We start from the raw sequence: 55,109 nt of genomic DNA, 5'->3' as shown, positions 1-55,109 counted from the left end.
CATCGCTAACTGACCCTAAAAAGGTGTTTTCTCTCATTAGAGATCATTGGGCGGTAGAGAATAACTTACACTATTGTCTTGATGTTATTCTCGGTGAAGACCAATCGTTAAAGAGAAAGGACAACGAAGCGAAGAACTGGAATATAATCAACAAGATAGCTCTCTTCTTCCTCGAAAAGCAAAAAGAGAAAACAAAAATTCCAATGAAAAACCTAAGAAAGAGGAACGCAACTATGAAACCTTCTCAGATACTCGAATACAACTATCTATGATAATTCAAATGCGATTGCCCTGCCCAAAGATACCCATTTCCTCAAAACCACTACACCTCACCAGACAATATAAAGGGGGATTGCCTCTGTTGGAAGCAATCCCCCTTCGTTCGTTGTACTTCTATAGATTACTGTGCTAGAAGAATCTTCATGATCTCGATAGCAGCCTTGGACACAGATGTCCCAGGACCAAAGATAGCTGCGACACCAGCTTTGTAGAGGAAGTCATAATCCTGAGCTGGGATGACACCTCCAGCAATAACGATAATATCCTCGCGACCGAGCTTCTTGAGCTCAGCAATAACCTGAGGCACTAGGGTCTTGTGTCCAGCAGCGAGAGAAGAAACGCCTAGGACGTTCACATCGTTCTCTACAGCATCACGCGCTGCCTCAGCTGGGGTTTGGAATAGAGGTCCCATATCCACATCAAAACCTACGTCGGCATAGCCAGTGGCAACTACCTTCGCACCACGATCGTGACCATCCTGTCCCATCTTGGCAATCATTACACGTGGCTGACGACCCTCTTTCTTCGCAAACTCCTCTACGAGGCGAACAGCCTCAGCGAAGTTAGGATCAGTGCTTGTCTCTGATGAATACACTCCTGAAATAGTACGAATAATAGCTTTGTAACGCCCTACGACTTCTTCGCAAGCATCTGAAATCTCTCCTAGTGAAGCCCTTACCTTAGCTGCTTCTACTGCGAGCTCAAGGAGGTTGCCAGTCTTGGTACGTACTGCTTCGGTGATGGCAGCTAGAGCCTTCTGCACTGCAGCCTCATCGCGATTACTGCGAAGCTGCTTTAGGCGATCTATCTGCTGGGTACGTACTGCAGTATTATCGACCTCAAGGATATCAATTGGATCCTCCTTTTCGAGGCGATACTTATTTACACCCACGATAATCTGGTTCTTAGAGTCAATACGAGCCTGAGTTCGTGCAGCTGCTTCCTCGATACGGAGCTTTGGAAGTCCGCTCTCAATAGCCTTTGCCATACCGCCCATATTCTCTATCTCTTGGATATGCTCCCAAGCTTTGTGTACAAGCTCGTTGGTAAGGCTCTCAACGTAATAAGAGCCTGCCCATGGATCTACTTCACGGGTAACATTGGTCTCCTCTTGGATGTATATCTGAGTATTACGAGCGATACGAGCAGAGAAATCGGTAGGCAGTGCAATAGCCTCATCAAGCGCATTGGTATGAAGCGACTGAGTATGACCAAGGGCTGCACCCATTGCTTCTATACAAGTACGACCTACATTATTAAATGGGTCTTGCTCTGTAAGTGACCAACCAGAGGTCTGGCTATGTGTACGTAGTGCCATAGACTTGGGGTTCTTTGCACCTAGACTCTTGGTTATCTTTGCCCAAATCATACGTGCGGCTCTCATCTTGGCAATCTCCATGAAGTGGTTCATACCAATAGCCCAGAAGAACGACAAACGTGGAGCGAACTTATCGATATCCATACCTGCCTTTATACCAGCACGGAGGTACTCCATACCATCGGCAAGAGTGTATGCCATCTCGATATCTGCCGTAGCACCTGCCTCTTGCATGTGATAACCTGAGATAGAGATAGAGTTGAACTTCGGCATATTCTGCGAAGTGTACTCAAAGATATCTGCGATAATACGCATTGAAAACTCTGGTGGGTAGATATACGTATTACGCACCATGAACTCCTTTAGGATATCATTCTGAATGGTTCCTGCCATTTCCTCTTGCTTTGCGCCCTGCTCTAGACCAGCTACGATATAGAAAGCAAGAATAGGAAGCACAGCACCGTTCATCGTCATGGATACCGACATCTTATTCAATGGAATACCATCAAATAGTATCTTCATATCCTCGAGAGAACAAATAGATACTCCTGCCTTACCCACATCACCCTCTACGCGCTCGTTATCTGCATTATAGCCACGGTGCGTTGGGAGGTCAAACGCTACTGAGAGACCCTTCTGACCACTTGCTAGATTACGACGATAGAATGCATTGGACTCCTCGGCGGTTGAGAATCCTGCATACTGTCGGATAGTCCAAGGCCTCATCGTGTACATCGTACTATATGGACCACGTAGATATGGTGGCACACCAGCTGCGTACTGGAGGTGCTCCATGCCTTCAAGATCTTCCTTTGTATATACACTCTTTACATCGATAAGCTCTGGGGTCTTCCAGTCATATCCGATGCCGTTCTGCTTATTAAACTCAGCCACACTAGGCTGTGCCCATCCACCTTCTAGGATGTTAATGTCTTTGTATGTTGGTTTCATATCGTCCTTCCTCTTACTTTGCGCTTCTTGGCTTGATACCCATAAGCTCGTTGAACTTCTGCATTGTCTCCAATACATTCACCTTCACGTGGACAAAGTGCTCAATACCCTTAGCCTGTAGTTCCTCCATGCATGCTGGAGCACCTGCGATAACCAGTGGTATTTCTCCCTTAAGAAGCTCATAAGCCTGCGGACCATACTCCGCATACTCATCATCGCTTGAACAGAGGACTACGATATCTGCGTTGGCTTTCTTTGCTGCCTCAACACCCTCAGCTACGGTCTCAAATCCTAGGTTATCAATCAATTGATAGCCTGCAGTAGCGAAGAAGTTGGAGCTAAACTGTGAGCGCGCTAGCCTCATAGCGAGGTTGCCAATAGTAAGCATAAATACCTTAGGGGTCTTACCACTAGCCTCGGTAGAGAGACGAAGCTCCTCAAAGTCAGAAGCACCACGGCGCTTGTCGAGCGCAGTTACCTCTACGCCCTCCTTCTTGCTATTATCTACCCTTTTTGTTTCCTCAGTAGCTTTCTCCGTAAAGTTAGGGAAGATGTTGGTACCTAGTATATTCTCTCGACGGGTAGCAATCGCCTTATGGCGAGCATTGTTAGACGCATTTACTGCCTCTTGAATCTGACCTTCATCGGCGAGCTTAGCAAATCCACCTTGCTCCTCTACCTCTAAGAAGAGCTTCCATGCTTGCTCAGCGATAGCCTCGGTAAGGTGCTCGATATAGTAAGAACCTCCAGCAGGATCCACCACCTTATCGAAGTGGCACTCCTCCTTCAGGAGAAGCTGCTGATTACGAGCAATACGGTGACTAAAGTCACTACCTGCAGGATTGTAATGCTTATCGAACGGATGTACCAAGACTGAGTGTACACCAGCTATAGTAGCACTCATGCTCTCGGTCATAGTACGGAGGAGGTTCACGTATGCATCGTAGATAGACTTATTCCACCAAGTAGTTTCAGCATTGACAACTACCTTCATAGCTCGCTGACTCGCATTAGCATCATTTGCCTTTACGATGAGCGCCCAGAGCCAACGCATAGCCCTAAACTTAGCTATCTCCATGAAGTAATTAGACCCGATACCCATATCAAAGCGCATCCGCTCAGCTACTTCAGAGGAACTCTTACCGCTCTTCTCTGCTATCTTAGCCAACATATCTGCACCAGCTGCAAGGGCATAACCTAGCTCCTGATAAATATAAGCACCAGCATTAACTAGGTCTGAGCTCTGGAAAGTGAAGCATGCAAACTGCTTTAGTGGCTCCGCTGCCTTCAGAACCGCTACAGAAGTTTCTAGCCACTCAGCCCAACGAGCGCCCTTTCCAAGTACATGCCTAAATGGATTGAATCCGAATGATCCACGAACCTCATTAAGGTCAGCTCCTATCGCTTGTAGTCCTTCCTTCACAGCCTCTATTAGCTGCACGGAGAGCAGATGGCGAGCATAGAAATTTACCTCGAGTAGAGACAATTCCACTCCCGTCAATAATGTCTTGATAGTCTCAGCACTGACCAATTCGTCCTCAAAGTGAAAGCCAATGCTATTCACTCCACGATCCATCAGCCTCTTAATCTCCTGATTGATGCTCTGAGGGTCTGCAATAACTGCGATTTCCTGACGTACCAACCACTTGTTGTCAGCCTTTGTTCCCCTCACGTATGGGAACTCACCTGGCAATACATCCTTGGTTGGGAGTTGCTCAATATCCTCAGCCCTATAGAAAGGCTGCACATCGATACCCTCCTTGGTACGCCATACCAACTTCTTCTCGAATGGAGCGCCCTTGAGATCACGAGTAACTACTTCCATCCACTCTTCAGTGGAAATAGGAGGAAACTCGCTAAATAGTTTCTCTTTCATTTGCTTCATAAATTTTTATGATATCTTCTTTGACCTTATTCTCACACAAATCTACCATTAGCTCAGTAGTAATCTATCCATTGGGTTGTTCCTCCGTAGTGTCCCTTACTGCACGTCTAAGGAGAAATGAATAATTATATCCCTAATAAGCTACCACAAAGAAACACAAAATATAGCTAACTTACAAGGAAATAATCACTAAATACCAGTGAAAGCAACCGAACGGCTACAAAATGGCAACACCTAGCTCTGTGGCAGTATCTTCTTTACCAATCGACAGGTCTCCTTAGAGTCCATAGCCTTACGTTCATACTTCACTACGCCTACCCCAGGGGCTATCCAGAAAGTATAGTTGATGTCTATGCCCTTCCTCAGAATACCTATACCGAAATCTACATGCACCCTACCCTTCATCACAAAGGTTTCGTACTTACCAATAGGAAGGTCTAGCGTTTCTCGCCCTACTATTGCCTTCTCCTTCCATCCCATATTGATACTCACGGTTATTATACGAGATACCTTGATGTAGATTTTAGACTTTTCCAAAGGTAACTTATCATTTGTATTCTGCAGAGGGATCGAAAGTAACTCCCCCTTAGCACTTGCCTGGAGTTTCTCTGCCGCTTCTTTGTCCATCTCAATAGCATCAGTAATCAACCGCCCAATATCCATGGCAAGAGCGTTTGGTTTGTGAAGGATCTTCAATACTACCCTCTCCCCCTTCTTATCCTTCAGGCTTCCCTCTATTTCTACCTCCATCCAAAGCCCCTGTGGAGACTTCTTAAGCCCTTTCAAGACATAATAAGAGTTTGTCACGGTATCTCTCTTAGTCACTTCATACTGAAGGGTAGTACCGATAGGGTCTGTTGGCAAAAAAGCTTGAGCACTAGACGCCAAAGAGATAAAAAGACCCATAATAGCATAGATAAATTTTCTCATAAAAGTATATTACGTCAATAGGGACGCATCCACAAAGCTACCCTTTTCTACCTAAAAAAGCTACCAAGATGCTCAATACACCTTGGTAGCTTCCAAACTCAAACTAACCAACTTTAATCAACAAACCTAATCATCTACTGTTACCCAATAGTAATTACGCGCTCTATAGGTGTCTTAACCTCTTCCTTGATCTTAGGGATGACTACCTCTAGCATTCCATTTTCCATCTTGGCAGAGATATTCTCCTTATCTGCATCCTCAGGGAGTAGTAAGCGCTGAGCGAAGCTCTGGTGTGTAAACTCCCTACGTAGATAACGTGTAGGCTTCTCCTCCACCTTTGTCACTTCCTTGCTCTCGGACTGAGTCTCTGATGCTTCGTCATTAACCGCCTTCTCGCTCTTCTTCTGAATAGAGATAACGAGAGCCTCCTCCTCGTCTAGCTTTACGGCTACCTCTTCTCTAGTAAATCCTGGAGCTGCTACCTGGAGGGTATACGCATCCTCATTCTCCATAACGTTGAGCATAGGTGCAGCACTGCGCTTTACTGTGGCAACTGGTCTTACGAAGTTATCATCAAAAAGCTGATCCATCACATCAAATATTGTACGTCCCATATCGTTTCTGTCTATTATTTTGTTATTAGTAATATCGTTCACACTTACATCCCTATAAGTGCAATCGTCTTGCCATATAACGATTTAGACAAAAAGACCTGACACCCACACTACTTGTCACGACAAAGATTTATCCTTGGCAGTGATTGGTGACAAAAAGACCTACAACATTCGGTTATCTCTAGCAATCCTTGTAGCTATCGTACCATTCTTAAATACCAGTACCTTGTCCTTCGGCTCCTCCGTATTGAAAGTATAGGTGCCACTACAGTTCTTTAGAACCATATCAAATGAAGTAAAGGTTACCGTACCACTTGCCGATACTCTAAGCCTATTGGCGTAGTCATAGACTACAGCAATACCCTCTGCCCCCTCTGTAAGTAGCTTGGAGCGCTGACTGATGAATAACCGCATAATCTCGTCCGAATTTCTCGCCTTATCCAATAAACTATTACGGACAATAGTATATGGCTTATTAAGTACAGGTATACCTTCCTTGGCATCAATACAAAGTAGTATCGTATACGCAACATCGGTCTTTTGATCACCACCAGCTGGACTGAGGAGTATTGGGAATAACACCATGTTATCCATTCTATTACTCCTTAGGAATGGGTTATCCAGACTACCATACTGGCTAAAGTAGACCACATGCTCATAAGGTTTGTCGTTGACCATAGCACTGCCCATGTGATACCTTTGCACCTCCATAGGCTGGTAACCATTCATATTAAGGCAACTCGAAAAGAGGAGGGTCAACAATGCCCCCACCGTGCCCCACTGTATAATACTCATCTTATTCATAGACATAATCAATTTTGGTGTGAATTACTTCTTTGGTTCATACTTCACCGTCAGACTCCTTGAAAGCGTGCCATCGATAGAAGTGAACTTTACCATTGTAGATGATGACTCAGTAGGCAGCTTCTCTTGGATTACAGAGACCACCATATTGGTCACCCCTGCCTTACCCATTGCTGGAGTAATGCGCAACCACTCTTTTTCGCCAATAGATACAGGTAGCAAAGCTCCCTCCGCTCTCGGGAGAGAGGCTTTGAGATCACTCTTCCAGTCTTGGGTAGACTTTATGGTCACCAAACTAGCAACCCTTGTTGCAGACAGAGTTATATCCTCTGTGGATAGAGCCAGATAGCTCTTCTTTACTGGTGCTGGTTGCTCTCCCCCCTTGCACATGGTCAGACCCAAAACAAGGCATAGCACTAGCAACAGCATGCCGACACTTCTTTTTTCCTCCATTTTTTCGTGTTATTTGATTAGTAATATACCTAGTTACCCTTTTCCCCCTACGAACTACTGTATCCTAAACTTCAAACCCACGTTCATTTTGAGCCTTAATCTAGAGGACGAGTCCTCAAACAACTGATTATTCATAGGGATAATATCATATGCGCCACCCACTGATACCCCAAGCGATATAGCCCTTGTGATATTATAATCTACGCCAAGAGTCGCATAGCTATCAAGGGAAAAACGAGCCTTTTGCGCCTCCTGATAATTGCCACGCAACGCTACAGCCACAGGAAGATTGCCAGATACCCCAGCGGAGAGATTCAGTCCAACATTACCTTTGCGAACCAGTTCGTATTGCAATCCAATAGGAACACCTATCTGGCGCACATCCATTTCGTACTGCTCCGGCATAAATAGACCAGAACTAGTCACCTCAAATCGTCTGAGTGCATACCGCAACCCACTCTCCACACTTAGCCTTGATGTAATAGGGACAATGGCAGTGACACCGACCTCGATAGGGAGTTTCTCACGCACCGAATAGCTCTGCTTGCCCGATGACAGTTGATCTATCTCGTGTGACAGAGAGGTAAGAAGAGGCTCGGGTTCGTTTCTAGAGCTGCGCATCGCCTGCCCTGACACACAGAAAGCTATAACTACTCCCCTATTACTTGCATTTCCGATCTGCCTTGTAGTATAAATAGGAGCACTACTCCCCTTCGTGCATACATTCCCATTATCCCTCACCTCTGGCTTCCTACTTACCCGAACTTCGCTTTTCTCTGTTGTCTTCTCTGACCTCTCTGTCGCTACATCATCCGTAACAACTACAGCTTTATTGACATCAGTCATATCCTCTACAGTTGTTTCACGAACAGTTGTTTCACGAACAGTTGTTTCATGGACATCTATATTGCTCGCCACCAAAGAAGCATCCTCTATCTGACCCTCCTCATTAGGAGACTGCGCAGAAATAGCGACCTCAGTTGCCGTACAAGGCGACATCACTACCTCGGGCTTTTGCGGGAAGAATAAAGCAAAGCATATCGATGCTGCTGCCGAGATTGCTACAATCCACCAAGGAGCAAACCGACCTTTACGATTCACACCTGTAGGCAACACTAGAGGGGGCAACTCCCCTATTGGGTAATCAAAACTATCGAGCTTATCCCGCAAAGCCCCCTCCCAGCTCTGCTGCTTGGGCTCTATTGGTTTTCTCTCATCCATTGCTCTATCTTTTTCTTTAGCAATTGCTTTGCTCTAAAATACTGAGAAGACGAACTCTTCTCCCCTATCCCTAGTTGTTGGGCTATCTCTTTATGACTAAACCCTTCAACTGCATACATATTGAACACCACTCTATAACCATCTGGGAGCTCAGCAATCATATCGTATAGGACTTTAGTATCAATACCAGAGAGCATATCCACACTCTCATCGTCATCCTGTGCTACATCATCATAGCTGCCCTCCTCATATCTGTTCATGTTCTTCACACCAAAACTCTTTTGGTGGTTCAGCGATAGATTGACCACTATCCTCTTAAGCCAACCCCATAGTCCGCCAGCTTGCAGATACCTAAAGGTCTGCCTCTTATCATAGGCTTTACACACCGCATCTTGCAGAATATCCTTGGCCGCATCCCTATCGCCTATATACCTATAAGCTATACTCACTAACCTAGGGGCATATAAGTCATAGATCAGACGAAACGCCTCCTCGGGTCGCTGCTCTAATAGTCCTACAATATACTGTTCGCTGTGCTGACTATTCATACATTACACTTCCTCCTTACACTAGGATAACAACCTATCCTACAAAATACTGCATCAATCTTCTCCAATACTAACATAATATAAGCAAGAAAAGGGTGTGTCATTCATTATGACACACCCTCATATTAAATACTTAATCTCGGAGATTAGTAGCCAATAGGTGCGATAGGCGCATCGCTATGCCTCTGGAAGTGTGCACGTGGGTGAGCACAAGCAGGACAAACTACTGGTGGCTCAAGACCCTTCATAAGATAACCACACTTGCGGCACTGCCATACAATCTCCTCATCGCTGACAAACATCTTATCCTCCTTGATACGCTTTGCAAACTCAGCGTAAACCCTAGAGTGCTCGCCCTCTGCGATAGCTATATTGCGATACGCTGCGGCAATCTCTGGAAAACCCTCCTGCTCAGCAACATCTGCAAACCCTGGATAAAGGCTTTCCATCTCCTCCCACTCTAATTTTGCTGAAATCTCTAGGTTGTCAAGAGTCTTGCCAATCACACCTGCTGGGAACTCTGCATTGACATTGACCATACCACCCTGCAAGAACTTGAAGAACCTCTTAGCGTGAGCCTTCTCCTGATCTGCAGTCTGCTGAAAAAATGCCTCCACCTCAATGAAGTTCTCTTTCTTAGCTTGGCTAGCGAAGAAGCTATAGCGTGCGTGTGCCTGGCTCTCGTTAGCGAAAGACATAATCAGATTCTTCTCTGTCTGTGTACCTTTCAAACTTTTCTTTTCCATTTTGCTACTATTTAATATGTTATTAGCTTGGGCTCTGAAAAAGTCAGCCCCCTTTCATCTCAAGCAAAAATACCAATAAAAGGCTAATAAAACAAAGGAAATACACACTAATAATACCTAAATATAGGTATCCTAGTACTAAGGCAATACAACCTAACAATACACAAAGAAAAAGAGCTCCAGTGAATATCACTAGAGCTCTATAATGGAGCGGAAAACGGGACTCGAACCCGCGACCCTAACCTTGGCAAGGTTATGCTCTACCAACTGAGCTATTTCCGCATTTTCTAACTTTGCTAGAAGCGTTTCCCTCTTTTGCTCTGCAAAGGTACGATGAATATTTGAATCCACCAAATATTTCCAGCCTTTTCTAGCGAAAAACTTTAGCACTTTTCTCTTCTACTCTAGGAATCAGCTATTTATATCTTGCATAATTTTTGAGGGTGGAAGCTGATTCTGAAGCAATTCCTTCATCCTATCCATATAAGGTGCTACATACTCGAAGAACTGGTAGCATCCTTCACACATATACATTGAGTCCTCTCTCGCCATAACGATCTCTGGCGAACCGATTCTTAGGGCACTCACCCCAGCAAGCAAATAGATACAGCCACTCCCGACACTGACGGGGTAGGAAGTCATACTTATCCCTTCCAAACCGGATCTGTCGAGGGCTATTCATAAGCTCCGAAATACTTTGTCTTCGGATATTCCCTAGCATATAGGCATCGAAGACAAAGTGATCACAGGAATAGAGTGTCCCATCATGTTCCAAAGCTCCAGCATGTCCGCAGTATTGAGCCATAGTATAGAGCCCTGGCGCTACACCCATCCAATTGGTAAGCGTAGCATCGAAGAGCTGCACAAATACCCGCCCTACATCGTGCCGCACCCACTCATTAAACGTAGCACACAGGAAATCGCCCCATCGAGCGGGGGATACAGAGTGCTCATGCACCGTGCTGTATTCCCTGCTCTCAATATGAGCAAGGTGCCCATCAGGCAATATTCGCTCTACTATCGGGGTAAATTGGATAAAGTCACTACCCAAGCTTTTCAGGTATCGATAGAAACCAATAGGGTCGGACACATTATAGTCATTGATCACCGCCATAATATTGTACTCCACCTGATGCCGCTTCAGGAGTTCTATACCACGCAGCACCTCTGCGTGCGAACCGCTCACGCCATCCTTGTGCTTGCGGTACCTATCGTGCATCGCAGAGGTACCATCCATGGAGATACCGACTAGAAAATTATTTCGTCTGAGGAATTAGCACCACTCATCGGTGAATAGCGTGCCATTGGTCTGGATGCTATTACTAACCACTCTTCCTCCAGCATAACGGAGCTGTAGTGATAGAGCTTTTTCATAAAACGAGATCGGACGCAAGAGTGGCTCACCCCCATGCCAGGGGAAGCTCACCTCGGGCATGGTTTGCGCCTCTATATATTGACGTATAAAAAGCTCCAGCAATTCGTCACTCATCATCTGGCTCGGCTCTTGATATGCCAAGACACTCGGTTTCTCCAGATAATAGCAGTACTTACAGCCTAGATTACACGCTGCACCTGCCGACTTTGCCATCGTATATAGCGGTCTCCCAAAAGGGAAACCAACAGTACCGCCACTCATCGGTCTTTAATCCTTAGCATCGAGATCATGAAAGTGCACTCCTTCCAACCCTTTCTTAAACACCGAAGAGGGGGTAAAGCGCACACCCACCTTACGGATATTACGGTAGGTAAACTCCCCCTTGGTCTCTGTAGTATCACTCTGAACCGTTGGGGTCATGGAGCCAATCTCACCTAGGCTTACACCTTGTCCAAGCTTCAGATACTTTACAGCCGCTTCTGCCAAATGCTCCACTATTGCCTTGACATCCGAAGCCGAATGAGCCGAAGTATCTTCAATCCACTTGGCAAGTTCATCAAGACTCACCTGCTGATTCTGTACCACCTGCGCACGGTAACACTCATTTTTGCCCTCCTTATTAGGAAGATTACTTTTTGCTTTGATTACTCTGTAACTGATTGACATAGTCCTAAATTTTTATTGGGGGAGCGCTTGCCCTACCCGATGGTTATTCATACTTCAACCACAAAGGTAACGATTCTGAGCCGAATTGCCTAACCTCATGACCATTTAATATATACTAATCACTCCATTTAATATATATTAATTCACCCAATTAGTATATATAAATTGGTCAATTAGTATATATAAAAAGACATCTTTTTAATCTATTGAATTTTAGTCGGTTACGCTTGCGCTCTCTTTTCTGTAGCAAACGTGTGAAAGCATACAAAAGTTTATGAACACTTATGTCTACGATGCAAATGTACGTATAATATTGTAAACACACAAACTTTTTTAATTTTTATTTCGTGGTTCATGCCACGATACCCCACTTTTAGCCCCTTTTTATCCAACGTTGTACTTTGTCACATTATTCATTTATGTGTGATAGTATGGAGCGTTTTGATTTTGACAACATTAGTTTGGAGTGTCTGCTAAGGCGTTGTGGGCACGAGCCAGTCTTTGAAAAAGGGGATTCTCTTTGGTATCTTAGCCCTTTTAGGGATGAAAAGCGTCCGTCTTTTCAGGTTCGAGGCAATGTATTCACTGATTGGGGAACACCTGACGTTAAGGGTGGTGTACTTGATTTTTGCTCTCGTCTCTGGAATATTCCGCGGAGTAACACGAGAGAGATTTTTCAACGTCTTGATGATTTTATGGGTGCTAATCCAATTGTAACCTCTTCTCTACGACCTACTGAAAGTAGGGTAGAAAAAGAGAAAAGCGAGAAGGTTATTGCCTCTTATCCGTTGAACAATCCGGTGCTTATGAATTATCTACTTTCGAGAGGTGTTGAACCTATTATTGCCCAAAAGTACACGAGTGTGTTGGTCTATTTATCTCCAGATAGAACCAAGAAACTGTTTGGAATTGGTTTTGCCAATAGGTCTGGAGGTTATGAACTTCGGAGTCAGTATGCTAAAAGGAGTTTTGCTCCGAAAGATATATCAATTCTTCCGTCTGGTAATTGCGGAAGTAAGGCTGCTGTAGTCTTCGAGGGGTTCATGGATGCACTTTCTTATCTTTCCCAAAAAATGAGGAATAGGGAGAGTGTCAATTTTGATTGTGTCGTTCTTAACGGAATTGGATTAGTTCGTCAGGCAATTGACGTGCTCAAAAATTATGAACATGTTTTTGGGTTGTTAGATAATGATGTTCCTGGGACAACTGCTACGGAACAACTTGCTTCAGCTTTGCCAAATTTCGTGGATAGTAGAAAGTGGCTTGGAGCATTCAATGACGTCAACGAGAAAATTGTGGATATGCTTTCTCTATCGCAAGCCATAGACCCTCCACCTAAGGAGAGTAAAAAATTAGGTCGAGGTTTATAATTTTGATGTTCATTTCTTTTTTCTGGATTGCCCCTCAGTGGGGTGGTCCAGATTTTTTCTTCCTTTTTCTTCCTCCCTTCATGCGTCTTTTGAGTTCTTGTTTTTGATAGGGGATTATAGGGGTATTATTTACTATACTTTACTTTACTTTTATTTGTGTGATTGATTCTACGAAAAATACAGGTACATGTTATTTCCGGAGCAGAAATAATGTGTATATTGAATTGTCGAAACAGATAGCGATAAAATGGGATTTCTGTTTCTCTTGTCGAGCTTTTGTTTTTCGGAGCTTACTCTCTCAACGACTCTTTGAGTTAGGCTCCATTTCCCTTTCAGTAGACTTATATTGTCTTTTTCTCTTTTGACATACGCAAAGTTGTGTGTAAAAACAAAAGAAATGCTTATTCTCAGAGAAACTTCTATTTAGTGTTTGTCTGAGGCAAATTCTATTTTCGGCTTTATAATACGATATAGCTTGTATTTCTGTCACAGAAATGCGATGTACGACGAATTGTCTCTCCAGTTTGCTTCAGAAATCTGGTTGTCGTGTAATATTGGAATTTCTGTTCCGCATTCAAGATCGGATAGTTTTCAATCCTTTTTTTCAAACAATTGCATGCCACGATACCCCACTCTGAGGTCTCGTGACATTTCTGTTTGACCTTTGCTTTACGTGTAATTAGAACAGATGATTCGTATATAGTATGAGTGAACAGGTTGCGACTAAGAGAGTGTTGGAGACTGTAGATATATGGCTAAGGAGAGGTCTTGATTTATCAGAGGAGGATAAAATGTCTTTCTTAACATATATCTCTCCTATGCGTAATGTCAACGCCCTACTCACAGGGCGATGGTTTTCTAAGAGTGTAGTAAGGGTTCCTGAGGATCAGCCTAAGATTGATGAGGCGGTGGAGATAGCACGTAGAGGGAAAGCTGATCCCATGAGTTATGATAGTCCGATGTCTCTCATTGAGGCTTTCAAGAAATATAAGTTGCGAGAAGGTGCCGTTAATCCTGATACTGTACCCGAACTAAGTAATAAGCGTGAGATCGGTTATGGGATTACGGTCTACGATGTAGATGACCCTCCTGAAGGTCAATTTGCGATGCGACGGATTGTTGACACTCATTTCGGAGAGGATGCCAACCCTTGGTGTTTGCTTCAAGGAGATGGTGAAGGTGGTGTCACAGATGATGCTTGGGATTATTGGCAACACTATGATGGATGTGAGAAGAAAGTCGCTTTTGAGAACGGAAAATTGATTGCTTTCTGTGCGAATGAGGATTATGATGATTTGTGGTGGGATCGTCAGGACAAATCGCATGATGGTGTTCCTCTTCTAAACTATTTAATTCCTGATGATGAGTTGGGACGATCGGCTGACTTGGAGATTGGTGTGTGTGGTGATATTGTAGAGATGTCAGATATTTATAAAGGAAATCGGCAGAATGGTCTCTATGAGGAGTGGTATGAGAATGGCCAGTTGTGGGAGCGCTCTAATTGGAAGGATGGTCAGGAGGACGGTCTTTATGAGGGTTGGCACCCTAATGGTCAGTTGGCTAATCGCTGTACATATAAGGAAGGCTACAAGGATGGCCTTTGTGAGGGGTGGTATGATAATAATCAGTTGCATGAGCGTTGCCATTACAATGATGGGAGGAGAGAAGGACTTTCTGAACGTTGGTACGAGGATGGACGATTAGCATTTCGAGGTACTTATAAGAATGGTAAGCCTGTCGGTCTCTTTGAGAAGTGGTACGATAATGGTCAGTTGTTGAAGCGCTATAACTGTAAGAATGGTCAATATGATGGTCTCTTTGAGAGTTGGCACAAGAACGGTCAGATAGAAGAGCGCTCTAGTTGGAGGGAAGACAAGAAGGAAGGTCTTTCTGAGCATTGGTTCGAGGATGGTAGTCCGTGGATTCGCTCTCATTGGAAGAATGGGAGACAGGAAGGTCTCAAGGAACGTTGGTATCCTAATGGTCGGCTAGAAGAGCGTTCTAACTGGAAAAATGGTAAGCGAGATGGTCTTTATGAGGAGTGGAAGAGGGATGGTCAGTTGACTGAGCGCTATAACTGGAAGAATGGGAGGCGAGATGGTCTTTGTGAGCATTGGCACGATAATGGTCAGTTGTCTTTCAGAGCCAATTATAAGGAAGACAAGTTTGACGGTCTCTATGAGCGTTGGCATCCTAATGGTCAGTTGTTTGAGCAATCTAACTATAATAATGGTCTGGAAGACGGTCTCTACGAGAAGTGGCGCTCTAATGGTCAGATGGACGAACGTAGTCATTACAAGGATGGAGAGCTAGACGGTCTTTGTGAAATTCTTAGACTCGATATGAAGGTGGACGCTATTATCTATGACATGGGTAAAGAGGTAAGTCGTCAAGTCCTTAACGACTTCACGCCTGTTGATGCTAGTATTCAAGCAGGCAAAAAAGAGAAACAACTGAATATCCTTTCCCCTAAGCGGAAAGGAGGTCGAGGTCTTTGAATTTTATCTTTTTTCATCTTCTTGAAGAAATCGTATGCCACGATACCCCATTTTGAGGCTTGACTAAATTTTATGTTGATCTTTGTTTTATAAATTATTATTACTCAGTTATTGTTTTGAATCCTATTGTTAGGGATTGACGTTTTTGTTCGGTTGTTTCATCGGGCGGATCTCCACTTTTTTCATGGGTTTGTGTGGAGGTTCGCCCTTATTTCGTGTTGGGAACTGATTCTTTGTGGTTGCTGACACACAAAAAACGTCTTTTCAAAGAGAAATTGCATGCCACGATACCCCACTTTGAGGTGTCGTGGCATTTCTGCTTGATCTTTGCCGTATATATAATTATGTAACATTAGATATACTAGTATGGATAAGGAATTAGACAAGATCCTTGAAAAGATTCGTAAGAATGATGAGCACCCCGAGCGTGGAGCAATCTATTATCGTCCTTTGTCGTATGATAAAGGAAAGGGTGTTTTTTGTCGGGGCAATCGACAGAGTGGCCTCTACGAGGAGTGGTGGTTTAATGGTCAGTTGCGGGAGCGTTGCCATTACAATGATGGGAGGAGAGAAGGACTTTCTGAGCATTGGCACGATAATGGTCAGCTAGAAGAGCGTATTAATTATAGAGATGGGAAGCCTGTCGGTCTCTGTGAGGCTTGGCATCCTAATGGTCAGATGGACGAACGTAGTCATTACAAGGATGGAGAGCTAGACGGTGTTGTTGAATACTGGTACGATAATGGTCAGCAAGAAGAGCGTGGTCATTGGGAAAACGGAAAAAGAGAGGGTGTACTAGAAAATTGGTACGAGGATGGTAGTCCGTGGATTCGTTCTAGTTATAAGAATGGTATGCAAGATGGTCTTTCTGAGATGTGGTATAACAATGGTCAACCATGGATTCGCTGTACTTATAAGGAAGGTAAACTTGATGGTCTCTATGAGTGTTGGCACGCTAATGGTCAGTTGTCTGATCGTTGTGCTTATCAGAATGGCTTGCTTATTGATGCAGTAGAGAAGGTTCGGAAGACCTTTGAAAATAAAGGCGTCTCGAATTCATCAGCTCAAAGTCGTGTAGGGAGTAAGTGTGTTAATCTAAGCTCCAATAAAAAGAAGGGAGGTCGAAGTCTTTGACTCTCGTGATATTCTTGTGCTTTGTAACAATTGTAGAAAAAAGAACTTGTATGATATGATACTTAACGATCCTTATAGACACCGTGGTATTAGATCTCCAGAAACTACGTTGGATGAGTTGTGGGCTGTGTTCAAAACAGAATTTGAGGATGATGTGTACCAAATTCCATACAATAGTAATGCTTCGAGCGAGCTGTTGAAATACATTGCTTGTCAAATTGTTGTACGCATGCACGATTATATCCCTTGGGATCCATTAGACGCCTTACTGAATCATCCCAATAGCCCTAATGATGTCAAGACCATGGTTAATAGGGCTAATCAACTATACCGTCAAGGGGTACGTTCGGCAGAACGAATGAGATACTTCTTAATGCCTCTTCTTACTGATATAGACCGAAATTATAAGGAGGGCGCAAAATTGATTAGGGAAAGACCTTTATCTTCAACCGAAACAGATGCGTTATGTCGTATCCTCAGTCAAAGAGGAATAGACTGTAGAACCTGTTTGGATGATAATAAAGGTCCTACCAGAGCCGAAAAAAAGCAGAGAAGAAGAGTTCGACGATAACATTAGGGGTCATAGGGCTCGTCATCCTGGTTTTTAGATATATACCATTATATAGTATTGTGTAGTATGAAAACATTATTAAAAAAAACATTCCTGAGTCTTTTGTGCGTATTTGGTCTTCAATCTTGTATCTGGAATGCAGTGACCTATAAAGAACCTACATCGTGGTCAGCTGAAGCACATCAAATAACTACTAAGCATTATCTTGGCAAGCCTTCCTTTTGGCGGGTAGTTGTTCGAGGACTCACAAAGGAGGAGTTTTCTCAGTGTCGAGTGTCTTTTGCGACAAACTATTCTGGATGTAGCGTATTTTGGGCGGGGACGGAGAGTGATTTACGAAAGTTGCACTCTTCATCCTATGATCCACTTAATGGAATTGGGTGGTTGAATCGATTTACAGGAGAAGACCGTGTTAGAGTGGGTCGATCTTGCCTTGTTAATGCGGATTATAATGGTCAGCAAAAAGAATGTTCTTTTTTGGTTTTTATCTCACCTGCTACTGTTGGATCTCAGGATTTTAGTGTTGTAATAACCTATAAGAAACGAAGAGAAAGACAAAATCTGTTGGTCTCTCTTGACGTCGAAAAAGGTCTTAGTGTATCAGATTAGTCTTTGTCTGAGGGTTCTTTCTCTTTTTCTTCAGAGAAATCGTATGCCACGATACCCCACTTCTAGGATAGTGGGTTTGAAGTGCTGACCTTTGTGCTAGATTTATTATTAACTGTTGATGTAATATATAATATGAGACGTTTGATGTTTATTGTTGGAGGACTAATCCTCCTATGGGTTGTTACGGCAATCTCTTTCTCCTGTCGCTCTAATATAGAATATGCGACTACCACAGGTTTTGAGCTAAGACATGATGATTACCGACAAACGGTAAGTAGTGGAATCAATACTGCGATAAAAGTATATCTCAAAGAGCAATCAGATCTTAGAGATAATTACTATGTTCTCAAGTTCTTTAGTGCCAAAGGTGATGGTAAGGCTTATCTAGGGAAAGAACTTACACGGTTGGAAGACAATGCTTGGAAAATGTTGCCCCTCTTGAAAGATCCTATAAGTAAGGATAAGATGTTTCTCTTTAACTATACCCCTTATTCTTATGGGGATCATGAAATGATTGTGTCCGTTAGAGATGGTGATGGAAATGAGCGTCGCATCAATTTTAAGTTTACGGTAGAGAAGAAGTGATAGAATTTCATGCCACGATACCCCACTTTGAGGTTTAGGGTGTGAATTGGGTGACCTTTGCGTTATAAATTAATTTTTCAACAAGTATAATTTTTACAGATGAAACGATTTTTTCTTTGTGTAGTTGCGGTGGGTTTGTCTATGTTTTGCCACCTCGAAAGTAAGGCACAGTTCTACAGTGCCAGTGTGAACACTTTAGCACTTCCTACAGCGACCTTAAATGGCGACGTGTCTATGACACTTAATCGAAATTGGTCAGCGCATGCTGATGTGTCCATAAATCCGTGGAGGATCGAAAAGTTTAGGATCCAACATTTAATGGTTCGCCCACAGATTCGCTATTGGTTGTCGGAAAGTTATAGAGGGTGGTTCTTCGGGGCTCATGGTGTTTTTGCTGGTTATCATCTCGGGATCCCTCGTTATATGAGATATAAGGTTAAAGGTATCGCCGTTGGTGGCGGTGTTGACGTTGGTTACCAACTTCCTCTTTCTCCACGGTGGAACTTAGAGTTTGCTTTAGGAGGTAGTGTTCTTTGGACTGATTACTTCCGTTCTGAGTGTAAGAATTGTGGAAAGATTCTTGATGAAAAGTCAGGCGTCTATGTATTACCAACTAAGGCAGCATTATCTGTCGTCTATCTCTTCTAATAAATAAATGAAAAAGATAACGAAAGCAACATTAAGTGTAGTTGCTCTAACGGCAATTATCACTTCTTGTGGTAGTATCACAAACAAATTGTCAAAGAAAGAGCAAGAAAATAATCGCCTTGGTCTTAGCTTTGTTAACCAGAAGGAGATCCCACAAGATAAAATCCCCGAGAATCTATATGATCAGAACTCTGCTACAACATTTATGGCAGAGTTAGATAGTGGTAAGATGGTTACGGTTGTTACCTCTACAAAGGATGAAGAGACTGGTGAGTATATGCCTTCTATGGATCTCCCACAGGTGACTATCATCCAAAAAATCAAGAATATTGTAGAGAGAAATGGTAAGGTGAATCTTGATTTTATCATTACCGTTCCTAAGACCTTGATAGATGATCGTTGGCAGTTAAGGGTTTACCCGAATGCCTTCAAGGATAATGATGAGGTTGTTAATCTAGAGCCTCTTGTTTTGAGTGGTGCAGACTTCTTACGAATGCAGGAGAAAGGCTATCAGCAATACAAGGCCTTCCTTGCCTCTATAGTTCCTGATAGTCTCTACTGGAAGGAGATGATTGACCAGAAAGGTGTCGCAAAGGCACTTAGCGATCTAGAGATGGAGTATCATAACGCTTGGCAAAGAGATCTTCTTTTTAGAAATGAGTGGATTGATTGGCGAGATCGTATCAATAAGCGTTATATGATCTTCAATAGAAAGATGAAGAGAAATCGCATGTCTATTGATCCAGAAACGAGCCTATTGGCGATGTTCCCCGCTTACTGGTTGTACCGTGATCATACAAAGCAATCCGTTCCAAGGTCGTTTGCAGAATACGCTTGGGGGAATGATGAGATTATTAAGAAGCATGTGAGCCCAGAGGACTCTCTGGAGATTGAACGCAAGTACACTAATATTAAGCGTATAGCTGAGAATGAGCGTAAGAAGCAAGAGAAGGAGGCAATGTATAATAAGCTCGTTAAGTTCCCTCGCATCCAAGCACGCCTTGATAGTATTGTACAAGGGAAGGAGGATTTCAAGTACTACTACAGTCAGGAGTTTGTGGCGGATAGTGGGACGAAGAAGATCAAGCTCGTTCTTGATGGGGAGGTTATTGCTATTGACCTATCTACTTATAAGGTGCCTTCTAGTGACACGCTTACCTATAATGTGAGCGCTATGGTAGACCTTCTTGACGAGTCTACTCATTATAAACTAGAGACTATCTATCGTCAGGTTGACAAAGAGGTTTCAGCCGACATTGAATTTGAGGTTGCTAGTGCTGTAGTTCAGCCAGAGTTACGCAGCAATGAAGAAGAGTTGGCTAAGATAAAGGATGTCATCTTTGATATTGAGGACGGCGGTTCACTCGTCTTGGACTCTCTAACAATGGTTGGTTATGCTTCTCCTGAGGGGGGCTTCAAATACAACGAACAATTGGCGAATAGGCGTACAGAGGCTCTTCGTCAGTATCTCCTTGCTAATAACTACTTCGGAGGACGTCGTCTCCCTGTCCGCACCGCTAATGGTGGTGAAAATTGGGATGGTGTACAGGCGTGGGTTGCTGATACTGCGCAACATGGTTATAACCCTATCCGCATTGCAGATATTATGAACTTGCTTAGTAAGTATCGTAATGAAGACGAACGAGAGCAAGCTCTTCGGATGCAGATGCCTGAGGTCTACAATAAGATGAAGGAAGAGTTGTATCCTTCGCTTCGCAAGACTGTCTTCCGTTTCTATACCCATCGAGCCGAAATGCAAGAGGAGAAGATAGAGACACAAGTTGTTGATGAGCGTTACAATGAGGGACGAGACTATCTTCGTAATAGAGATTACAAAGAGGCTCTTAATATCCTAAAGGATTATCCAGATGACTATAATTATGCGATTAGTCTTATGAGTCTTGGGTATGATAAGGCAGCTCTTAATATCTTGAAAAACTATAAGGGTGGTTATGATAATGCTAATGTCCAATACCTGTTGGCAATTCTATATGTACGACTTGGTGATATTAAAGCTGGACTCGCTGCGCTTAATAGATCCGCAGAACTAGAGACGAAGAAGATTTATCGTGCTCAGATGGATCCAGAGCTAAATCTGTTGATTGAGAAGTACAATCTGTTCAGTGAGTATTTGAGTTTTTGATAACAATATATTTTAGATAAAGCTATGAGATTAAAAAGAGGAATTTTGAATTTGTACTCTCTATTTTTGGTGCTCGTTGCTGTCTCTATGGTCTCTTGTTCTAAGGAGCGTTTTAAGATGTTCGATGACTTAGACTGTGTCACCACAGAGGAGCTGGTAGTGATAGATGTGCCTATTACAGAGATCCCGGGACGAGGTGGAGACCTCAAACTAGATCCTTCGGTATATACCGAAGTTACCTATTGGAAAGGTAGTGTCAAGATTGACACTAAAAAGGAGCCTATCACTGACTTTGAGGTTTCTTCTTTCGATGTTCCTGAGGGGACAGTGGTGAAGCGGGTCGCAGATGATATTGTGCTTAGTGTCCCTGCAAATAAGACAAATGCAGAGCGACCTGTCGTCATACAGGTTACCGCTAAAGGTGTAACAAAGAAGTTCGCCTATCTACAAAGAAAGTTGAGGGTTAGCGTTAATGTCGAGGTGCAATGAAAGTGCTTAAAAACATATTAGTTTTCTTCTCTCTTTTCCTCCTTCTTTCGTCTTGTGTCAAGAAGGAAGCGCCTAATGATAACCCAAAGATAACTATAGAGATAGAAGTCGACGGGGAGCGTGTGGGAGAGATGAGATCTAATGTTGCTGAAGCCAAGGGGATAGGGGAAGTCAAAGGTGGCGGCTCCTATCACCATGGCGACAAAGTCACGATACAAGCAACTGTCTATCCTAATAGTAAGTATAAACTCTACTCTCTGTATGAAAAGGCAGAACGAGGTGGGTTTACTAAGGAACGTGGACTCGTTAACGAAACGGTTTCAGGAGGAGGCTATTCTAAGGTAAAAAATACAAGTTGTTCCTTGACCTTCGCTGTTTCTGAAGATATGACTTTTGTAGCCAAATTCGTGTCGAAAGATGATTTAGAGGATGAAAGTATAACAATCGGTGATGTCGTTGTAAAGGACGTGGAGAAAAACCCCAATGTTGTCAATGTCATCGCCACAGAAAATGGAAAAGAATGAAAGAGAAAGGTGTTTTGGGACTTGTTGGTTTGATGGTTATTGCAACCCTCCTTTTTTCCTCTTGTATTCGAGAGAAGGAGTGCCCAAGTCCAGCTCAAAAAAAGAGTTTCGAGGTAGAGGCTTATATCCATTATGGCGATGGGAGTGTCGTTAAGTTGGATAAAGGTATTAATCTTCGTGCTGACAAGGAGCAAAATGGAGCTAGAATAGTTGGTTTGGGACAATACTATCATAACCAACAGTGCGAGTTGGGTATTAACCCAGTTAATTCTAAGGTGAAGGTGGTTGATTATGTCACTTTTGATGGAGGACATAATATATCGACCAAGATTCTTCCTTCAAATAAGATTGAGTTTCTAAGCCGTACTAAGCATGAGAACTCTAATTATGCTGTTAGTTTCGTGTTCAATGTTACATCGAATATTAATATGCATGTCTATATGAAAAAGGTTGATCCTGGTGTGGAGGTCGGTATTGACGACGGCAAATAAAACAGTTTTATATACAAATATTTAATTAATCGTTTTTTGTGATGAAGACAAGATTTTTTGGACTGACTGCCCTTGTGGCAGGTGTTTTGGGCTTTAGCTCATGTCAGAAGACTAATGAGGTAGTAGCTCCTGTGGACGAAAAGGTGACGGTCTCTTACGAGGCTTATTTCCAAGAGGCTGATGGGACTTTGTCTCCTTATACCTCAAGCCTTCGTGCTGTTACTGGAAATGAGGCTAATAAGGCTACGGTCACTGGTGATGGAGAGTATTTCCACAATGATGACGTTACACTTAAGGTTGTGGCAAATGAGCCTTACACTCTTCATGAACTTTATGAGAAGAGTGAGAAGGGTGGTTTCACTAAGGCAAAGGGTAAGGTTGACGGAAAGGAGAAAACCTTGAATTTTAAGGTGGTAGAGGATATGACCTTTATTGCTGTATTTAGCAACGTGAATGCCGAAGAAAGGGGTTATCAGAACCTTAAGGTCGACGGTAAGGATAAGGACTTTACTCTTAATCTTGAGGGTAAGGTTGAACAATCTAAGGATATGTTAGCTGTTGGTGAAGAGGTTGCTCCTATTAAGACTAGTGAAGGTGTAATCACAGGTTACACTGTCGTAAACGGAGCCTTCAAGGCTTGGGATCAGGTTGGTCCTACACCTGCAAGTGATTGGCTTAAGGTGTCTTTTGACAAGACTGAGGGTAAGCTATCTCTAGTTGCGCAACCATTTAACGAGAAGAAGCCAGCTCGTACAACTAAGGTTAAGGTCGGTAAGGATGGTATCAAGACCGATAAGTCTGCTTGGGTCGAGATTACTGTTTCTCAGTCATCATACTATGTAGGTGATGATGAGGTGAACAAGGATTCTGACTATGTAGATGACAAGGGAGGTAAGGTGAACTTCAAGGAATCTCTTGATGTTGTCTTTAATCCAAAGGGGGAGACTAAGGATCTTTCTGCTCAGGATGAGACCTTTAAGAAACCTATCTATGTGCTTGTTCCAACCTACAAGGATGGAGAGTTGTTGCCAAAGGATCAGTGGGAGAAAAAGCGTATTACCGTTGAGTTCGGTGATCCTAATCAGCCATGGCTGAAGAAGAATGGTACAGAGTATACTGCACCAGGAAACGATGGCAAGGAAGAGCGTAAAGATACAGTTAAGGTTTCCTTCAAGTTGGGCAATAAGGAGGTTAACTCTACAATTGTTAACATCAGTCAGAAGCCTATTACCCACGTTATTGACGTAGAGATTCAGTAGTATTGGAGGTTGGGGAGAGTTTAGCTCTTCCCCAACCGACACAATTGAGTATAACAAATAACAATTAATATTTTAATGATTATGAACATGAAAGGTAAGCTCGCACTCGGCTTTATGAGTGTTTGTGTTGGGGCATTTGCCCTTAGTCTAACAAGTTGTAAGAACAGCCGTGAAATGCCTGTCAATGAAGAGCAGATGCACGAGGTTGTTACGGAATCGTATTATCTTGAAGAGGATGGTTCCTTAAGCCCTTTTGATTTGAAGGCCGCAGAAAGTGAGAAGGGATCGATAGAAGGAGCGAGAAGTTATTATCATAATGAGGAAGCTAAGATTACAGCTACAGCCAAAGGTGGTTACAAACTATACAGTTTCTATGTAAAGGATAATAAAGTGCAGAAGTACACAGAGGCATTAGGTCCAACGAATAATGGAGATGGCAAGAGTCATACTATTAGTTTTAATGTCTTACAAGATGTTACTGTGGTGGCTGTTTTTTCTTCTTTTGATGGTGCGGCTTTGGGTTATAAGGATCTAAAGATTGATGGTGCCCCTTCAGATAAAACCATTACAGTGAATGGCGATAAAACTAGTAGTTCTGCTTCGGCTGTTGGAGTACAGCTACAAGGTGTGATGGCAGAGGGTAAGATCGTGAAATGGGTTGTTAAGGACGGCAACTTTAAGGCATGGGACATAAAAGAAAAATCTGCTAATTGGCTGAATGCAAGCATTTCTAATGGTAATATAAGTCTCAGTTTTGGAGAACATAAGAGCAAGACTGAGGGTGCACGTACTGCAACTTTCAAGGTAGGGAAGGATGGTACAAAGGGTGGTCAAAGTACTTGGAGGACTGTTACCATCACACAAAATTCTTACTATAATGGAGCCGAATCTAATCCTACAACTCCAGACTCTTATGAGTATCAAGATGGTACAAAGGTCGTTCTACCTGAAGCGGTAAATTTGGTGTTCCGTCCTCAGGGTGAAGCTATCGATCTCAAAACCAAAGAACGTGCTTATAAGGAAACGGTTTATGCTGTTTATAATATCTATAAGAATGGAAATGTAGTAAGCACTAAAAAGGTTCCCTTAGATAAGGTGTTTGGTAATGTTGAATCTTGGCTTAACCGAAACGATACAACGTTCTCTGCTACTAAGAATGATACTCGTTCTACCCGAAAAGATTACACCAATGTTACTTGGCGCGCTAATGGTCATGTGGTAAAAACGACTAAGATAAACTTCTCACAAGATGCTGTTAAGTACAATGTTATTGGGGAGGTTCATTAACTAGGCTGTTTAACAATTTAGCTAGTGGGGAGGTGATACTCCCCATTAGCACTATTAAAAGGAGAAATAATAATCAAGGATTAATTAACATATATGACCAAGACAAATTTTACACTATTCTCTGTTCTCTTGTGCTTTTTGGCCTCATGCCAAAAAGAGGTTGATTACCCAGAGGGTTTATCAACACAGCCAACGCAGGTGAATAGAACCATTGCCTCTCTACGAGCTTCTTCTGATGTGTTAGGAGAAGATGGGATCCATTTCTCTGTCTGGGATGCCGAAAGTAAAGATTCATTGTTAATTACTAAAGTCCCCAAGAAGGGCGATGTTTGGCTTCTTGGTGAGAAATTTGTCGTGGATCGTCCTTCGTATGTGTCTGCGGTATATCCATCTTCATCGCTACGAGTTAATGAAGCTGTTTTGATTACCGAACAAGAACAGACTCCTGTATATTATTCATACGTTGATTTGAAGACAAGTAATAGCAAGTCTCTGACGCTCAATTTCAAGTTGGTACAAGCGAAGATAAATATACACTTTGATCTTTCTTCTTTTCCTTCTTCATCTCAGGTGTCAAGTATTAGGTTTGTGCCTCGCTATTCTTATGGTTGGCTTAACCTTAAAGAGGGCGTATTCAATCGTATGAACACAAAAGAGTACGAGAGCCCTTCAATAGAAAGAGCAATCAATAAGACCGTCAAAGAGCTTGTTTCTAGCACGAAGACTTTCGACTTTGAGTACTATATGATGCCTCAAGAGGATACCGACTTAGCGGTTTTCCTTACAATAGATGGAATAGAACACTACAGTTCTATCAAGTTTAAGAAGGTTCGCAGTAATACAGAGTACAATGTCAATGTGGACATGTTTAACCGTAAAGAGATAATTTTCGTTCCAGAAGAAGCAAAAAGGAAAGGGATGGATTTGCCGATCCCTCAGATTGAAGAGATCTTCTTTACGGACTATGAGTTTACAACGACTCATGAGTATTTGAAAAACTTAAGCAATAACTCAGGTGTTGTGTTTCAGTTTTGGTTAGATAGCCGTATCGATTATGAAGAAGAATTAGAGTATAGATTGCTAATTAGGGATGTTGACGGCAAGGTCGTGTCTCAATCTCCTATATATTCTGGGGTCTCAATCAAGCCTTTCCATTATGATGGGTTTATGATTCCTTTTTATTTATCTGTGCCTAAACCGGGGAAATACCAGTATCAGCTGCTTCTCAAAGGACGAAAGAATGTTTGGTATGAGCCTAACCAAAAGTATGACGATAACGTGGAGGATAAATTTTTTGAAGTCCATCCAAGGCAAGACGTTTTTGTTTCTGCGTTTAACATAACAGAGACTTCAGGGAAGACTCATTCTGTCTCTGTGAACTCTCTTAAGTATAATACAGAGTATAAGTCTGCGTGGATACTTAACAACTATTCTTCAACAGAGCAAAAGGTCATGATAAGGGTGTACAATAGACGTCAACCCTATGAGACGCACTCCAAGATTAAATTAGATGAGACTTCTACTTGGTTAGATCAGGTGGGCGAAGCTACTATCACTATCCCTCCAATGACTGCGCATAGGGTGGAGGTTCCTTATACTATTACCAAGCGTCACCCAAGGGTGAATAGGTTCTTACCATACATATGTGCTACGATTACCTATCATTCGCCTAACAATCATGGGCTACAGCTGGGAAAAGAGTATCCGCTTCTTGCTGATGGTGATATATTATATCGAAGGGCTTATGAGGCTAAGAATCCATCTCCTTTTGTTGGAGGATCATTGGTGAATAATGTGGGACATATAGATGTTGAGTAGAAGGTTCTCATTTCCTCCCGAGAAATTGCATGCCACGATACCCCACTTTTAGGTAACGCTATTAGTAGTGGCTACTTTTGCGGTGAGTCTAGGGCGCGTTCTTTAGATAGATTATGTTTAACTAAATAATGTTTTGTCATGATTAAATTCATTGATGTAAAGAGGCTAGGCGTAGCGGTTACCGCTCTCCTCGCCATGAGTGTTGGATTTCTGTTGCCTCTTGTAATAGAGAGAAGCCTAATGTTCCCCAAGAGCCCGAGAAGCCAGGGGTGACTGTTTCGCCTGAGCAATCAGGTGTGAGGGTCCTTGTTGAGTATGAGGACGTCAACACCGGTGCGGTGACTCGAACCGTACTCGGAGAGAATGGTTATAACTTTAGCCCCTTCGGAGGAAATGGTGTGGTGCAGATGACCTCATGTGGATTTCATTACCCGGAACTGAATACTAATGAGGTGAAAGTTGATACTAAGTTCTTTGGAGCGCAAAATATCGTGTTTCAAGGATGGAGTTGGCGCTATGCCGATGATAAGGTGGGTACACATAGAGGGGCAGGAGATAAACCTACCGTTCAGCCTGACTATGTCAAGACGCCAGCCCTTCAGTCCGCCCCAGGCATGAAGGAGATGGCTAAAGCCTCTTTTACTTGTCTTTTCCGTCCCGACAAGGGTTCGGAGTGTAATAAGGTTTATGTAAAGGTGAAGTACGACTTTTTCTCTCCTCGCTTAGAACTTCCAGAACTCCCTCCACTAGATCCTGTTATTGAACAGGTCTGCGGGTATTGTGGAAGAGCCCTAGATTACGGAAGTTGTAATTGTGAAGAGGCACGAAATTACGGAGACAACATAGTTGATCAAGAATTTCCTAATCCTGCAATTGAGGAATATGAAAATAACTATGTTGCGGTCTACAAAAAGAATCGTACAGTCGCTAATTATAAAAGAGGATTAGATTTTTGGCATAAGGCTCCTCGCTGGATCCCTGGGTATTAAGCTTTATATTGTTAAGCCTATAGCTTGGAGAGACGGTATAAATACTCAAAAAACGTAATTTTACTAATCATGTAAACTAGGAGGTGCTTCAAATAGAACTTTGAAACACCTCCTAGTTCCCTATTTATATATAAAACCTTAATATAGTTTTTAGGTCTGTTCGGTCGTTTGTTTTTATGTTGCTCTTGGTTAACGCAGTAAAGGTTCACTAGTAAAGGTCAAATCCATTAGCAAACATTACAAACGCAGGTCTTTCGTCGAGTGGTTGAGATAGAAGACTTTTATCCCACCAATCAAGATTCCGATTGTGTATGTTGCCGTATCCTCTTTCTTGCATTCTATTCATCATCGGATAGTCCATTCTCATCATCATCGTTTCTTTACCCTTCTCATCTACCCAATAGAAATGAATGTAGTAATCTGGTCCGAGGTGTTCTCCGCTTCTGCCTCCCATTTCCGTCCAAAGGATTGAGCCAATCTTATTCCTTTCGATGTTTTGTATCTCTATTGCAATTTTCTTTTCGCTATTTGGTCGAATGGTTACTTCTGTTCTGCCTATTTCTCTACTCCAATTGGTGCTGTAATATCGGCCATCCTTACCACTCAATATCCCTAGTGGATTATGGGCTGCCGTTTGATCTAGTCTCCATTGTCCAATCGGATTAAACATCGGCAGATACTCTGCTTTTGCGACCACAGTTCCTCGGAGATGCTGATTAGTGGTATTTACAGCTGTAACCCCCAGGACATCTCCTTTTGCATATTTATGAATACAAAAATTCCCCTTATTCAAGTAATCATGTTTGTTATAGGCATCCCATCCGGTATAGATATACCCCATATACCATCGAGGAGCGACTAGTCGATTGGTATTTCTGTCCACCACTTCTATGATGTCCATATCCTTATAAGGACTTTTCTTCATCGGTACAGGCTCTAGGTATCTCTTTTGATATTCCTCTGTTGCTGGACCGTTTAGGCATTCGTATCCTGTAAGTGCGTCAAGCATTGGTAGCTTGTACCACTTCTGAGCTCCCTCTTTTCCTGCCCATGCTTCTGGATATGAAACAAATAGAACTAGCCTATACTTGCCTGCCGGTACAGTTATATAATAGTATCCAGATGTGACCATTCCTAATGTGCCTCCACCAGCTAATTCGTGGTATTGAGGTGGATATACTTCGACAAGAGTTCCCTCTAGCGTCTCTAACCCCAAAGCGTACCCCCAGTCACGTTTGTCGCTTTTTTGAGCCTCCTTCATTATATCATGCCATTCAATGAGGTTTACATCATCTTTATAGAGTGTTTTGGAACACATAACCTCATCTACACGTGGGCGGACTTGATTCCAGCCAATATTTCGAGCCTCATCCTCTGTGTACTCACCTGCATAGTTGGAGGTAATTAGATTATAAGCGTCTTGATTAGCCTTCTTCCAATAAGCTGCGTCAATGGGAGGGGTAAAATTCAGTGAAGGGTTAACGGTCTCTTCGGGAACCAATGTGAAAGTTATAGAGTTACCTTTTGTAGAGATTGTTTCTGTTTTCTCTCCATTGGAATTAGTATAGGAAATCGTTGCCTTTATATTCTTGTTGACAGAAGGAAAAGGCAGAAAGAGGGTGTCTGCCTCTAAACTTTTCCATTTCTTTTTCTCTTCAGAATAAGTGAGTGTGATAGGCATTTTGTCTCCCTCCCATCCTTTTTGAGTGTAGGTAGCGTTGGAGAGAGAGCCTTCTATTGTGACTGTAATATTGACAACCTCTTGCTCCCATCTGCTATTCTGGACAATTAGCTGTAGTTGTCTATAAGGGCTTTTGAGGTTAGCGTTAATCGCTGAGATCTTTGTATCTCCCTTGTCTATTAAACAGTCTGTATAAAAAGAAGATACTTTCCAGTTATCGACCTGCTTGTCTCTCATCGGGGTGGGCTTTAGTGTGAAGCCATGAGAATGGACCTCTAGTATGCCTGCGCCTTCTGGGAGAAAGGCTGCTACCATAGAGGTGGCTTCTACTATCTCCTTGTTGGTAATATTCTTGCGGAGCTTCCAACCGCTTTCATTTCTTACAATATCAAAAGGAATAGGAGCATTTAAGACCTTCCCCTTTGCCCAGAAGTGGATTACATCGTTGTTTTTCCAAGACTTAACAATCTTATTGTTTATCACCACCCCTTCGTGTGTAATTGATTGCACTCCGACCATTTCTTTAGGTAGAGTTGGGTGCTCAGGTCTTTCTTTTCCGCTCTTACATCCAGTAGCGATAATTCCCATAGCCAGTCCAAGACTTGCGATTAGTGTAACTCTTGTCTTCATTTTTTAAGTTCATCAAACTGTTATTGTATTGTATCCAGGGATCGACGGTCATCTCATACTTGTAGTTTTCCATTGCTCTTAGTGGGCGTCATCTCGTTCGGTTGTCTTTCCTATGTAAAGATACTAAAATATATCTATATATAAAAATATTTCAACGTAAAATTGGTTTTAACTTTTCTTCTTTTTCTACCATCTCCTCCATACAGCCTTTCCGTACACCACAGAACAAAAGATCATCGTACCCACTGCTAACCAGAACAAGATCACCTCTCTAATGTTGCACACAACACTGAAGACAATTACCCCATAATAGAAGAGTATAAATAGCGTTATTGCCACGCCACTTAACCATGATCCACACAGTCTGGAGTTCTCTCTTATCGTTCTGTAAAAGCCGTATATGGCACCTATGACCCCGATTATAACCCCTATGCCGAGAGCGATAATTTTCATCTTATCTGTGATAAAGTCGAGCTTGAAAGTCTTCTCAATGAGACCTATGACTAGAAGTGCTGCGAGGTACTTCAGGACTGGGACTATTGCATCGAGGAAAAAGAGAGAAACGGAGACCTTCTCTCCATTGCTATAATTGGGAGTTGCCTCCATTACCCTCCACCCTAGGAGTGGTCTCAGCTTTATCTGTAGCACAATGGCGATCAAGAAAGCGATATGTCTTATCAGGGCATCTGAGAATTTAGGGGTATCGTTGCTCCCCAGTGCATAGGCATAGTACTCACCAGCAAACCCTTTCTGGGTAAGCCAGTAAATCAGTTGCAGAAGAGAAATAAACATCATACCACCTATTGTCACCCACATCAACGCCTTTTTCCTAGTAATTGTAGGAGGCTCTTTTGGAAAGACCTTCAGCATTATTGCTGATACGGCGATTACAAGTAAATACGGATCACTCATGTTGCAATGTAAATTTAGTTTTGTTCGTTTTGTTAATACCGAAGCGCAACTAGCACTTAATTCTAGTATTGTTTTGCATACATAAAGATACCAATTTATCTACAGATTACCAAATATTTACAGTGTTTTTTTGCTGTTTATTTTAGCTAATTCTTACGTAAGTATTCACCACACTCTCCTCCTCTTTTTTCTTTTTCCTCCTCCTCTGGAGAGAATTCGCATGCCACGATACCCCTATATCCCTATAATAACTCCCCTTAAACTAAACAACTCAAAACATGCTAGATTTGAGTTGTCTGGTTTAAGGGGGGGCCTCTACAGATACATTCTCACTTTATAAATACTTATCAAGTATTGCCTGTTTCTCACTCGCTACATTTTCTATTAAAGTGCGAGCTTTAGTAATCTCTAATTCTAATGCTTCTATCTGGGCTACGATACGTTTTTGTTCATCAATGTGAGGCATTGGGATCTTGTACTTCATAATATCTTCCTTATTGCCCCTTGGCATCTTAACTCCTTTCTTGCCAGCCATAACATAGTCAAAGAAAGAGTCTCTACGAAGCATATAGAAAATGTACTTAGGAAGATATTTACTTGTGTCAGCAGACCGAAGCACGAGAACATCTTTCGAGCATCCACCCTCCTTGTCTGCAAACCAAATCTTTTTAAGGTATGGACGAATATTTGAAATCAATATATCCTCTGGTTTATATCCGGTGATAGATGATATATTTGCAACTCCTTCAAATGGAATAACACCCAATTTGTTCTGAAGCATATTATCGGTTGTAATATATGTTTCAGACTCTATGTCACTATATTTAATAGACTTAGTAGCAAATGGAGCAATAGTATTTAGCGTACTATCTGCATAATTTAATGAGGATAGCAAACTCTCTATATCACTTTCACACTCATCAATCCGTAGCATAGCATCCGAAACAGACTTATCAACTTTTCCAATCTCCTCTACTATCTGCTTCTGAACATCGATAGGAGGAACTGGTACTTTTATCAGAGCTATAGATTGCGATAAATTCCGGATATTGTTACCGCTACTCTCGTCTCTTATTATTTGTCTATATAAGTCACTATTTAATACTGTATAAAGAAATTTCGGAAGTACCTTATCAGAATAAGTCCTAATTATGCCCATAAAACCACCTGCATAGAATGATGTATCCTTCTCTATAAAAGTGATTTTACCCACATGATCCTTGCTACCACTTGAAAAACAAACGAAACAATCATTCTTTCTCAGCACCTTGTCTAAATCAAGTTTTTTGTTAGGCTGGAGGTAAATTAGTTTATTGATTTCCAAATGACCTGACAATGTTATATTGTCTGCGGTTAACACAACATTATTTGTTACTTCCTGAACTTGGTCTTCTTTTGCGTAAGTAACACCACGAATTACCTTAGCTAATCCCTCAATAGATTCTAAAGGGAACTTACTTTCTACTTTTTTTTTTGCTGTCAACGATATATTCTTTTCAAAATTATCACGATCGAAAGTAAGCATATCAATCAGTGACACACGACTAATATGAGACAGCATGCTCTCTGCTATCGGTAATGCATAATCTCCCTTGAAAGCCCGATGCACATAAGTGCTTGCCTTATCAGGATTATCATAGTTGTTTGGATCAAATAGTTGAGTATATTCATCAATATTCTTTCCTCTTTGGATAGCGTGGATGCCCTCGTTGCCTCTACGGTTTGAAAACTCATAACCTAAGAATCGCTTTTCAACATTCTTCTCTCCGCTCTTGACAACAACAACCTTTTGAGGATATGCCAATATGAAATACAAAAGTTTTTCTGTTTCTATACTTAGTATTTCCTCTAACAGCTTTGCTTCAGTCTTGGAAGAAAGTTTCTTCCTGTAGTCTTTATATATTTCGTGTGCCTTTACTTTATCATTAGGTGATTTCCGCAGTAATGTAACATAATCGGTATAATCAAGCCCTTCCCAAACATGAGTCACATATTTTGAAGCAGGGCTTTCAATGCCATTGATAGTTACATCATTTAAGGTACGGAAATAAGTATCAACTGCAACCCTTGTATTAGTTGCAAAATAATTATCCCTGCGACGCAGGAACAGAACAACCGTATTTGTGTTGGTTGCCATAAAGGTGTTGCTACCCAACTCCGCTATAGCTACAATATCAAAGTATTGTAATATAATCTCACGAGCTTTGGTATAGATACCAGAGTTACTCAATATGGAACTTGGCAGTACAACACCTGCTATACCTCCATCTTTAAGTAGTTGCTTTGTACGCTCAATAAATAGACATTCTATTTCAGAACTATTGTCTGTCAGTGAATTATACAATTCAAAATCTTTCTCCGTATAGTAGTCACGAGTAGTTTGACGGAATGAAGATACTGAGTATGGAGGGTTACTCAATACTATATCGAACTGCTGATTATCTTTTTGTCCATCATTTCTCTGCTTGCGTAACTTACCCTTGTACTCTTTGTTATTGCAGAAATTAGCAAGCCCATCACTAAGGATAACATTTGCCAAACCGTCTCCATGCAAATAGCATCCCACCTTACCAACCTTTACAAGTCGGTAATCCTTTTCGATGCCATATACATAGTTTGTCGCCCAATCAAAATGGGAGAGCTGCCAATTGATAATGTGCTTTTTTGTCTCTTCAATATATTCGGAGGCATCACAGCGATTTATGATGTCCTGTATTTCGTGCATAAACTCTGTGATAAAGTGGCCACTCCCTGCTGCATAGTCAATCATATACGGTAGAATCTCCCCATCCTTGCGAGAAAGTTTCTCTGTCACAATAGAGTCCAAAGGGAGACTCTTGATAATGAATTGAGCAACCGGCACAGGTGTAAAGAACTGCCCAGTCTCTTGTTTGAGACCGGTAGTCAGTAACAATTCAAAGAAGTCGGATAGATATTGCTGTCGTTTATTATAGCGAATCCTATATCCTTGAATTAGCTCCACCACTTCTTTTACAACCTTTGCATTTTCTTCAAAAGAGGCATTATCATACACTTCCTTGATGGCAAACTCATTATTCTTTTCAAGACGTAGCTTGTTTACCTCCTTCAAGAGATACTGCTTAGTACCTTCATTTAGGTTCGCACAACGCTTGTCAAAATCCTCTTCGTTGAAATCACTAACAGTTCTATCCAAGAACTTTTTCATCCCCTTACGGTAAAGGTCTGTCAGGCGAAGTTGAAAATCAACGTGATTATCTCGTCCTTCAAGCCATTGGAACTTTAACTCTTCCCCCTCACCAGCAGTCGTTTCATCATAGACCTTGCACAAGAAAAGTGTAAATATCTTATTGAATGCATTACCCTTGTCAGATACCACGTTGTGACGTAGTATTTCAAGGAAACGATTGAAGATAAAGCTTGAATCCTCTGTCTTTATCTCTTTCAGTTGTTCCTTAGTTAATGCTTTGCTTTGGAAGTTATATGGTTGTACCCAAGAATCAAAGATTCCATTATCCTTAGTGAGCTTATTCCATTTCTCGTAAACATCCTTTACATCACCATTGCGATAAGCATCTTCGATCTTTATTATTTCATTAACATATATAAATTTGCTTCCTTTCAATTCTGAAGCATAAAGCATTAGCACATCCGCCTTACCACCAGATAATTGAAAATAAGTAAATAGCTGTCCTCCATCCTTATGGATTTTAGCTGATTCCCTATTGTACTCCTTACCATAAGTTTTACACTCAATAAGCATATATGGAGTGCCGTCTTCGCGATTAACACAAATATCTAGTCGCCCAGAAGTACCATGTCCTGAAGGCCAAGTCTTTTCAAGAACAATATTCTGAGGTTTATATCCTCTGATTAGTAATCTATCAACACATTCAAGCACTACAAAATTTTCAGGCAGTGAAAAATTTTGCGTAGTTCTTTTTTCTGCGATAATACTATTGCCATAATTAATACTCTGTTTTTCAAAATCAACTTCTATGGTATAATCAATATATGTTTTATGATATATGCCGTTCGTTCCATCTTTTGGAACAAACCCCAAAGTTGTAATATATTTCATTATATCCATAGTCTTCATTCCTGTTTGTGAGATTAAGAAGAAATTGATTCTATAAGGTTGTACTCTAACCCTTTTCCTGTCATAACTTCTCTTATTCATATAATGGGTAGTTTCCCCTTGTTATACGATAGCAAATATACACATTATTATTGTGTAGACTGATTTTAATTATCTGTTCTCGTTACTTTTTATCTCCTTAATCGAAGTCTCTTCTTGGTTTTATCTCTTTTTCTTCAGAGAAATTGCATGCCACGATACCCCACTTTTAGGAGGTGTCTTAAGGTATATAGACTTTTGTCCTACCTTGATAAGGTAGTAGTAACAGAAGTTGAATAAAAAAGTTGTAGTGATGAAAGAAGAGTTTTTGGATGAGTGTAAAGATCGGGTGTATAGGGCACTTCAAGATTTTGTTGGAGATTCTTACAGCGATCGTTTTGAATGTCTTGATCAGTTAAGGTATAACATTGCTGACGATGTCATTTATTACTCAGAGGGAGATGAGGCATTATCTCTTTATCGTGATGAGATGGCGGACTTTTGGGAAGAAGATGCACAAATCCTTCACGAGAGGAATATAAATCCATTTACCGATAGTGGGTTGCTCGACATTTGGAGGGACATGTTATCAGTGGCTTGTGAGCGCATAGCGTATGAGGTCGTTCCAGAACAGGTCGGGGACACTTTTGCTATTGATGCAGACATGATGGTTAGGATTGGTCGGAATCTTGACGAGCATGAAGATTATGTGTTTTCACTCAAGGAGTGGGCTGGGAAATACCCATACGAACCAATGAATTTCTCTTACGAGGAAGATGCTAGGAATAGATACAACAAGACCATAGATGCACCTAGAGAGTCTGCAACTATTCGTGTACCTAAAGACGAAGTAAAGAATAAAGGGCGTAAAATTTAAGGATTGAATAAAGGTTTAAGTTATGTATTCAAGTGATATTCTATCCCTCATCGCACCAGCTTTGGCGTGGTTGTGGGTCATTGTAGTTATTCGTATCGTTTTGTGCTTCCTTGTGGGGAATAAGGCAAATAGAGAGGGTCGTAGTTTTTGGCTTTGGTTCTTAATATCAGCTTTCGCATTAGGTCCTTTGTGGACATATCTACTTTTGAGGTTGCTAATAGAAGAGTGTGGTTTGAAGAAAAAGATGACTGATGAAATGGGACTTTCTCCATCAGAAAAATATTATGCTCAGTGTGCAAAATAACAGGTCTAGATAGTGGAATCCGATTCTGGGGAATCGGTCTCATATTCTATGTGTTGTTGAATTTGAATTGAATTAGTACAAGTTGTTTCAATGAAGTATGTTGTTAAAAAAGAGAAGATGAGCCTTCCTGGGGCGATGAGGTTTTTGTATTTAGGCTACTTTATCAGGCGATCAGGTTGGAGTTATGGGAGTGTTCTTTTTACGAAGGAAGACTATAGACGCACAGAGGTCAATGGGGTCAGGAAGCCTGAGTATAACAACATCGATATAATGTTAGAAGAGAACCCTGCTTCTGTTCCTCAGTTTTGGTTTGCTCTTGGAGATATTAGGTATGGTAATACCCCAGAAGATATTATTGCCAAAGACTGGCAAGTAGTCCAGTGTGTCTCTTTCTTAGAGGTAGAGCAAAAACGTTTAGATGGCAAGTTGGGTGGTATTAAGATGGGGTTCAAATTCAACGGTAGATGAATATGGTAGTTTGCGATTTATAGGTTTCGTTTGTCGGGATATTGTTCATATAGTATTGTCTTAAGTCCCGACATCGAAGATGTTATAGGGCGTATCAAAACACTAGTTTTGATACGCCCACTACAATATGTCTAAGCTACTATAATGTTTAACTTGTGTCCTTCTAAATATTTTCAACTTATGTCTACAAATAATAAATTCAATATTATCAGATTGATTTACTCCAAAGTTCTAGCCGTTTCTCAATCTCTTTCGCTGGCAGTCGTCTATTCCTTTCGTAAAGGGCTTTTAGCTTCTCGTGTGCTACAGTATGAGTAATAAGTTCAGTTGCCACTAGCCTATCGAAAATGTAAATAATCCCGTGGACATCAACATCTAATTCCTTTGCACTCTTGATCATTTTCCTGTCTCCAGTAAGTACTGTTGCAGATAGTTTTATCCCTTGGTAGAGTACAGTGCAATCAGGGAATGAAAGCCCCCTTCGTGTTCTCTCGTCATAAAACTGAAGTATTTCCTCTTGGAAATTGGGGGAATCAAATTGCTCAATAATTAATCCTCCTACCTTCTCTATAATCTCTTTTTGATGGAGCTCTTTAAGTTCATTAAGTACAAATATATTTGTGTGAACAGTATATCCTAACTGCATAAACTCACGGTACAGTCCAAGTTCAATAAGATCAATAAAAATATTTGTGTCATTGACGACAAGTAGCTTCGACTCCGTCATATCTTTGAGTAGATGAGTTCGTTTGCATCTTCATCATTAATACCACATTCCTTTAGATAGACCATTGCCTTACTCGCTGTAATCAAAGTGCTATCAAGAGCTCGATTTATTAAGCGCACAAAGCGATTGCTTGTCGGCTCTACATATCTACTCTTCTCCAATTTCTCCTTTAGTTCTGAGTTGCTATTTTTCTTCATATAATAAGTTTTTAGGCTCTTTTCAGAGATAAAGAGCATCTCTTTAAGCCTATACATTATTGCATCTATTGATATTCCGTATATGCTTTGCAACTCTTCTAGTTCAGAAAACAAAATGTTTTTTCTCCTCCCTCCAAAGAAATTCTTTATCACATTAGTGGGGAGCAAAAGATGGCTGGCAAAAACAGTACACAGTTGTTCAAGCATTTTGTCTTCTATGGACTCCGCTATTGGTTCAATCAATAAGTGACCTAGTTCGTGAAGCAGGGTCATTCGTTGTCGCTCTATGTTTTGGATACTAGTGTTATAAGCAATGATTGGAATAAAGTCATTTACAAAAAAGCTAACACCGTCAAAACCACTCTTTGCCTTGATGCCAATGACTTTAATCCCTATATCTTCCAAAAAGCTGGCTACGTTAGAAATCGCAGCTTCCCCCATTTTATATTCCTTACGGATTAGTTGGGTGATGGTGTCAATATCTTCAATAGTTCTTACTGAGTACCCTTCTGCTAACCTCCTATTAAATGGAATGTTGATGTCCATTATTTCTTCGAGTTCGAGATAATTCTCTACCTGTTGCTCGATCATTTGCCAAATTTTTCTATCCTCCTTGGTCGCTAAAGATTTTACCTTTCTATAGCTAACTTGTTTTACCACTGGAGTATGCTCCTTAACGAAGTAATCCAATGGTAAGTCCAGTGCTTTAGAAAGAGATAGTAGTACAGTTCCAGTCACATTTCTCTGTCCTTTTTCCAAGAGGCTGATTTGGTTGTGAGAAATACCCGCTTTTTCTCCAAGTTCCCTTAGAGATAGTCCACGTAGAGTTCTTCCCTTTTTTATACGTTCACCTATAGACATATAGTTATACTCTTCTTAGTAAGAATACTTTTTGTTTACAAAGTTACATAATATTGTGCAGATTGTAAACATTTGAAATGTTAAAGTTTTTCGCAGTCAAATATTTTAACTCGATATGACTCCTTCTTTTTGAGCTATACGCCTCTTTTATCTTTTCAAAGAGAAATTGCATGCCACGATACCCCACTTTGAGGTCTCGTGGCATTTCTGTTTAACCTTTGCTCTACGTATAATAAGAACAGATGATTCGTATATAGTATGAGTGAACAAGTTGCGACTAAGAGGGTGTTGGAGACTGTAGATATATGGCTAAGGAGAGATCTTGATTTATCAGAGGAGGATAAAATGTCTTTCTTAACATATATCTCTCCTATGCGTAATGTCAACGCCCTAATGACAGGGCGATGGTTTTCTAAGAGTGTAGTAAGGCTTCCTGAGGATCAGCCTAAGATTGATGAGGCGGTGGAGATAGCACGTAGAGCGAAGGTTGATCCTATGAGTTATGATAGTCCGATGTCTCTCATTGAGGCTTTCAAGAAATATAAGTTGCGAGAGGGTGCCGTTAATCCTGATACTGTACCCGAACTAAGTAATAAGCGTGAGATCGGTTATGGGATTACGGTCTACGATGTAGATGATACTCCTGAAGGTCAACTTGCGATGCGACGGATTGTTGACACTCATTTCGGAGAGGATGCCAACCCTTGGTGTTTGCTTCAAGGAGATGGTGACGGTGGTGTCACTGATGCTGCTTGGGATTATTGGCAACACTATGATGGATGTGAGAAGAAAGTCGCTTTTGAGAACGGCAAATTGATTGCCTTCTGTGCGAATGAGGATAGTAATGATTTGTGGTGGGATCGTCAGGACGAAGCGCATGATGGTGTTCCTCTTCTAAACTATTTAATTCCTGATGATGAGTTGGGACGATCGGCTGACTTGGAGATTGGTGTGTATGGAAACGTAGTGAATAAAACAAATGTTCATAAAGGGAATTGGCAGAATGGTCTCTTTGAGAAGTGGTACGCTAATGGCCAGTTGTCTTCTAGGGCGAATTATAAGGAAGACAAGTTAGACGGTCTTTTGGAGCGTTGGCGCTTTAATGGTCAGCTAGAGGAGCGTGGTCATTGGGAAAACGGAAAAAGAGAAGGACTTTCTGAACGTTGGTACGAGGATGGTAGTCCGTGGATTCGTTCTAGTTATAAGGAAGACAAGTTAGACGGTCTTTATGAGCGTTGGTATCCTAACGGTCAGCTAGAGGAGCGCTCTCATTGGAGGAATGGTGGAAAGCATGGTCTTTTAGAGCGTTGGCATCCTAATGGTCGGTTGTCTCTGCGCAGACACTTCAAGGACGATCAGAAGCATGGTCTCTATGAGGAGTGGCACTCTAATGGTCATTTGTTTTTCAGGGTGAATTATAAGGAAGACAAACTAGATGGTCTCTATGAGCGTTGGCGCGATGATGGACAACAGTGGGAGCGATCTAATTGGAGGGATGATCAAAAGCATGGTCTTTGTGAAAAACTTAGAGACTATATGGAGGTGGACTCTGTTATATACGATATGGGGAAAGAGGTAAGTCGCCAAGTTCTTAATGACTTCACTCCAATTAAAGGGGGTATTCAAAATGAAAAAATGACAGGCAAGCATCTGAATATCCTTTCCCCTAAGCGGAAGAGAGGTCGAGGTCTTTGAGCTATCTTTATCTTTTCAAAGAGAAATCGTATGCCACGATACCCCACTTTTAGGTGCCCCTATTAAGAGCTGCTACCTTTGAGTTGATATTAGTAATTGTGTTATTTCAAACTAAATATTTATTTGATTATGAAACAAAAGATTTTGGGAATATCTAATCGTGTTAGAGCCCTTTTTGCGAGAGGTGCCGTTACCTCTCACCGTGTCTTTTATCTTGGTGCCTTGGGACTGCTCCCTGCTTCCTCTTACGCACAGATAGAGGACGTTAATAACGCATTGTCTGGCGTCAAAAGAGATCTGTCAACATTTGGAGGGACTGTAATAGGGGTGGTTAAGATTCTTGTAGGCGTTTTGGCCGTTGTTGCCCTAGTTACTCTAGTTGTAAAGTTCCAAGAAGGCGATCATGAGGCGAAGAAAAAACTAACCATGTGGTTAGGCGCCCTCGTTATCTTTTTTGTTGCGTTAACCGTAATCGAGCAAATGTTTTCGCTTAGAGAAAGCTCATAATTATGTTCGAGGTCACAGTTTATAAGGGGTCGGGTCGTGAGATTACTCTGGGTAATCTCACGTGGCCCTATGCCATAACGCTCTTTGTTGGTCTAATAGTCACTGTTGCTTTATATATTGTCCTTTCCTTGGCTTATAATATAGGTTTTTGGGGACTTCTTTTTTCTATAGCCCTTTTCGTCGGTTTTTCCAATTTTGTTGTGAGATTGTCCAAGCGTTATGGGAAAGGTGGGTTGTCCAAAACCATTGCACGCTATAAACTCCCAGAACGAATAAAAGGGGGTATTACCCTCATAAGTAGAATAGAGTTACTAGAGTCATGTTCAAAACCAAAAAGAAGGTAAGCCCTCTTCAGGAGGTGCTGCCCATTGTCGCAGTTGAGAACGACTTCCTTATAAGTAAGCAAGCAACCTTTACCGCTTGCTATGAAGTCACCTTGCCCGAGATCTTTAGTCTCTCCGAAATAGATTACGAAAAGATCCAGAGTATATGGTATCGAGCAATAAATATTTTGCCCGATCTTACCGTTGTACACAAGCAAGACCATTTCATCAGCAAGCGTTATGAAGTTGATTTTGGTGCTAAAGAGTTTAGCTTCTTTGATAAGGCCTACGAAAGACACTTCTTAGAGAGACCTTATCAAGACCATAAGTGCTACCTCTACATAACCAAATGTAATCCCAAAAACTTCCGAACAGAGACCCTTTTTAGCACCTTAACCCATCGTCGCCTACTCCCTTATGGTGCACTTGATATGGAAGCCCTAGAGATTTTCTCAGATAAACTTCTTCAGTTTGAAGAAATCTTCGGTGAGGGCTCATTCATGAAGATTCGTCGTCTTCCCAGAGAAGAGTTAGTAGGCACGAGTGTTGGTGGGGATGGACACTCCATAAAGAAAGGGATCGTAGAAGAGTATCTTACACTATTCCAAGACATTCCTCTTACCGACATCTCTCTTCATGAAGACCATGTTAAAGTAGGTAATTATTATGTAGATGCACATTGTGTATCAAACATAGACTACCTCCCTAATATGGTAACCTCATCTGTGAACAATGATATGTACTCCGTTGGGAGCAACAAACAGCAACTCTCTTTTTTGAGTCCTATTGGCTTGTTGCTTCCTTGCGACCATATCGTCAACCAGTACATTTACCTTGAGGACACTAAAGAGGTTGTTAAGCGATTAGAGCAGAAGAAAAACATACTAATAAGTGTGTCCTCTATCGCCACAAACAACCAAGGGAGTAGAGACTCATTGGTTGAGTTCTTAAATGTCCAAGGAAAAGATGCGGCACGTCTTGTTCGGTCTCATATCAATGTATTAAGTTTTTCTGAGAGTCCAGAAGAGCGTAAGAAGTTGAATGCTAAAGTCGCTGCTGCCTTAGCAAAGTGTGACATTATGCCCTATCGAGACACGATAACAGTACCACAGATATTTTGGGCGGGCATTCCTGGTTGTGGTAACGATATTTCCCCAGATGACACCTTCATCTGCTTCTTGTCCACTGTTACTTGCTTGATGACCCTAGAGACCAACTATCGTGATAGCCCATCCCCCTTTGGCATTAAGCTCTGCGAGCGCTTATCGGGCAGACCGGTTCATGTAGACATTAGTGATGAGCCGATGAAGAAAGGTATCATCAATAACCGTAACAAGTTCATTGTGGGACCATCTGGGTCAGGCAAGTCCTTCTTCATGAACCACATGTTACGGCAGTACTACGAGCAAGGTACACATGTCGTGATTGTTGACGTAGGTCATAGTTACGAGCACCTTTGTCAAATTATCAATATCAAGACCAAAGGAGAAGACGGGATCTACTACACTTATGATGAAAATAATCCATTAAGTTTTAATCCTTTCTACACAGATGACTATATCTATAGTGAGGATAAAAAGAACTCATTGGCTACTCTCCTTTTTACCTTGTGGAAAGGCGCAGAAGAACCTATCACGAACACAGAACGAAGTGTTATGGGTAGTGCTATAGAATCTTACATAGATTTTATCCGAGAGCACCGAGAGGTTCGCCCTTGCTTTGATAGTTTCTATGGTTATATGCACGAGGTCTATCGTAAGATCATGGAGAACAGTCAAGTCATTGTTGATGAGTATGATTTCGACCTTGATAATTTCTTGGTGACCCTCGATCCTTATATTACAGGTCATCGCCTTGGTTATCTCCTCAATAGTGATGCCAACATAGACCTCCTGAAGAAGAAGTTCGTTGTTTTCGAGATCGATAAGATAAAAGATAATTTAGAGCTACTTCCTATCATCACCATTATTATTACAGATATGTTCATCAACAAGATGCGCATGCTTCCCAAAGATGTGCGTAAAGTGATAGTGATAGAAGAGGCTTGGAGTGCTTTGGCTAATGCTAATATGGCCGACTTTATAGCCTATCTATACCGCACAGTGCGTAAGTTCTACGGAGAAGCAATGGTTGTCACCCAGAATATCTCAGACCTTGTCGGCAATCAAGTGGTCAAAGACACTATCGTCAATAACAGTGACTGTAAGATAGTCCTAGACATGGGTAAGTTCTCAGAACACTTTGATGCTATTGCTGAGATGCTTGGACTTAACATGAAGCAGCGGGCTCAAGTCCTTTCGATAAATGCTGCCAAAGGCGATACCAAGGGACGTAACCCTTTCAAGGAGGCATGGATAGGACTAGGTGAGAGTTTCGGGGTTGTGTACGCCACAGAAGTGAGTCGAGAAGAATACTTTGCATATACCACCGAGAGTAGTGAGAAAGAAAAAGTGAAGAGAGAGCTCGCTAAATGTGATAATAACATAGATAGAGCCTTAACACATCTCGCAAGTGCCGATGCAGACAAGAATAGTTGATGTGAATTCAACATATAAGATTATTGTTTAACCACAAAATGTTTTGATTTATGAAACAAGCTTTTAGACGTGTAACACTTTTGGTGTTAATCTTCATTGGGGGTTACTCTGTTGTTGTCCCTAATGCCCATGCCTTTGCCGTTGGAGCTATTATCGAAGGTGCCTTCAAGCTCGGAGAGAAGATAATCGGAGGAGCCAAGACCGCCTCTACTCTTGCAGTTGTAAAGCAAATTCTTGATGGTACAGGCAAGCTAGATGCTAAGTTGGGAGGGCTCAAGGATTTGTCCAAGGGCATGTCCAATGATATTGCAGGTCTTTGGAAGGCTACTGATCAGTTTTATAAAGATCTAAAGAAAATTAGTCAGGGAGTAGAGACTTATAGAGACATGCTTCGACTTGCCGATAACACAAGAGCCGTGTATGGCTACTGTGGCTCTGCCGTCCTCCTTTCTGCTCGTAGTCCCTATCTAACCCTTGATGAGCACGAGTATGTTCTGACACGCTCAGTAGAGATACAAGAGTATGTTCAGAAGCGTATTCAAAATATGCTCGACCTCGTTACCTCTAGTGAGGTGAGCATGAATGATTATGAGCGTATGCAATTGCTTGGTCAGATTGCAGACGAGCAACAACGAGCCGTTGTTTCATCTCGTTCACTCGTGGCGAAAGTCAAAGGTCTAGAGTTAAGACATCAGCAAAAAGCTAAAGATCGAGCCTTTAGAGATAGCTTCTTAAACATGAAGTTGTAATCTGAGAAATGTTTTGTTTGTAATATTTTGAGAATTTGAGTTTATGAATGGGGTAGATGGATTCGTCCTTTCGCTTTCTGGTCTGATAAATAATCTATTTGGATCCATGGAGAGTGCGGCAGAAGTTTTGGTTGGTTTTAGTACTACCTTGGCAGGGATTGGTTGCGTTGTCTATATCGCTTCGATTATTCTTCCCGCCATTGAGCGAGTGGATCGCATTCCTATCTACCCTCTTCTTAAACCCCTCTTCGTTGCCTTTGTTGTCGTTAACTTCCCTATGTTGGCTGGTGTTGTGAGCGATGCATCTACAGGAGTTGGTGAAGTTATTTCTAGTATGGTTACTTCGGACGATGCGGCTTCATATCTTACACTTTTCGCAGAGAAGGTAGATAAAGTTATGGAAGAACAGGAGCTGGCACAAGATTCTGCCCTAAATGGAGGAGTAGATTCTTCTTCCGCTGGATCCGAAGGTAATACAGATGGTTCAGATGAGGCGATGAACGTTTTCGAGAAGGTTGGATTTAAGATCCTATACAGGTTTATCGTTCCAGGTGCAGCATTCCTCGCTATTCTTTTGGGACAAGTCATTTATATAGGGATGTTGCTTTTTAGCAAGTTCTTTCTTTTCATCCTTACCATCGTAGGTCCCCTTAGTTTCGCTTTGAGCCAGTTCAAAATCTTTGCTGGATCGTTCTCTCAGTGGTTAGCACGTTTTATCTCTGTGTCGTTATGGCCAGGGTTGTGTGGTATTGTTCGAGGTGTGAATGACCATATCATTAAAGCTATTGCTGATAATATGGGGAACACTTTTACAGCTGCTATCGTGGGTCTAGTTCTTATTATCTTTTGTGGAACCCTATACCTTCATGTTCCGACCTTGGCAGACTTCGTAGTCCAGAGTGGAGGTGTAGGTAATGTAGGTAGTTCTGCGAAGAATGTAATTAAGTCTGGATTAAATAAGTTGATGCGTTAACTCTATATCTTATGAGCTTAGAAGACTTGCTAAATGGTGTTGATGAAACTATTGCAAACAGCAATAGCTTCATTGTTGATGTCTTTGATAGTATTGACGAAGGGATCTTGGGCGTTATGGATCCAATCATAACGATTTCCACAGTACTTGCAGGCATTGGTTGTGTGATTTACCTTGCACAAATCATTCTCCCAATGATTGAGAGCATTGAGGGTATCCGTATTTATCCCCTTCTAAAGCCTCTTTTAGTCGCTTTTATCATTAGTCATTTCACCGTATTGACAGGTCTGCTTGATGCGGGGTTGACTAATTTGAGTACTACTATAAGTACGGGATATGAGTCACAAAAAGCCTCAGGTTATGACTTTGACGAAGCTCTAAATCGCAATAAACAGATCCTTAAAGAGGAGATTGCTGCTGCGAGGCAAGAGCGAAAGTATGATGCTTTGAAGGTCGTTGAACAGTTGTTTTTCCCAGTGCTGGCTGTTGGAGAGTGGTTCATGCAACAAATAGACATATTATTGTTGTATCTAAAATACAATGTGTTTTTCCCTATTCTTGCATGGGTTGCCAATATGATCGGAAACATTGCTTATCTTATCGTTAATTTGATGAGTCGTTTCTATAGAGTCTTCCTTTGCATATTAGGTCCCCTCGCATTTGCTCTCAGTCAATTCTCGTATTTCCAGAGTAGTTTTGGTTCGTGGATGGCACGATATATCTCCGTTGGATTATGGCCGACCTTTGCCAACCTCTTAAAGTATATGAGTAATCAAGTGTTAGTTCAGTTAGGTGGTGCCTTTGGAGATTCCTTTGAGGGTATGATTGCTTTGTTCCTTATCATTATAATGATTGCCTTCCTCTATTTCAAAATACCCGAGATTAGTGAGTATGTTGTCACTTCTGGAGGTGCTGCTGGACTTAATGCCTCCATGGCTAAGAATATTAAGCGTAGTGCGGCTTTAGCGACTGCTGCGCCGGCAGGTATTGCCGCTGGAGCCATGCTGGCTGCTAATGATGGTGTCCTCTCTAGCAAGCTAGCCCAAAAAGTACACGATACCCTTACAAAGACTGGTTCGTTTGGTCGTATCAACAGGATGGGACAAAAAATAGGAGCTGCAACAGGCAAGACTGTGAGGTCGGGTACCGATTATATTGTATCCAAGTTTAAGAAAGAGACAGACGAGGAGCGTTATATCCGCCGAGAAAATAGGGTTGCGAATAAGATGGAGCGCAGAGAAAAGGCTATGGCTCCTACAAAGAAAGAGATGCGAAAGAGAGCTAAAATGCTTCGTTCGCAACAGAGACATGGTTTTCGTCTCTCCCCCGACCAAGAAGAGGTCCTTTATCGACACAAATCGGGAGACTATAAGGGACGAGGTAAATTTTACGCTACAACACCAGAGCAAAAGGCGAGAGAGAGTCAGATTGCTATGCGTCGTTTCTTCCTCAATGGTCTTGATAAGGGTATTCGAGCCCAATCCAGAATGGGGAATCCAATCACCCCACCCTCGGGGTGGCATCCACCGTTTCTGTTTCCACAGCAATAACCAAGAAAAAAATAGAAAAAGAAGTGTTATATGAATGAATTTAAGGTATTGCCTAATTTAGAGGCTAATTACAAGAAGATGAGATTCTATACCCTCGCCTTCATTGTCTTTTGTATCATTGTCACTGGGCTTGCTTTAGTGTATAGTTATATGCAGGTTCAGGAGGGGAAACGTAATATTTACGTCCTCGACAAATCTGGTAGTATGATGTTAGCCATCAAGCAAGATGCTAAGATTAGTCGTCCTATTGAGGCAAGAGAACATGTTCGTCGTTTCCACGACCTCCTTCTCACGCTCACGCCAGACGATAAGGCAATTAATGAGAATCTTAACAGCGCTATTGCCATGGCCGATAATAGTGCTTATGTCTATTACTCAGATCTCGCAGAGAAAAATTATTACCAACGCATTGTTAACAATGACGTTGTCCAAACGGTTCTCTGTGACTCAATACAGGTAAATATGGATACCTACCCTTATTCGTGGCGGTTTTATGGGAAGCAACGCATTACACGAGCGAGCGTTCTTGTCGTTAGGAACTTTGTCAGCGAAGGAGGTCTTGTTGATGTCGTTCGTAGTGATAATAACCCTAGTGGTTTTATGCTTACTAATTTCAAAGTACTCGATAACAGTGAAATAAAGAGCGAGACAAGACGCACATTCGGAAGATAATCAATAATAATAAATAACAATATCAAGAAATTATGGAAAAGAAAGAAACGCAGACACTAGAAGAGAAGAGTGTAGAGGCAACTAAAGAGGATCCTACTGAAAAGAAAGATTTGTGGAAGAAGATGGCTGATGCTATCCCAGAGCGACATGTCGGCAAATTGCTGATTTTTATGTTAGTTGTTATTGTTCTTGGCATCGGTTTCAATTTCTATTCTGCTTTTTGGGGCGGTCCGAGATTGCGATCAGAGCTTAAGGCAAAGAATGCGGAGGTTGAGATGCTACAGAAAGACCTAGAGCGGGTCAGAAGTGGAGCTGTGAATGCAGACCTTCCTCTTGAGGGGAGTCTGCCCGATGAGGTTGTTTTAGATGAGTTCAATACTAATACGCCTGATAGTGTTATTTTTAATGCTTATGGAGATGGGGTTGAACCAGAGTTGTAAGAAAGAAAGGAGAATATATGGAGATTCCTAAAGATAAAAAGAATCTTGCTGTCCTCGTTTTATTGGGTGTGATCGGATTCCTTGTTGTGTATTATCTCGCCATACGCCCCATGTTGGGGCAAGGGAAGAGTGAAGGATCTACAGCAGAAACAGGCGTGGTAGAAGAGCTTCCTGACGCAGCCCCCATTGACATTATGGGAAAAGGGATCGACAAAAAGATCGACCCTGTTGCTACAGAAGAGGAAGAGGCTATTACTGCTGTTTTCCAAGAACAGCAATCCTCTATGGGTGAGGTCGAGATCCCTAAAGAGTATGATGTCCCTCTTACCGATAATGCTTCGGACCAGGAGCGTATGGTGCGTATCATGGAACTACAAGAGCGTTATCGCAATAATAACGAGAACTTTGCGGTTGATATGGCTCGTAGGCAAGCCGAATCAGAAAAGGCTGCTTTACAGAAAGAGGCCAACAATTATAAAGAGTTGTACGAGCAAAGTATAGCGGATAATAATGAGATGGCCAGGCGCATTGCAGATGCCGAAGTAGTTAATAACTCGATGGATGATCGTCAATTTTTGCGGGTAACTGCAAAACGAGGAGAGGTTGTATCTAGTCTCGGAGAGGCAGACACCCCAGCGACCGTCTTTTATGGCGGTGGACGGAGATCAAAGGATAATAGTAATATCATGCGTAATGCCCTTAAGGCAACCATCCAACAGACCGTGACCGTTAAGGATGGCGATATCCTGCCACTACGCTTAACCGAAGATGCTTATGCAGGGACAACCGTTTTGACGGCTGGTACAGTTATCAATGGCATTGTTCGCCTGAACGGCACGAGGATGGAAGTACAGGTCTCTAACATAGAATACAGAGGTCGCATAATGGAAGTAAGTCTTTCTGTATATGATGTAGATGCTCAAAAAGGTATTTATGTTCCAGAGGGGGATATTGCTCAAGCCGCCACCAAAGCTGCGTCCGCTGTCGGAGATGGTGTTCTTCAGGCAAGTACCACCGCCTCAAGTGGACTCAGTATCTCAGAGTCTCCTAAGGCTGCTGTTGCTGGAGTTGTTGCTCGGGGAGCTATTGCGGGTATTGGAAGTCTGTTGAAAGGGAGCGAAAGAGTTCCTTCTGTTACGATTCACTCAGGATACAAAATATTCCTGATGAATGAAAGATAAGTTGAATATATAAGTAATATAACTATGAGAATAATTAAAAGTTTGTTTGTTGCTATGGGACTTTGTCTTACTTTCCCTTTTTCTTCTCAAGCACAAGGAAGAGTCGAGGCAAAAGGCATTCCCTCCGATCGTGTCATAACGCCCTATCAACTCGAAGTTAGTAGTGTTAAGACCGTTCATATCCTATTCCCAAGTTCTGTCGTATATGTCGACCTAGGAACCCCAGTTATTGCTGCTGACGTTCCAGCTGATGCCCAAAACATCGTTCGGGTAAAGGCTGTTAAGGAGCGTTTCAACGAAGAGACAAATCTTAGCGTGGTTTGCGAAGATGGTTCTTTTTACAACTTCAATGTTGTTTATAGACACCAACCGTCTAAACTCAATATTGAGATGCAGAGTTATAGCAAAGAGGAAGATGCGACTGCTGCTCCTCAAAATAATATTGGGGTTCTGACAAGTGATCTGTATGGAGAAAGTCCCCGAGAGGTAGATGCTGCGATGAAGTATATTGCGAATCAGAACCGAACCCTCTTCCGTCATATTGGTGTTCAGAAGTATGGTATACAGTTCCAACTTAAGTCTCTCCATTATCATGGTGGCATTTACTATTTCCACCTATACGTCAAGAATGGTTCCAAGGTCGGTTATATCTTGGATTACGTAGACTTCAAGGTTGTGGACAAAAAGCTCGCTAAGCGTAGTGCCATGCAAATTCAGCAACTCCAACCTGTCCGAGTATATAACCTTGTCCAGAACATTAAGGGCTCAGGTCGAGCTAATGTCGTTTTTGCTATCCCTATCTTTTCTATGCCTGATGGTAAGGTTTTAGAGATTAGTCTCTACGAGAAGGGTGGCGGACGAACCCTCAGTATGATTGTAGATGGAGATGATCTCCTTAAGGCTCACGAATTAGATAACTTTAGAAAAATAGATTATGAACATTAAAAGATTAATTGCGTTAGTGGTGTTTGTGTGCACCTTCTCTTTCCTTTTCCCTCAGGAAGGTTCGTCCCAAGTGATGTTTGTCGGGACTAAGATGGTAACTATCAAGGGTGGTATCCCTTATAGAGGCAAGCCGTTTCACACACCTGGTTCGTTTACGGCAGGGGTGGAATATTCTCAATTTGTGAAGAGTGGCAATTATTGGTCTGTTGGGCTTGATGCCGAGATGAATAATATTCCTAAGAAAGAGTTCTTCATTCCAGAGCTCATCGCCACAGCTAATGGTGGCTATAACTTGTTCCTTATTGGAGACAATACTAGGCGATTGAATTTTTACGCTTCTGCAAAAGCATCACTTGGTTATGGTCTAATCAATAAGGGAGAGAAGAAGCTCGTTGATGGGGATGAGTTACCCAAGACTCAGACTTTTGTCTATGGTGGTGCTCTCGGTGTGCATACCGATTTATACCTTACGTCTAGACTTACTCTTATGCTAGGCGCAGGGACAAAGTTCTTGTGGGGCACCCCCTCAAATACAGTAATGCGTCCATACTTTGAGGGCGGTATCAAAGTATCATTTTTTTGATTTATTCTTGGTTGCTGAGAGGGGTAGAATTATCTCCCCTCTCAGTTTATGCGTTATTTAATATGGTTTTTTAGATGGCAGGAGAAAGAAATCATTTCGGAACTCAAGAAAGAAGACGGTGATTATGTCGAGAAAGATATTCTGAAGGTTCTTTTCCAATATGTTGGTGAAGAAACGATGCTAATTACAATATACGCTGAAGTTTGCATAATTGCTAAATTCAGCGTATATTTGTTATATGAAATCGTTATTGAGCATATTGTACACATCAGGGAAAACTGTTTTTTCCAATCAAGAGGTAAGACTATTGACACAAGGTACTATCTCCGAAACAGCTTTGCCAAGTCAGCTCTCAAGGCTGGTGAAGAATGGAGATCTGTTAAGGTTAAGGATGGGCATTTATGCGCTCCCCTCATACGATGTTCTTGAGTTTTCGAGTAAGATTCAAGTGCCCTCTTACATCTCCATGGAAACAGTGTTAAGGCAAAATGGTGTTATCTTTCAGTATGATAACACTGTCACCTTGGCCTCTTACCAATCGAAGATCGTCTATGCGTCTAGTAAAGAGGTCTTTGTTTTTCGCAAACTCTCTGACTCTATTCTTATCCGTAGAGAGGGGAAAATAGTTACTCCAAAATACACCATCGCAACTGTTGAGCGTGCGTTCTTGGATTTGTGTTATGTTGACAAGTGGAGAACTTATGAAAACATCTCTCCAATAGATAAATCCAAAGTGGTGCAGCTCCTGCCACTATATGCAAACCATTCGTTAGCTAAACGAGTCTCTGATATATTATCATTATGACTGATATTTCTACTCATTACTCATATCTTTATAGGATCCTTCAGGATATTGCCACTAATAGCTTTTTATCTCCACAGCTCATATTTAAGGGGGGAACAGCATTAATGTTCTTCTATGACCTTCCTCGATTCTCTGTTGACCTTGATTTTACCTTAATCAATAAAGGCGAGGAAGAGGAAGTGTACAGACAATTGTTGGGTATTACGAAAGAGTATGGAAAGATTGCTGATAGCAATTTAGGTTTCTATGGTCCAAAGGTTGTCTTAGATTATGGCATAGGAGAGTGGAATCTTAAAATTGAGGTGTCTAACCGATATTGGGGTGAGCAGTCAGACCTGATGTCTTTAGATGGTTTCTCTATTAATGTTATGAATCCGTCTGACATGTATGCCCATAAATTGATAGCCCTTTCCGAGCGTAAGGGAGTGGCCAACCGTGATATTTTTGATATTCTATTTTTTGAAGAGAATGATATTACCCCTAATGAAGTTCTTATCGAGAAAAGGAAAGGGATTTCGCTCTTGGATCAACTGAAGACTGACCTCACTATTTTAGAGAACTATCCTCAAAATAGAGTACTTTCGTCATTAGCACCTCTACTTACGCCAGAAAAGGCTCAGTGGGCAAGAACGCACCTTTTGAGTTCAACTGTCGCTCAACTTGAGAAACGACTGCGTGCCGAAGAATTAAAACAACGACTCACATTAAATATTCCTGATGCAATGAAGATCCGTCGTAAAGGGATCAAGAGATGAATGGAAGGAGGGAAATAAGTTCATGTTTCTGTCTCAGAGAAGATAAGTGATTAGGTTTTTTCCTCTTTTTCTTCAGAGAAATCGTATGCCACGATACCCCACTTTGAGGTATTGTTGTATTTGTGCCTGATCTTTGTTATTAGATAATTTATTAATTGTAAGAGAATAGAGTTGTGAAAGAGTGTTGGTATAATGACGGGAGACATTTCACAGAGGAAAGAATCTGCGGGAATAGGTATCTCGGGGATGTCGTTAGGCTACGACTTTTTAACTCCCAAGGTCAGTTGGGAAATGAGTGGTTAAATCTAGGTAGTAATTCCCACGGTGTTCAAACAGAGCTAATCTATAATGGCAACGATATAGTAGAAGTGCTACGTAATGTAAGTTTCATGGGTGCTCTTATCGAAAGGATCGACATAGGTTGTACAAAAGAGGATTTGTTTGTTCAATCTTTAGAGGATTTTCTTCTTAAGGATGCAATGTTGGCGTCTGTTGGTTTTACCCCGTTTGTGAAAGATGACCAATTTCTATTGCCTCTGCTTAAGCATGCTGATAATTTGGAAGAGTGTCTAATAGACCTCGCAAACAATGGGCTAGACTCTAAGTTATTCAATGAGGTTGGAATAGATCCTTATAGTGGGATGACTAAAAACTTTTTTATTAAGTATATTGACGAGCTGGATACATGTACTCGTGACATGTTTCCTATTGCGGAGGCATATATGGATTCATACGAGAATAAAACATTTGCTGATGTAGTAGTAGATGAAACATTGAAGGATATTGCATTAAGTTTATCCGACTCGTTACTACTTGAACTTGAAAAAACAATGGATATATATGTTCCTCTTCTTGACGATGATTCTTTGTCTCTTGTTCTAAATAATTTGGAAACCCATCGTTTTGAGATTAAGGATAGGGTCGAGATAGAGTATAATCATCGAACAAACCATCTTACTAAAGTTTTAGATACTCCTGAGTTGAACGGAGGTGAGCTTAAAAAGACGGTTTTTAGGAAGAAAGGAGGTCGAAGTCTTTGATATATCTTTTCCCCTTCTAATAAATCGTATGTCATAATACCCCATTTTGTTCTTGGGGTCATATTTTTTTGTAAGTTTAATAATATAAGTTATCATGAAAGAGAAGAAAAGAACTTTTGTTATCGGTAATAATGAGGAGACAAGACGTCTGAACGCCAGGAATAAGCGTCCTGGACAAAAACGTAGAGATATACCCATGTCTCCTGAAGAAGAGAGAGAACTAGAGTCTCTTAAGAAAGAGATCTATGGAAATGATTTCGGTTACGGCGAGAAAGACTAATTGTTTCATTCCTGCTTTTTCCCAATCAATTGCATGCCACAATACCCCACTTTGAGGTGTTGTGGCATTTCTGTTTGATCTTTGTCGTATGTGTGATTAGAACAGAGACTATATATGAGAGAAAAGTTGATAGAGGTTATATTGGGGTTGATTAAAGAAGAGGATCAATATCCAGAACGGGGAGAGATAGGGTATAATAAGGAGTGTGGTTTATTCTATAGAGGGAACGATTGGAATGGGGTACTTGAGAGGTGGTATCCCGATGGGCAAAAGATGAGAGAGGAAACATACCGCACTGGGCAAAAGGATGGCTTGTGTAGAATGTGGCACTCTAATGGTCAGTTGTCGGAACTTTCTAATTGGAGGAATGGTAGGAAGCATGGTCTTTTGGAGAGGTGGTACGAGAACGGGCAGGTTCAAGAGCGATCTAATTGGAAGCATGGTCTGGAGGATGGTCTTTGTGAGCATTGGCATTCCAACGGTCAGTTATCTATCAAAGTAAATTATAGAGATGGTAAGTTTGAAGGTCATTATGAAAATTGGGTGTCTAATGGTCAACCATGGACTCGCTGTACATATAAGAATGGTCAATATGAAGGCTGCCTGGAGCGTTGGCATAACAATGGTCGGTTGATGGAACGTTCAAATTGGAGGAATGGCAAGAGAGATGGTCTTACTGAGTATTGGCACTCTAATGGTCAGCAAAAAGAGCGTTCTAATTGGAAGGGAGGTCTGGAGCATGGACTTTGTGAAAAACTTAGACCCGATATGAAGGTAAACTCTGTTATATACAATATGGGTAAAGAGGTAAGTCGTCAAGTCCTTAACGACTTCACACCTGTTGATGCTAGTATTCAAGCGGGTAAAAAAGAGAAGCATCTGAATATCCTTTCCCCTAAGCGGAAGAGAGGTCGAGGTCTTTGAGTCATCTTCCTCTTTTTCTCCTGAGAAATCGTATGCCACGATACCCCATTTTGAGGTCTCGTGGCATTTCTGTTTGACCTTTGCTTTACGTGTAATAAGAACAGATAATTCGATTGTATGAGTGAACAGGTTGCGACCAAGAGAGTATTGGAGACTGTAGATATATGGCTAAGGAGAGATCTTGATTTATCA

49 protein-coding genes, 1 tRNA gene and 2 pseudogenes are annotated in these 55,109 nt (G+C 41.7%); 35 read left to right on the top strand and 17 right to left on the bottom strand.

Going from position 1 to position 55,109, the window contains the following annotated elements:
* Positions 1-272: pseudogene (locus tag A3GG_RS13780) on the top strand (ISAs1 family transposase); the annotation flags it as partial.
* Positions 273-400: 128 nt separating this feature from the next.
* Here A3GG_RS13780 and scpA read toward each other — a convergent pair.
* From scpA to A3GG_RS0110505, 12 genes and pseudogenes are all read right to left on the bottom strand, one after another.
* Positions 401-2,548 carry a methylmalonyl-CoA mutase gene (gene scpA, locus A3GG_RS0110560; protein ID WP_018359262.1) on the bottom strand — a complete coding sequence of 716 codons (2,148 nt, stop codon included), beginning with the start codon at positions 2,546-2,548 and terminating at the stop codon, positions 401-403.
* A 13-nt stretch (positions 2,549-2,561) separates the two neighbouring features.
* A complete protein-coding gene (gene mutA, locus A3GG_RS0110555; protein ID WP_018359261.1) occupies positions 2,562-4,433 on the bottom strand; it encodes a methylmalonyl-CoA mutase small subunit in 1,872 nt (623 codons plus the stop codon).
* Positions 4,434-4,667: 234 nt separating this feature from the next.
* A complete protein-coding gene (locus tag A3GG_RS0110550) occupies positions 4,668-5,363 on the bottom strand; it encodes a TapB family protein (RefSeq protein ID WP_018359260.1) in 696 nt (231 codons plus the stop codon).
* A 140-nt stretch (positions 5,364-5,503) separates the two neighbouring features.
* Entirely contained in the window at positions 5,504-5,977 is a 474-nt protein-coding gene (locus A3GG_RS0110545) for an Hsp20/alpha crystallin family protein (RefSeq protein ID WP_018359259.1), read from the bottom strand.
* 162 nt (positions 5,978-6,139) lie between these two features.
* Positions 6,140-6,781, bottom strand: coding sequence for a hypothetical protein (locus A3GG_RS0110540; RefSeq protein ID WP_134849563.1), 642 nt, complete (start codon positions 6,779-6,781; stop codon positions 6,140-6,142).
* A 24-nt stretch (positions 6,782-6,805) separates the two neighbouring features.
* Positions 6,806-7,234, bottom strand: coding sequence for a hypothetical protein (locus tag A3GG_RS0110535; RefSeq protein WP_018359257.1), 429 nt, complete (start codon positions 7,232-7,234; stop codon positions 6,806-6,808).
* Positions 7,235-7,288: 54 nt separating this feature from the next.
* Positions 7,289-8,455, bottom strand: coding sequence for an outer membrane beta-barrel protein (locus A3GG_RS0110530; RefSeq protein WP_018359256.1), 1,167 nt, complete (start codon positions 8,453-8,455; stop codon positions 7,289-7,291).
* Positions 8,434-9,003 (bottom strand): RNA polymerase sigma factor, encoded by a 570-nt coding sequence (locus A3GG_RS0110525; RefSeq protein WP_018359255.1) that lies wholly within the window; start codon positions 9,001-9,003, stop codon positions 8,434-8,436. Before A3GG_RS0110525 ends, A3GG_RS0110530 begins: the two co-directional genes overlap by 22 nt.
* Before the next feature lie 146 nt (positions 9,004-9,149).
* Positions 9,150-9,749, bottom strand: coding sequence for a rubrerythrin (gene rbr / locus A3GG_RS0110520; protein ID WP_018359254.1), 600 nt, complete (start codon positions 9,747-9,749; stop codon positions 9,150-9,152).
* A 206-nt stretch (positions 9,750-9,955) separates the two neighbouring features.
* Positions 9,956-10,031: transfer RNA gene (locus tag A3GG_RS0110515), tRNA-Gly, on the bottom strand.
* 129 nt (positions 10,032-10,160) lie between these two features.
* A pseudogene (locus A3GG_RS12665) lies at positions 10,161-11,385 on the bottom strand (anaerobic sulfatase-maturation protein).
* A gap of 6 nt (positions 11,386-11,391) precedes the next feature.
* Positions 11,392-11,790 carry an HU family DNA-binding protein gene (locus A3GG_RS0110505; RefSeq protein ID WP_018359250.1) on the bottom strand — a complete coding sequence of 133 codons (399 nt, stop codon included), beginning with the start codon at positions 11,788-11,790 and terminating at the stop codon, positions 11,392-11,394.
* Between the two features lie 431 nt (positions 11,791-12,221).
* Between A3GG_RS0110505 and A3GG_RS0110500 the strand changes: the two genes are divergently transcribed.
* The 15 genes from A3GG_RS0110500 to A3GG_RS0110425 all read left to right on the top strand — a co-directional run bounded on the left by A3GG_RS0110500 (position 12,222) and on the right by A3GG_RS0110425 (position 28,205).
* On the top strand, positions 12,222-13,160 hold the full coding sequence (locus tag A3GG_RS0110500) for a toprim domain-containing protein (RefSeq protein ID WP_018359249.1): 939 nt from the start codon (positions 12,222-12,224) through the stop codon (positions 13,158-13,160).
* 704 nt (positions 13,161-13,864) lie between these two features.
* The gene (locus tag A3GG_RS0110495) at positions 13,865-15,658 is read left to right on the top strand and encodes a toxin-antitoxin system YwqK family antitoxin (RefSeq protein WP_018359248.1); all 1,794 of its coding nucleotides are present in this window, start codon (positions 13,865-13,867) and stop codon (positions 15,656-15,658) included.
* A gap of 366 nt (positions 15,659-16,024) precedes the next feature.
* The gene (locus tag A3GG_RS12930; protein WP_018359247.1) at positions 16,025-16,792 is read left to right on the top strand and encodes a toxin-antitoxin system YwqK family antitoxin; all 768 of its coding nucleotides are present in this window, start codon (positions 16,025-16,027) and stop codon (positions 16,790-16,792) included.
* Between the two features lie 55 nt (positions 16,793-16,847).
* Positions 16,848-17,363 (top strand): hypothetical protein, encoded by a 516-nt coding sequence (locus A3GG_RS0110485; protein ID WP_018359246.1) that lies wholly within the window; start codon positions 16,848-16,850, stop codon positions 17,361-17,363.
* Between the two features lie 66 nt (positions 17,364-17,429).
* Positions 17,430-17,972: a hypothetical protein gene (locus tag A3GG_RS13500; protein WP_018359245.1), complete on the top strand. Its 543-nt coding sequence runs from the start codon at positions 17,430-17,432 to the stop codon at positions 17,970-17,972.
* Positions 17,973-18,104: 132 nt separating this feature from the next.
* Positions 18,105-18,557, top strand: a complete 453-nt coding sequence (locus A3GG_RS0110475) for a TraQ conjugal transfer family protein (protein WP_156808734.1) — start codon at positions 18,105-18,107, stop codon at positions 18,555-18,557.
* Between the two features lie 99 nt (positions 18,558-18,656).
* Positions 18,657-19,205 (top strand): DUF3575 domain-containing protein, encoded by a 549-nt coding sequence (locus A3GG_RS0110470; RefSeq protein ID WP_018359243.1) that lies wholly within the window; start codon positions 18,657-18,659, stop codon positions 19,203-19,205.
* 7 nt (positions 19,206-19,212) lie between these two features.
* Positions 19,213-21,348: a hypothetical protein gene (locus A3GG_RS0110465; protein ID WP_018359242.1), complete on the top strand. Its 2,136-nt coding sequence runs from the start codon at positions 19,213-19,215 to the stop codon at positions 21,346-21,348.
* Between the two features lie 24 nt (positions 21,349-21,372).
* Positions 21,373-21,837, top strand: a complete 465-nt coding sequence (locus A3GG_RS0110460) for a hypothetical protein (protein WP_026215784.1) — start codon at positions 21,373-21,375, stop codon at positions 21,835-21,837.
* Positions 21,834-22,361, top strand: coding sequence for a hypothetical protein (locus tag A3GG_RS0110455; protein ID WP_018359240.1), 528 nt, complete (start codon positions 21,834-21,836; stop codon positions 22,359-22,361). Before A3GG_RS0110460 ends, A3GG_RS0110455 begins: the two co-directional genes overlap by 4 nt.
* Positions 22,358-22,852: a hypothetical protein gene (locus A3GG_RS0110450; protein ID WP_018359239.1), complete on the top strand. Its 495-nt coding sequence runs from the start codon at positions 22,358-22,360 to the stop codon at positions 22,850-22,852. The genes A3GG_RS0110455 and A3GG_RS0110450 overlap by 4 nt, the downstream gene beginning before the upstream one ends.
* Positions 22,853-22,893: 41 nt before the next feature.
* Positions 22,894-24,111 carry a hypothetical protein gene (locus A3GG_RS0110445; protein WP_018359238.1) on the top strand — a complete coding sequence of 406 codons (1,218 nt, stop codon included), beginning with the start codon at positions 22,894-22,896 and terminating at the stop codon, positions 24,109-24,111.
* 81 nt (positions 24,112-24,192) lie between these two features.
* Entirely contained in the window at positions 24,193-25,398 is a 1,206-nt protein-coding gene (locus A3GG_RS0110440) for an InlB B-repeat-containing protein (protein WP_156808733.1), read from the top strand.
* 93 nt (positions 25,399-25,491) lie between these two features.
* Complete coding sequence (locus A3GG_RS0110435; RefSeq protein WP_018359236.1) at positions 25,492-27,216, top strand: fimbrillin family protein; 1,725 nt, start codon at positions 25,492-25,494, stop codon at positions 27,214-27,216.
* Between the two features lie 296 nt (positions 27,217-27,512).
* Positions 27,513-28,205: a hypothetical protein gene (locus A3GG_RS0110425; protein WP_156808732.1), complete on the top strand. Its 693-nt coding sequence runs from the start codon at positions 27,513-27,515 to the stop codon at positions 28,203-28,205.
* A 208-nt stretch (positions 28,206-28,413) separates the two neighbouring features.
* Here A3GG_RS0110425 and A3GG_RS0110420 read toward each other — a convergent pair whose 3' ends face one another.
* The 3 genes from A3GG_RS0110420 to A3GG_RS0110410 all read right to left on the bottom strand — a co-directional run bounded on the left by A3GG_RS0110420 (position 28,414) and on the right by A3GG_RS0110410 (position 35,497).
* A complete protein-coding gene (locus A3GG_RS0110420) occupies positions 28,414-30,516 on the bottom strand; it encodes a hypothetical protein (RefSeq protein WP_018359233.1) in 2,103 nt (700 codons plus the stop codon).
* Between the two features lie 186 nt (positions 30,517-30,702).
* Positions 30,703-31,428 carry a hypothetical protein gene (locus A3GG_RS0110415; protein WP_018359232.1) on the bottom strand — a complete coding sequence of 242 codons (726 nt, stop codon included), beginning with the start codon at positions 31,426-31,428 and terminating at the stop codon, positions 30,703-30,705.
* A 334-nt stretch (positions 31,429-31,762) separates the two neighbouring features.
* Positions 31,763-35,497 (bottom strand): N-6 DNA methylase, encoded by a 3,735-nt coding sequence (locus tag A3GG_RS0110410; RefSeq protein ID WP_026215782.1) that lies wholly within the window; start codon positions 35,495-35,497, stop codon positions 31,763-31,765.
* 340 nt (positions 35,498-35,837) lie between these two features.
* Between A3GG_RS0110410 and A3GG_RS0110405 the strand changes: the two genes are divergently transcribed.
* On the top strand, positions 35,838-36,401 hold the full coding sequence (locus tag A3GG_RS0110405) for a hypothetical protein (protein ID WP_018359230.1): 564 nt from the start codon (positions 35,838-35,840) through the stop codon (positions 36,399-36,401).
* Between the two features lie 394 nt (positions 36,402-36,795).
* Positions 36,796-37,173, top strand: a complete 378-nt coding sequence (locus A3GG_RS0110395; RefSeq protein ID WP_018359228.1) for a hypothetical protein — start codon at positions 36,796-36,798, stop codon at positions 37,171-37,173.
* A 208-nt stretch (positions 37,174-37,381) separates the two neighbouring features.
* On the opposite strand, the gene A3GG_RS0110390 is transcribed toward A3GG_RS0110395, so the two are convergent.
* Positions 37,382-37,900 carry a PIN domain-containing protein gene (locus A3GG_RS0110390; RefSeq protein ID WP_018359227.1) on the bottom strand — a complete coding sequence of 173 codons (519 nt, stop codon included), beginning with the start codon at positions 37,898-37,900 and terminating at the stop codon, positions 37,382-37,384.
* Positions 37,897-38,958: an XRE family transcriptional regulator gene (locus A3GG_RS0110385; protein WP_018359226.1), complete on the bottom strand. Its 1,062-nt coding sequence runs from the start codon at positions 38,956-38,958 to the stop codon at positions 37,897-37,899. The genes A3GG_RS0110390 and A3GG_RS0110385 overlap by 4 nt, the downstream gene beginning before the upstream one ends.
* Before the next feature lie 258 nt (positions 38,959-39,216).
* On the opposite strand from A3GG_RS0110385, the gene A3GG_RS12925 reads away from it, so the two are divergent.
* The 17 genes from A3GG_RS12925 to A3GG_RS0110290 all read left to right on the top strand — a co-directional run bounded on the left by A3GG_RS12925 (position 39,217) and on the right by A3GG_RS0110290 (position 54,917).
* The gene (locus A3GG_RS12925; RefSeq protein WP_018359224.1) at positions 39,217-40,653 is read left to right on the top strand and encodes a toxin-antitoxin system YwqK family antitoxin; all 1,437 of its coding nucleotides are present in this window, start codon (positions 39,217-39,219) and stop codon (positions 40,651-40,653) included.
* Positions 40,654-40,782: 129 nt separating this feature from the next.
* Positions 40,783-41,160: a DUF4134 family protein gene (locus tag A3GG_RS0110370; RefSeq protein WP_018359223.1), complete on the top strand. Its 378-nt coding sequence runs from the start codon at positions 40,783-40,785 to the stop codon at positions 41,158-41,160.
* Between the two features lie 2 nt (positions 41,161-41,162).
* The gene (locus A3GG_RS14050) at positions 41,163-41,504 is read left to right on the top strand and encodes a DUF4133 domain-containing protein (RefSeq protein ID WP_018359222.1); all 342 of its coding nucleotides are present in this window, start codon (positions 41,163-41,165) and stop codon (positions 41,502-41,504) included.
* A complete protein-coding gene (locus A3GG_RS0110360; RefSeq protein ID WP_018359221.1) occupies positions 41,480-44,020 on the top strand; it encodes a TraG family conjugative transposon ATPase in 2,541 nt (846 codons plus the stop codon). Before A3GG_RS14050 ends, A3GG_RS0110360 begins: the two co-directional genes overlap by 25 nt.
* Before the next feature lie 50 nt (positions 44,021-44,070).
* Complete coding sequence (locus A3GG_RS0110355) at positions 44,071-44,769, top strand: hypothetical protein (protein WP_018359220.1); 699 nt, start codon at positions 44,071-44,073, stop codon at positions 44,767-44,769.
* Between the two features lie 43 nt (positions 44,770-44,812).
* Positions 44,813-45,742 carry a TraJ family protein gene (locus A3GG_RS0110350; protein WP_018359219.1) on the top strand — a complete coding sequence of 310 codons (930 nt, stop codon included), beginning with the start codon at positions 44,813-44,815 and terminating at the stop codon, positions 45,740-45,742.
* A gap of 11 nt (positions 45,743-45,753) precedes the next feature.
* Positions 45,754-47,292 (top strand): TraJ family protein, encoded by a 1,539-nt coding sequence (locus A3GG_RS0110345; protein ID WP_018359218.1) that lies wholly within the window; start codon positions 45,754-45,756, stop codon positions 47,290-47,292.
* Positions 47,293-47,322: 30 nt separating this feature from the next.
* Positions 47,323-47,964, top strand: coding sequence for a conjugative transposon protein TraK (gene traK / locus A3GG_RS0110340; protein ID WP_018359217.1), 642 nt, complete (start codon positions 47,323-47,325; stop codon positions 47,962-47,964).
* A gap of 32 nt (positions 47,965-47,996) precedes the next feature.
* Positions 47,997-48,404, top strand: a complete 408-nt coding sequence (locus A3GG_RS0110335) for a hypothetical protein (protein WP_018359216.1) — start codon at positions 47,997-47,999, stop codon at positions 48,402-48,404.
* Positions 48,405-48,421: 17 nt separating this feature from the next.
* Positions 48,422-49,585 (top strand): conjugative transposon protein TraM, encoded by a 1,164-nt coding sequence (gene traM, locus A3GG_RS0110330; protein ID WP_018359215.1) that lies wholly within the window; start codon positions 48,422-48,424, stop codon positions 49,583-49,585.
* A 24-nt stretch (positions 49,586-49,609) separates the two neighbouring features.
* Positions 49,610-50,530 carry a conjugative transposon protein TraN gene (traN, locus tag A3GG_RS0110325; protein WP_026215781.1) on the top strand — a complete coding sequence of 307 codons (921 nt, stop codon included), beginning with the start codon at positions 49,610-49,612 and terminating at the stop codon, positions 50,528-50,530.
* A complete protein-coding gene (locus tag A3GG_RS0110320; protein WP_018359213.1) occupies positions 50,520-51,113 on the top strand; it encodes a conjugal transfer protein TraO in 594 nt (197 codons plus the stop codon). Before traN ends, A3GG_RS0110320 begins: the two co-directional genes overlap by 11 nt.
* 48 nt (positions 51,114-51,161) lie before the next feature.
* Positions 51,162-51,542: a hypothetical protein gene (locus A3GG_RS13495; protein ID WP_018359212.1), complete on the top strand. Its 381-nt coding sequence runs from the start codon at positions 51,162-51,164 to the stop codon at positions 51,540-51,542.
* Between the two features lie 372 nt (positions 51,543-51,914).
* Positions 51,915-52,673 carry a nucleotidyl transferase AbiEii/AbiGii toxin family protein gene (locus A3GG_RS0110305; RefSeq protein ID WP_018359210.1) on the top strand — a complete coding sequence of 253 codons (759 nt, stop codon included), beginning with the start codon at positions 51,915-51,917 and terminating at the stop codon, positions 52,671-52,673.
* A gap of 173 nt (positions 52,674-52,846) precedes the next feature.
* Positions 52,847-53,713, top strand: a complete 867-nt coding sequence (locus tag A3GG_RS0110300; protein WP_018359209.1) for a hypothetical protein — start codon at positions 52,847-52,849, stop codon at positions 53,711-53,713.
* A 94-nt stretch (positions 53,714-53,807) separates the two neighbouring features.
* On the top strand, positions 53,808-53,993 hold the full coding sequence (locus A3GG_RS0110295; protein ID WP_018359208.1) for a hypothetical protein: 186 nt from the start codon (positions 53,808-53,810) through the stop codon (positions 53,991-53,993).
* A gap of 114 nt (positions 53,994-54,107) precedes the next feature.
* Positions 54,108-54,917, top strand: coding sequence for a toxin-antitoxin system YwqK family antitoxin (locus tag A3GG_RS0110290; RefSeq protein ID WP_018359207.1), 810 nt, complete (start codon positions 54,108-54,110; stop codon positions 54,915-54,917).
* Positions 54,918-55,109 lie beyond the last annotated feature (192 nt).

The organism is Porphyromonas levii DSM 23370 (genome assembly GCF_000379925.1).
Lineage (GTDB): Bacteria > Bacteroidota > Bacteroidia > Bacteroidales > Porphyromonadaceae > Porphyromonas_A > Porphyromonas_A levii.
The sequence above is the reverse complement of the archived record's forward strand: the minus strand, read 5'-3'. Positions and strand labels throughout refer to the sequence as shown.

Bases quoted from the DNA above. Each gene is read 5' to 3' on its own strand.
- A3GG_RS0110305 (WP_018359210.1), top strand. From the start codon at position 51,915: ATGACTGATATTTCTACTCATTACTCATATCTTTATAGGATCCTTCAG.
- A3GG_RS0110465 (WP_018359242.1), top strand. From the start codon at position 19,213: ATGAAAAAGATAACGAAAGCAACATTAAGTGTAGTTGCTCTAACGGCA.
- A3GG_RS0110360 (WP_018359221.1), top strand. From the start codon at position 41,480: ATGTTCAAAACCAAAAAGAAGGTAAGCCCTCTTCAGGAGGTGCTGCCC.
- A3GG_RS0110385 (WP_018359226.1), bottom strand. From the start codon at position 38,958: ATGTCTATAGGTGAACGTATAAAAAAGGGAAGAACTCTACGTGGACTA.
- A3GG_RS0110390 (WP_018359227.1), bottom strand. From the start codon at position 37,900: ATGACGGAGTCGAAGCTACTTGTCGTCAATGACACAAATATTTTTATT.
- A3GG_RS0110350 (WP_018359219.1), top strand. From the start codon at position 44,813: ATGAATGGGGTAGATGGATTCGTCCTTTCGCTTTCTGGTCTGATAAAT.
- A3GG_RS0110320 (WP_018359213.1), top strand. From the start codon at position 50,520: ATGAACATTAAAAGATTAATTGCGTTAGTGGTGTTTGTGTGCACCTTC.
- A3GG_RS0110440 (WP_156808733.1), top strand. From the start codon at position 24,193: ATGAACATGAAAGGTAAGCTCGCACTCGGCTTTATGAGTGTTTGTGTT.
- A3GG_RS0110540 (WP_134849563.1), bottom strand. From the start codon at position 6,781: ATGAATAAGATGAGTATTATACAGTGGGGCACGGTGGGGGCATTGTTG.
- traK (WP_018359217.1), top strand. From the start codon at position 47,323: ATGAATGAATTTAAGGTATTGCCTAATTTAGAGGCTAATTACAAGAAG.
- A3GG_RS0110470 (WP_018359243.1), top strand. From the start codon at position 18,657: ATGAAACGATTTTTTCTTTGTGTAGTTGCGGTGGGTTTGTCTATGTTT.
- A3GG_RS0110460 (WP_026215784.1), top strand. From the start codon at position 21,373: ATGAGATTAAAAAGAGGAATTTTGAATTTGTACTCTCTATTTTTGGTG.
- mutA (WP_018359261.1), bottom strand. From the start codon at position 4,433: ATGAAGCAAATGAAAGAGAAACTATTTAGCGAGTTTCCTCCTATTTCC.
- A3GG_RS0110335 (WP_018359216.1), top strand. From the start codon at position 47,997: ATGGAAAAGAAAGAAACGCAGACACTAGAAGAGAAGAGTGTAGAGGCA.
- A3GG_RS0110370 (WP_018359223.1), top strand. From the start codon at position 40,783: ATGAAACAAAAGATTTTGGGAATATCTAATCGTGTTAGAGCCCTTTTT.
- A3GG_RS0110535 (WP_018359257.1), bottom strand. From the start codon at position 7,234: ATGGAGGAAAAAAGAAGTGTCGGCATGCTGTTGCTAGTGCTATGCCTT.
- A3GG_RS0110290 (WP_018359207.1), top strand. From the start codon at position 54,108: ATGAGAGAAAAGTTGATAGAGGTTATATTGGGGTTGATTAAAGAAGAG.
- A3GG_RS0110420 (WP_018359233.1), bottom strand. From the start codon at position 30,516: ATGAAGACAAGAGTTACACTAATCGCAAGTCTTGGACTGGCTATGGGA.
- A3GG_RS0110505 (WP_018359250.1), bottom strand. From the start codon at position 11,790: ATGTCAATCAGTTACAGAGTAATCAAAGCAAAAAGTAATCTTCCTAAT.
- A3GG_RS13500 (WP_018359245.1), top strand. From the start codon at position 17,430: ATGAAAACATTATTAAAAAAAACATTCCTGAGTCTTTTGTGCGTATTT.
- A3GG_RS12925 (WP_018359224.1), top strand. From the start codon at position 39,217: ATGAGTGAACAAGTTGCGACTAAGAGGGTGTTGGAGACTGTAGATATA.
- A3GG_RS0110415 (WP_018359232.1), bottom strand. From the start codon at position 31,428: ATGAGTGATCCGTATTTACTTGTAATCGCCGTATCAGCAATAATGCTG.
- A3GG_RS0110495 (WP_018359248.1), top strand. From the start codon at position 13,865: ATGAGTGAACAGGTTGCGACTAAGAGAGTGTTGGAGACTGTAGATATA.
- A3GG_RS0110395 (WP_018359228.1), top strand. From the start codon at position 36,796: ATGAAGTATGTTGTTAAAAAAGAGAAGATGAGCCTTCCTGGGGCGATG.
- A3GG_RS0110405 (WP_018359230.1), top strand. From the start codon at position 35,838: ATGAAAGAAGAGTTTTTGGATGAGTGTAAAGATCGGGTGTATAGGGCA.
- A3GG_RS0110500 (WP_018359249.1), top strand. From the start codon at position 12,222: ATGGAGCGTTTTGATTTTGACAACATTAGTTTGGAGTGTCTGCTAAGG.
- A3GG_RS0110295 (WP_018359208.1), top strand. From the start codon at position 53,808: ATGAAAGAGAAGAAAAGAACTTTTGTTATCGGTAATAATGAGGAGACA.
- A3GG_RS12930 (WP_018359247.1), top strand. From the start codon at position 16,025: ATGGATAAGGAATTAGACAAGATCCTTGAAAAGATTCGTAAGAATGAT.
- traN (WP_026215781.1), top strand. From the start codon at position 49,610: ATGAGAATAATTAAAAGTTTGTTTGTTGCTATGGGACTTTGTCTTACT.
- traM (WP_018359215.1), top strand. From the start codon at position 48,422: ATGGAGATTCCTAAAGATAAAAAGAATCTTGCTGTCCTCGTTTTATTG.
- A3GG_RS0110485 (WP_018359246.1), top strand. From the start codon at position 16,848: ATGATACTTAACGATCCTTATAGACACCGTGGTATTAGATCTCCAGAA.
- scpA (WP_018359262.1), bottom strand. From the start codon at position 2,548: ATGAAACCAACATACAAAGACATTAACATCCTAGAAGGTGGATGGGCA.
- A3GG_RS0110345 (WP_018359218.1), top strand. From the start codon at position 45,754: ATGAGCTTAGAAGACTTGCTAAATGGTGTTGATGAAACTATTGCAAAC.
- A3GG_RS0110545 (WP_018359259.1), bottom strand. From the start codon at position 5,977: ATGGGACGTACAATATTTGATGTGATGGATCAGCTTTTTGATGATAAC.
- A3GG_RS13495 (WP_018359212.1), top strand. From the start codon at position 51,162: ATGCGTTATTTAATATGGTTTTTTAGATGGCAGGAGAAAGAAATCATT.
- A3GG_RS14050 (WP_018359222.1), top strand. From the start codon at position 41,163: ATGTTCGAGGTCACAGTTTATAAGGGGTCGGGTCGTGAGATTACTCTG.
- A3GG_RS0110410 (WP_026215782.1), bottom strand. From the start codon at position 35,497: ATGGATATAATGAAATATATTACAACTTTGGGGTTTGTTCCAAAAGAT.
- A3GG_RS0110435 (WP_018359236.1), top strand. From the start codon at position 25,492: ATGACCAAGACAAATTTTACACTATTCTCTGTTCTCTTGTGCTTTTTG.
- rbr (WP_018359254.1), bottom strand. From the start codon at position 9,749: ATGGAAAAGAAAAGTTTGAAAGGTACACAGACAGAGAAGAATCTGATT.
- A3GG_RS0110550 (WP_018359260.1), bottom strand. From the start codon at position 5,363: ATGAGAAAATTTATCTATGCTATTATGGGTCTTTTTATCTCTTTGGCG.
- A3GG_RS0110525 (WP_018359255.1), bottom strand. From the start codon at position 9,003: ATGAATAGTCAGCACAGCGAACAGTATATTGTAGGACTATTAGAGCAG.
- A3GG_RS0110455 (WP_018359240.1), top strand. From the start codon at position 21,834: ATGAAAGTGCTTAAAAACATATTAGTTTTCTTCTCTCTTTTCCTCCTT.
- A3GG_RS0110530 (WP_018359256.1), bottom strand. From the start codon at position 8,455: ATGGATGAGAGAAAACCAATAGAGCCCAAGCAGCAGAGCTGGGAGGGG.
- A3GG_RS0110445 (WP_018359238.1), top strand. From the start codon at position 22,894: ATGAAGACAAGATTTTTTGGACTGACTGCCCTTGTGGCAGGTGTTTTG.
- A3GG_RS0110355 (WP_018359220.1), top strand. From the start codon at position 44,071: ATGAAACAAGCTTTTAGACGTGTAACACTTTTGGTGTTAATCTTCATT.
- A3GG_RS0110450 (WP_018359239.1), top strand. From the start codon at position 22,358: ATGAAAGAGAAAGGTGTTTTGGGACTTGTTGGTTTGATGGTTATTGCA.
- A3GG_RS0110475 (WP_156808734.1), top strand. From the start codon at position 18,105: ATGAGACGTTTGATGTTTATTGTTGGAGGACTAATCCTCCTATGGGTT.